Origin of the sequence: Deinococcus multiflagellatus (assembly GCF_020166415.1) — a bacterium.
GTDB classification, from domain to species: Bacteria; Deinococcota; Deinococci; order Deinococcales; family Deinococcaceae; genus Deinococcus; species Deinococcus multiflagellatus.
Map to the genome: position 1 here is coordinate 1 of NZ_JAIQXV010000023.1, position 55712 is coordinate 55712.

A 55712-nucleotide genomic window follows, 5' to 3' on the forward strand; every position below is an offset into this window, starting at 1 on the left:
GGCCCTGCCCAGTGAAGCCCAGGTGACGGCCCTTGAAGCCCTGCTGGACGTCCCCCCTCGCTCATCGGTCTCCCAACTTGATCAACTTCGGAAAGCGCCATTGTCGGTCTCCGCCCCCGGACTCGTCGGTGCACTCAAGCGGGTTGAAGCGGTGCGGCGGATCGGCGTGACCACCCTGGATCTGAGCGGTTTTCCTGAACAACGGCTGAACACCCTTTTCCGCATCGGGATGGGCGTCAAAGCCCAGGCGATGCGCCGCATGACCCGCTCCCGGCGCATCGCCACCCTGCTGGTGACGGTCCGTCGCCTTGAAGGTCAGGCCCTGGACGACGCGCTGACCCTTTTCGAAAGTCTGCTGACTGACCTCTTCAACCGGATCGAACGGCAAGAAGACGGTGCACGGCAAGATCAGCTGCCGTCACTGGAAGAAGCGGCCCGGCGCAGCAATCAGCTCACTTTGGCTTTCCTGGAGAGTTTGGGGCAGCCGCCCCAGGACTTCCCCGCGTTCGCCGCACGGGTGCTGGCCCTGGTGTCTCAGGAACAGCTCCAGGCCGCGGCGGAAACGGTTCAGGCACTCACTCGGCCGCGAAGCGAGACCCGGCTGGAGGGGCTGCTGAGTCGCTATAGCTATGTGCAGCAGTTTCTGCCGGCCCTGCTGAGGACAGTGAACTTTGAGGGCAGCGCCGCTGGAGGGCCGTCCCTGGCCGCGCTTCAGGCGCTGCGGCGTCTGGGGCGCCGATCACAGATCATGGCCACCGAGGTGCCACTCACGCTCGTCAAGGGTGACTGGAGCAAGCTCATTCCCAGAAAAGGGCCATTGAACCGGCCTGCTTACACCCTTTGTGTCCTCGACCATCTGCATCTGGCCCTGAAGCGCCGCGACGTCTTTGTGTCGGCCAGTCCCAAATTTAGCGACCCTCGCCTGCGCCTGCTGTCGGATCAGGCCTGGACGGCTCTGAAGGCTGAGGTCTGCCGGAGTCTTGACCTTGACCCTGATCCGCAAGTGATGCTGGCGCAGCTCAGTGCCCAGTTGGACGAGCGGTACCGGCTGGTGGAAGCCCGCCTCCAGCAGAACGCCGCAGTCTCTCTGGCTGAAGAAGAGGGCCGCACCGTGCTGGTGCTTCAGGAGGAAGAGGCGCTGCCCGAGCCGCCCAGGCTGCGGCACTTGCGGGAACTGGTGGCGAGGCGGATGCCCCGCCTGGATCTGCCGGATCTGCTCCTGGAAGTGCACCGCTGGACGGGGTGTGCCAACGCCTTCACCCAGTTGAGTGAAGCACGAACAAGAGTGGGACACCTCGACGTCAGCGTGTGCGCGGTCCTGCTGGCTGAAGCGTGCAATGTCGGACTGGACGCGGTGGTTCAACCGGAGACCGAGGCCCTTGGGCGCGGCCGCCTGTCCTGGGTGGATCAGCACTACCTGCGCGCCGAAACCATTGCCAGTGCCAATGCCCGCTTGGTCGAGTTTCAGGCCACCATTCCGACGGTGACGGCGTGGGGGGACGGTCAGGTGGCCTCTGTGGATGGGCTGCGCTTCCGGGTGCCGGTGAAAACCATTTACGCTGGTCAGAACCCCAAGTACTTTGGGGTGCGCAGTGGCGTGACCTATGTCAACTTCATCTCCGATCAGTACAGCGGCTTTCACAGCATCGTGGTGCCGGGGACCCTGCGCGATTCCCTGTTCGCCCTGGACGGCATGATTGAGCAGAACACGGTGCTGCGCCCTCAGCAACTCGTGTCAGATACAGCGGCCTCGTCGTACATGGTCTTCGGGTTGTTCCGTCTGTTGGGCTATCAGTTCAGCCCGGAGCTGGCTGATCTGCGCGAGCGGACGTACGCGCGCGTGACCCGAGAAGCAAACTATGGGAAGTTGAATGCGCTGGCGACGTCGCAGGTGAGCACCGCGCTGATTGCCAATCACTGGGACGATTTGTTGCGCCTCGCGGGGTCACTGATGACCCGGACGGTGCGGGCCTCGGATCTGCTCAAAGTGATCGGCGTCAGACCCAAAAGCGCCCTCACTCGGGCGTTGGAGCAGGTGGGGCGGATCGCCAGCACGCTCCACCTGCTCAGTTACCACGATGATCCGCTTTACCGCCGCACCATCGGCACCCAGCGCAACCGCCAGGAGGCCCGGCACCGGCTGGCACGGGCAGTGTTCCAGGGCCGACATGGGGAACTGCGGCAACATGACGTCGCTGGGATGGAAGATCAGTTGGGGGCCCTGGGCCTGGTGGTGAACGCGATCATTCTCTGGAACACCCGCTCTCTCGACCTCATCCTAAATCAACTGCGTGTGGACGGCGTGGAGGTGCGGGACGAAGATGTGCAGCGGCTGTCGCCTCTGAAGTTTGGGCACATTCACCTGGGCGGACGGTACCACTTCTCGCTGACCTCACAGATGCCGGCCGATCAATTCAGGCGGTTGCGCGACCCAGACGAGGTGGAAAGCTGAGGCACAGGCATAACCCGACTCTTCGCGCCACTGCTACCGCGATGCCGAGCCCTCCCGCTGCAGAGATTGATCTATCCCGCCGCCAGCTGGTGTTTGTCCACCATTTTCTTGAGGGACAGTTCGATGCGGCCCGGTTTATGCCGACGGTCGCCACGTTGACGAAGCCGTTTCAGTGGTGGTTAGAGCAGGTTGAAACTGAGGTGCGGCCCTTCAATGAGCAGTTGCAGGCTCATCTCCTGCGCACCCTTGAAGCCCGGCGGCATGTGCTGGTCGAGACGTACCGGCAGGCAGAAGCCTATGGCATCGCCGTCGAATTCAACCCGGAGCAGGCCGCCAGATCTCTCTTAAAAGGCCAACCGGCCCAAACCCTGGCGCTTTCCCTGTCCTCACCACTGCCACAACGGCGCTGTTCCGCGCTCCTGCCGGAGAAGGACTACCGCCTTGTGCTCGACGCCATTGATGACTTTGCACGGCAACTCGAGCGTGGCAACAGAATGGCAGGACAATTGGGCGAAGAAGCCCTGCGAGACGTCCTGCTTGCTGCGCTCAACATGCTGTTTCGAGGGCAGGTCAGCGGCGAGACGTTCAACCGACGCGGGAAAACAGACATCCTGCTGCGCCAGGGGAATGACACCGCCTTTCTCGGAGAATGCAAATTCTGGGGGGGCGAGAAGCTGTTTCTTGAGACCGTCGACCAACTGCTCAAGTATCTGACCTCACGTGACCTGCTGACTGCCGTCCTCATTTTTAATCGCAACAAAGACGCAACATCAGTGGTAAAAAAAGTGATCGAAAGCATGCGGAGTCACCAGCAGTACGCCAAAGATATTGCGATCGACGAGCAACGACGAATACTGCAGTTCCAATTCCGACACTGTCAGGATGAGGAAGTCCATGTGGATATTGCCGTACTTGTCTATGATCTCTAGATTATGACTATCTACGAAAAACACAAGCGCCGTGCCGATCTGCTCTCCTGATCAAGAACCAATCCCAAGACCGCAGCGTCGACGTCAAAGTCATCCAAATCAAAATCATCAACAGCGTGTGTTGAATTCAGCTGATATCAGCTGCGTGATCTTGCGCAAATTTGGCGTTCTTAAAATAAGATATTCGTTTTTCCGGATCAGGCAGGAGAGTCCGGTTCTGCTTGTGCCGATCTTGAAACTCAAGGAGGTAGCTGAATTCCTCTGGGAAGAGTCGTCCCTCTGCCGTGACCTGAATATAGAGAATTGGACAGTCGTGGGCGAGATCGCCCTTCTCCACGAGGCCCACAATGCTTTCGAGGGGGAGGCGCGCCATCGTGACGTATTCGGCCCTTGCCGCTCGCGGCACTGCCTCTTCCCAGACCCGGTACCAGCGGCTCGTCTCAGGGGTGCGGACGCTCGGTGGACCACCATACAGTTGCTCACGAATGACAGGAACCTCACCCTCTTCCAACACGTCCCACTCGCCCGTTTGATCATCCGCATACGCCAGGTGCCGCGCCACTTCAAGCACCAGGAAGTGCTGTGGATGCATGAGCTTGACTCTAAAGATGCCCCACGGCTGAGCGGTCTCGAAATCTGGCACCTCGTCCATGAGAGGGTAGTCCTGGCAGTCCGCATCCAGCAGCAGGACGTCTTGCCCAATGACGCCGCGCTCACTGTCGAGAGCGCGCAGAATTCGTTTGCGCCAGGTCAGGAGGGATCTCAATTCATTCTGCTTGGAGCGCTTTCGCGTCTGCAGGCTGATGCCAAAGTAGGCGAACAGCAGATGATCATTCTTCGGCTGAAACAGCATGTCCTCCAGCTCGGCTTTCCCCCAGAGATGGAATTCCTGCACGCCAGTCCCAATCAGGGCGGCGCGGAACGCGTCATAGGCTTTCTTGCTGAAGTCACAGGCCGCTGCGAGGATGAACCCATATGGCACTTCTGGCCCCGGCACACTCTCCTCGACATACCGCCGGACCTGCGCGGGGCCAATACGTTTTTCCCGCTTGCACTGAAGAATCCACAGCCGCCGTGAAGCCACGAGAGGGGGAAGGTCCTCTTCGTCGGCCTCTTCAAATGAGGGAACGATGCCTTGCTCAAATGCCCGGATATCGATGCCGTCATCTGCGCCGCCCCGGCCAGTGGCCTCAATGCTGGCCCAGGGCCGGTAATCGTAGGCCAGCTGCCGCACCAGATCTTCAAAACGGTGCGGCTCCAGATCTTCAAAGTGCAGGGGATTCAGGGTGCGAGTGGCGCGCGCCATGCCGTATTGGAGCATGAGGTGGGGGCGCCCGCCCACGCCGGCAAGGCCCAGGTGAACAGGCCACCACGTGACATGCCAACAGTGAATGTTGTGCCTGTTGACGATCCGCCTTGTGCGGCCTTCAGTGCCCTGTGCGCTGGCAGATCGCGTCTCGTGACAGCGCCCGACACGCAGGCCGATGCCATGGCCTGGACTGAGACCGCGGCAGAGCACGCGCTGAAGGGCCATTCCACCCTGTTGATGGGCGCCGGGCTCCCCACCCGCCGTCCAGTCGACCAGCCGTGCTCGCTGCAACGCAGAGGTCTCCACCGGTGAGCCGCCTGACTGGTGATCGAGCCGCGGGCACCAGACCCAGGGGCAAGCGTTTGAAACGCTGCGCGCCCCACACACCTTTTTCCGCAGGGGCGTACACTGCAGGGACACCGCAAGGGGGGTGAGCGCGCATGACCATCAAGATTCGGCTTCGGGGCAAACACAAAGCGGCCAGTGGCACCCTGCTCCGCCTGACCACACGTGAGGCCCGGCAGCTGCAGCGGCGCGCCCTTCTGGCCCCTGTGATCCGTTTGCCGTTCGCCCAGGGCTTTTCGCTGGGAGGCGGCACCCTCCACCGACACCCAGGCAACACCCAGATGTTCACGAGCCCAGACCTACTGCTGAGCGAACCTTACGACTGGGGGCCGCAGGGGCGGCCGGCGGTCAAGCCGTTCCGGTACGTGCCTGGGCAGGGCTGGGACATGGGTGAGGATTGACGTACCCCGCCCCCCTGGGTGTGGTGCTGGAAGTGAACTTCGCGGCGCACCAGCCGAGCGGCACGGAACAGTCCGGCTTTCGGCCCGCCTTGATCGTGGCGGTGCCGGATTTTGTTGCCGCGCCCCGCTTTCCCGGCCTGCTCGTCGTGCCCTTCACGTCCCGCATCCAGCACTTCACCGGGCGCCGCGCTGTACCCCCTGTACCAACGCGGATGTGGTGGCCTCACGCGCGACAGCGTCGCCCTGACCGATCAGCTGCGGTACGTGGATCAGGCGCGCATCACCGGCCGACTCGGCCGACTGACCGAAGCGGAGTTCGAGCCAGTCCGGCAGGCCCTCAGGGGCATGTTCGTCCTATAACGCAGAAGGCGACTGGCATGGACGATCTGCCAGTCGCCTTGTGGCCCTGCCTTAATGCGCTCTGAGCCACCCCTGGAAGTCGTGCATTTCGCCTGCCTGGGCGGTGATGATCTTCTCCGCGAGCTCTAACACGAAGGGGTCCTGCGTCCGCTGCAGGGCCAGGTTCGATTTCTCGTTGGCGGCCGCGTGGTGCGGAAGCATGCCTTCCAGGAACGTACGTTCCGGCATGCTTGACGCGCGGATCATGGCGGGCATGTCCATCATGCGGTTCATCTGCACCATGCGCGCCATTACCGCCTGATTCGGCCCGCCGTACGCGCGCAGCTGGGCCTGCATCTCAGCAATCTCGCGCGTCTGGTCCGCGATGATCTGGGTCGCCCACGCGCGCACCTGTTCATCCTTGGCGCGCTCCAGCACGGCGCGGCTGCTGTCGATGGCGCTCTGGTGGTGCGGAATCATCATGGACATGAACGCCCGCTCGAAGGACCGCCCACTCAACCGGGCGAGGTCACTGATCATCGGCATCATCATCATGCGCATGTCCAGTTGCATCTGCAGCCCCATCTGGGACAGCCCCGGCACAGACGCTGAAGGCGTCATCGGCATCGTCATGTGGGTCATGCCGGGCATGGCCATGTCCATTCCACCGGCCTGGGCGGAGCTCAAGGTCAGCAGGGCAGCGGTCAACAGCATGCGCTTCATGCGTTCACGCTCCCCAGTAGCGCCTGACAGGCCTGCTCACAACGTCGGCAGCTCTCGGCGCACACGGCGCAGTGCGCCATGTTCATCTCCTGCGCGTGCCGCTCGCATTCCTCGGCGCACGCCTGACACGCGCGCCGGCAGGCCTCCAGCTGCGCCTGCAGGACCTGCGCGTTCCCTTGCCCAGATGACGCGAGCACCTTGGCGGTGGCCTGACAGACAGCGGCGCACTGCGTATTCAGACTGACGCAGTGCGTGAGATGGTGCAGGTGTTCGTGTTCACTCAGGCACGCGTCGGCGCACAGCGAGCACACCGCCTCGCACTCCAGGCATGCTTGCAGGCAGGTGGCCAGCAGGGCAGCGTCCATGGAACTGGCCTTGGGGTGGGTGTTGAGCATGCGGGTGAGGGTGTCCATCGGGGGCCTCCAGGGCGTGAAATGACGCGGGACCACGGTGGTCACGCGGCCCTCCCGGGGGAGAGGGCGCTTTCACCCTGGGCCGCGCGTGTTCAGCTTCTGTAAAGTTGGCGGCGCGCCTCAAGAAACCCTGAAGGGGGAAGGCGCATGCCCTTCTCCCCTGGCGCCGCTCAGTACAGACCCATGGGGTTGATGACGTTGCCGTTCACCATCACGCGGAAGTCCAGGTGTGGCCCCGTGCTGTTGCCGGTGCTGCCCACCCGGCCGATCACCTGCCCGGTCTCCACGGTCTGACCCACCTGCACGAGGTTGGCGCTGTTGTGGCTGTAGCGCGTTGTCATGCCGTCCCCGTGGTCCAGCACGATCGTCCAGCCCCAGCCGGTCCGCGCGTCAAACCGGGACTCGGTCACGCGTCCCGCGCGGGCCGCCACAAACGGGGTGCCTGTCGGGGCGGCCAGATCCAGGCCCAGGTGCGCGGGCGAATACGGGCTGGTCAACCGGCCCTGCACGGGCAGCACCGCGGTCACGCGGATGCCCGCAGGCCGCACGGTGGCCCCACCTGTGGCGGTCACGGTCGCCGCGCGGGTGGTGGCAGACCGATCTGGCAGCTGCAGCACCTGCCCCACCTTCAGGGCCAGTTGCGGATTCAGGCCCTTATTCTTCGCCAGCAGCGCCTCCAGACTCACGCCCTGGCGCCGGGCAATGCCGTACAGCGTGTCGCCGGGCTTGACCGTCACGGTCGCAGCGGTGGAGAAACTCAGGGCGGCGAGGCCCAGGGTGAGGAGCAAAGAACGCCACATCCGGGCCACCGTACCGGCGGTTTATAAAGTTTCTGTAAAGATTTGATGACTGCGCGGACCATTAAGGCCCGGGCGGACACAGGCGACCAAGCCCCACTGCTTCGGTCCTCAGCCGCCCGATTGTCCCACCGCTCTGCCAGCCAGGGTGCGGAAATACTGCAGTTCCTTGCTGCGCGGAAACGCCTGCAGGGCCCGCTGCGTGACGCTCAGGGTCCGGCTGTGCCGTCCCGCCTGCGTCCAGGCCTCGAACGCTTCCTGGCGGTACAGGTAGTACATGGTGGGCACCCCCAGATTCACGGCCCGCTCGAAGTAGTCCGACGCCAGCGCGGCATTGCCCAGGCGCAGGGTGGCCTTGGCCAGCCCCCACCAGGCGTACGGGTCACGCGGGCGCGCTTTGACATCCTGCTCCCCATGTGCCCGGAGGTGCTGCCAGTTCGCGGCCGCGCTGTAATCGCTGCCCAGAAGGCGCTGCACCTCCCCAGCCCTTGCGGGGGGAAACGCCACCAGGTACTCCCCGTTGTAGTACGCCCAGAGCTCGGCGAGCCGCTGGGCACTGAGCCGCAGGGACGGCCCGAGCAGCGGATCACTGATCAGAAACTGGCCCGCGCTGTACCCGTACACCGTGCGGAAATGCGCCACGTTGCTGCCCCGCTGGAGCCGCTGCTGGAGCACCACCGGAAACCCCGCCGCCACCAGTGACCGCAGCAGTTCGGCGTCCCCGGCGTAGCGGATGACGCTCTGCAGCCCCGCGCGGCCCAGGTAGCTGGCCAGTTCAAGACTCGTGACCTGCGGATCACCCGGGTAATCCTTCATCACGGCGGCCGCCTGCGCCTGGGTCACCGAGGCGCCGTAATACCCCAGCAGGGTCATGGCGGTGACCGGCGCGCAGTTGTTCAGCGCCTGAAAGTCATGCCGGATGTTCGTCAAGGTCACGCTTGCGGGCTGGGCGCTGGCCACACCCCAGCTCCACCCCGCCCCCAGGATCAGCCACCAGCGACGCGTCATGCCCCAGTGTGGCCTGGGCGCCTGAAGGATGCATTCGACTCATGGCTTGACGTGTTGGGTGAGCATTCATGCTCGAAGGGATGACCTGGGCGCAGGCGCTCCCACCAAGCGTTCATCCGTTCATGACGGATGGCAGGGTCTTTCACCAGGCGATGACGTTTCCGACACCCCAAAGCCACAGGAAGCGGTCATCCGGTTCCGGAAGGCGCGCCCCACCATCTCGAATCAGAGCTCCACCCGGCACCCCTTCAGGGCCCAGGATTTCAACGTTTTCCACCACGACCAGGTCAAACTGAGCTGTACAGTGCGCTTCGGCCGACACACAAATTTTCCGCGAGATTGACCAAGAGGGCGTCACCCGCTACATGGCTGGGCAAGGTGTCCAGCTCGACACCATCCTTTGAATCTCTAGGGGAACCCAGACTGCCACATGATCCGGAAACCCGACGAAGATGGCGGTGGTGCACCGGTCACCTGTGCTGATCAAGCATTCCTCAGGCGGTGGCCACAGGATGAAAGCGCACTTTGAAGACGTCCTGGACGCGCCGCTTCCGCCGCCGGCTGCTGATCATGGACAACCCGGTTCATCGGCCATACAGCGGACCCGTGGACTGACAACGCTCCCCGTGGTCAGCTCTCGTATCGAGGGCTTGACTGGAGATCGGGCGGAGCGAAATCCCCGGATTGCGGATCAGCCTGGCACCGGCCATCAGCAGTGCCAGTGCGCTTGCCCATACGACCCAGTTGCCGTACAGCACGAAGGGCGTGCGAATTGTCGAGAGATCAAAGGTGACCCGGTAGGCGCCCCGCGCGCCCCGGGGCGCGCGAAACCGGACCTGGCCCCAGGGGTCAATGACTGCGCTGACCCCGTCGTTCCCGGCGCGCAGCAGAAACCGCCGGGTTTCGATGGCGCGCAGGCGGCCCATCTGAAAATGCTGTTCGGCCCCTGCCCCCTGCCCAAACCACGCGTCGTTGGAGAGCACAACGAGCAGGTTGGCTCCGGCCCGCACGGCCTGCCGACTGAGCTGCCCAAACACGGACTCGTAGCAAATGCTCACCCCCGCGCGCAGGTCCCGCACGGGCAGCACGTTCAGCAGCCTTCCAGGGGTCAGGCTGGTGTACCCGGCCATCCCCAGGCTCCTCAAGACAGGGGTATAGAGCCCCCCCAGCACACCTGAGAAAGGCAAACGCTCCCCGAATGGCACCAGGACGCGTTTGTCCTGCCGCCCCGTGACCTCGCCGTCCACACCGTAGGCGCTGTTGCGCGCCTGGCCGGGCACATCGCCCGGGGCACCGAGCAGCAGGGGAACGCCCAGGCCCCGGAGGGCGGGCAGCACCCCCGGATCGGAGGCGGGCAGCGGACTCGCCGTCTCCGGCCACACGGCCAGGTCCGCTTCCCCTGAACGCAGAGCGCGCCGCGTCAGATCAAGGTAAATCTGGAACTCATTGAGGGTGCGCCCCTGGGCCTTGAGGCGCGGATCGATCGCCCCCTGCACGAGCACAGCGGTCCGGGGAGCGGGCGTGATGGGGGGCGTGACTTCCCGGCCCCACACGAGGCCAGCGCCCCAGACCGCCAGCCCCATCAGGAGAACAGGAGGACGGCTGCCCCCCAGACCGGCCAGGACGCTGGCGGTTCCGGTCACCAGCAGCGTGAGAAGCGCGGCCCCACCGATGCTGGCGAGCTGGGCCAGTGGGGTCTGGATCAGGGCGTACCCGGGCGCGCCCCACGGGAAGGCCAGGGGACCTTGGGTGCGCAGCGCCTCGAGCAGGACCCAGGCAAGGGGCAGAGCGAGCAGGGTGCGGGGGCCGAAGGCCACCCGGGTAAGGGTCAGGGGCACTGCCCAAGTCAGCGCCGCAGCGGGCAGGACGAGCACGGTGAGGAGCCCACCCAGGGGCCCCAGCACGGCCGCCATGCTGATGGGCAGCCAGGCGAGGTGCACACCGAAAAAGGCCAGGGCGAACGCGAACGCATGCCGGAAAGCGCCCCACCCGGCCGTGCTGTGGGCCAGACGGTGGTGCAGCATCGCCAGCGGGAGTGGAGCGAGCACGGCCAACGGTGACGGCAGGAACATCAGGCCCAGCATCACGCCGCCCAAGGCGTCCCCCAGCCAAGGGGGAGGGTTGAGTCGGGAACTCCACAAGGCAACACGGTCGTTCACGCGCCGCACCCTACGGGAGTCGTGTTCAGATGCGGTAAAGCTTTACACGACGCCAACACGTCCCACCTAAGCTCGCGGTGGAGGAACCTGACATGTCCACCCGCCCTTGCCCGCCCGCTTCCCTGCCGTCCACCCAGCTGGGGTCCACGTGACCTCGCCACGTCCCCGCCGCAGACGGGCGGGTCCTTGGCTGGGGACAGTCCTGCTGATTCTGACGGTGCTGGGCTCGGCCTAGCTCGCCCGCTCATTGTCAGCGTCGGACATTTTCTCGTGTGGGTGCAGCAATTTCGCTGGGATGTGCGGAGCGATCCATTGGGTGAGGCGCGTTACTGCGGCTGAAAGCGGGAGGAAAGTGAGATCGAGAGGGCTCATGAGCCCTCTCCCTAGCGCCTTTCTAGCCGCCCTTGTCAACCCCTATTCGCGGTAATTTATTGCTCCCGCTGGACATTGGCATCCGTCAGGTGACGAGGGCGTTGAATGTACCGGATCCGCTGCCAGGCTGTCACGAGCTTCGCCTTCAGGAAGGAGACCGAGCGGGCACAGCAGTTGCCCAGCACATTCCGCTTCACATACGCCCACACCAGCTCGATTGGGTTCAACTCCGGGGCGTACGGTGGCAAAAACACCAAAGACAGGCGTTTTACTGTTCCAGAGATGGTTTATGGCGAATCAGCCTCGGCGGGACGTGTCGTCCCACAACGCGGCGCGGAATTTCTGGCCCTCCCGGGGTGCGGTCCCATAAACAGACGCCGACAGCACACCGTGTGCTGTCGGCGTCCGGCCCCTCGCTTACGCGGGGCTCAGGGCGCGCACAAGATCCGTCAGCAGTTCCTCGGCCTTCTCGTACCCCGGGCGCAGGTACACCATGCCAAACGTAGTCCAGTCCTGCACGGCCGCCACCTCCTGATCATTCTCGCGCAGCTTCAGGTGCGGGTACAGGCCGTACTCGACGTAGCAGCCGTACCCGTCCGCCACGGTTTCCAGGGCGTGGGTGTTCTCGTCCGTCCAGGTCAACACGAATGGCAGGGCGAAGCAGGGCTTGCCGCACGAGCCGCCCATGCCAACCAGCGGCAGGCCAGCCACGGTGGGGGTCTCGTCCCGCAGGCGGGTGCGGTCCAGGAAGGCGAAGCGGTCACGGGCCACGTCCCGGCTGGGGAGTTTCTGAGCAGCAATCCAGGGGCCAACCGTCAATTTGGGCATACGAATCTCCAGGGAAGAAGGGGGAGGGCAAGGGTCGGGCGGTGTGGCGTCACGGCGCGGTGCTCTCCGGAGTGTCCTCCGGCTGAAGGGTAACGGTCAGGTCGCGCAGCAACGTGTCCGCGAGGGGGTACTCCGCCCGCACGTACACCACCCCGAACGGCGTCCAGTCCTGCACGGCGAGCAGTTCGCGGTCGTCCACCCGCCGTTTGAGGTGCGCGAGCTGGCCATACTCGACGTAACAGAAGTGCTGCTCGGCCAGGTGCTCGAGTCGGTCCAGCGCCGCTTCGGTCCAGGTCAGCGGGTACGGCAGGGCGAACGCGGGTTTCCCGCAGGAACTGCCGACCCCCAGAAACGTCAGGCCCTGCTCGGGGTCCACCGCGGCACGCATCTGGGCCCGCTCCAGGAAGCTGCGCCGGCACTGGGCGTGCTTGACATGCCGCCGCAAATGCTGCATCAGGGCCGCGACCTTCAGTTTCGCCATGGCACGTCACCTCCGTTCAGGTGGACGCGGCCCTCACCGTCCCGGCACGAACCGGGGCGGGGTCGGGGTTCACGGGTGGGCGGAAGCCGCGCAGGCGCAGGGCGTTGGTCAGCACGAACACGCTGGAAAAGCCCATCGCGGCAGCCGCCAGGACCGGACTGAGGAGAAGGCCAAAGGCGGGGTACAGCACGCCAGCCGCGACCGGAATCAGGATGATGTTGTACGCGAACGCCCAGAAGAGGTTGAGCTTGATGTTGCGCAGGGTGGCGCGGCTCAGGGCGAAGGCGTTCGGCACGCCGCGCAGGTCGCCGCTCATCAGGATCACGTCGGCGGTTTCCACCGCCACGTCCGTGCCCGTGCCGATGGCCAGGCCCACGTCCGCCTGGGCGAGTGCCGGCGCGTCATTGATGCCGTCTCCGACGAAGGCGACCTTCTGGCCCCCAGCCTGCAGGGCCTTCACCGCGTCACTCTTCCCGCTGGGCAGCACTTCGGCCAGGACTTCGTCAATACCAAGTTGCTGAGCGATGGCGTTCGCCGTGCGGGAATTATCCCCAGTGATCATGGCGACCTTCAGGCCCTGGGCGTGCAGGGCCCGCACCGCCTCCAGACTCCCGTCCTTGATGGGGTCGGCCACCGCGATCACGGCCGCGAGCTGGCCATCAATCGCCGCGAACAGCGGGCTCTTGCCTTCATCGCCCAGCCGTTCAGCCTGCGCCGTGAAGGCGGCCGTGTCCAGGCCCAGGCGGGTCATGTACCGGTCGGCGCCCACTTGCACCAGGTGGCCATCCACCCGCGCGTCCAGGCCGAATCCAGGCACCGCTTCAAAGTGCTCAGGCTGCACCAGAGCAATACCTTCTGTTTTCGCGGCGTCCACGATGGCGCGGGCAATGGGGTGCTCACTCTGCGCTTCCGCTGCGGCGACGAGGCGCAGGACGTCGTTGCGGGTAAAGGTGTCTGTTGTCACCAGGTCGGTCAGTTCGGGTTTGCCCTTCGTCAGCGTGCCGGTCTTGTCCACCGCGACGACCTGCACGTCCTGTAGCCCTTCCAGGGCGCCGCCCCCTTTAAAGAGGACCCCCAGTTCAGCGGCTTTGCCGGTGCCGACCATGATGCTGGTCGGCGTGGCCAGGCCCATGGCGCAGGGGCAGGCGATAATCAGGACCGCGACCGTGGTCACCAGCGCGAAGGAGAGGGCGGTCTGCCCACCGAAGATCAGCCAGAGCAGGAAGGTCAGGGCCGCGATGCCCAGCACGACGGGCACGAAGACGGCCACGACCCTGTCCGCGAGGCCCTGGATGGGGGGTTTGCTGCCCTGCGCGGTTTCCACCAACTTGATGATCTGGGCCAGGGCGGTGTCGGCGCCAATTTTCGTGGCGCGGAAGCTCAGGGCGCCGTTCTGGTTGATGGTGCCGCCCACGACGGGGGCGCCGGTCTGCTTGCTGACCGGAATGGGTTCACCCGTGATCATGCTCTCGTCCACGAAGGAGTTGCCGCTGACGACTTCCCCATCGACCGGGATCTTCTCGCCCGGGCGAACCGAGATCAGGTCACCGACCAGCACCTCGTCCGTGGACACCTCAAGTTCCTGACCGCCCCGCACGACGCGGGCAGTTTTGGCCTGCAGGCTCAGCAGTTTCTTCATGGCTTCGCTGGAGCGGCCCTTGGCGACGGCTTCGAAGAACTTGCCGAGCAGGATCAGGGTGATCACGACCCCCGAGGCTTCGTAGTACACGTGCGCGGTGCCGTCCGGGAAGATGCCGGGGGCCACCGTGGCCACCAGCGAGTACACGAACGCGGCGGTGGTGCCGATCATCACCAGGGCGTTCATGTCAGGGGATTTGTTCTTCAGGCTCTTCCAGCCCAGCCGGTAGAAGCGCCGTCCGGGACCGAACTGGATGGGCAGGGCGAGGGCGAGCATGATCCAGTTCAGGGTGCCCATGACGCCGTGCCCGAAGGTGGCCATCAGCCAGTCGTTCACGGCCGGGATGACCATGGGGACCATGGCAATCAGCAGGAGGGGGAGGGCGAAGACCGTGCTGAACAGCACCTGGCGGCGCAGGTGGTCGACTTCCTGGGCGCGCGCTTCGCGTTCCTGATCTTCACGGCTCAGACCAGCTTGCTCGTCAAGGACCTCATAGCCCGCTTCGCGGATGGCGGCCTTGAGCTGTCCGGGGCTGACGCTGGAGGGTAGGTAGGTCACGCTGGCGCGTTCGGTGGCGAGGTTCACGCTGGCGCTCAGAACACCGTCCACCTTCTTCAGGGCGCGCTCGACCCGGCCGACGCAGCTCGCGCAGGTCATGCCCTGAATCCCGAGTTCAGCGGTGCTGACGAGGGGCTCGTAGCCAACGTCCTTGATCTTGGCCAGCAGGACGTCCGGGCCGGTCAGGGCGGGGTCGTAGGTCACGGTGGCGCGCTCAGTGGCGAGGTTCACGGTGGCGTCTTGGACGCCGTCCACCTTCTTCAGGCCGCGTTCGACGCGGCCCACGCAACTGGCGCAGGTCATGCCTTGAATGCCGAGCTCGATGGTGTGTGTCATGGATTCCTCCAATCCCCCCCAGGGGGGTTCCTTCTGAGGGCAGCATAGACCCTGGGGGAGGGGGAATGCAAGATGCCGCCAGGAAAAGCCTGTGTTTTCGGCTCTCCCTTCTTCAGTCCTCTTGACACCCCAGGGGGGAGGGTATAGCTTGGTGCCAGGAGGAAGACCATGAACCAGATTGAATTGACCATCACCGGCATGACCTGCGGCCACTGCCAGAGCGGCGTCGCCAGCGCCCTGAAAAGCGTGCCCGGCGTCACGGACGCCCAGGTGGACCTCAAGACCGGCAAGGCCGTTGTGCAGGGCAGCGCCGACGCGCAGCACCTGATCACCGCCGTGCAGGACGAAGGGTACGGCGCGGCCGTTTCCCCCCAGTAATGCCCAGGGCGACGACCGCCAGGCCGCCTGCCCCCCATCCCCCTGAGGGGGAAGCCTGTCACACGAGCCAGCACCTCTGCATGCCCGAAGACAGTCGCCAGCGCGCCGCGCGTCGTCTCGCCATCGCCCGCGGTCACCTGGAAAGCATCCGCCGCTCCCTGGAGGATCCCGATGTCTACTGCGTGGACGTGTTGCGGCAGATCAAGGCCGTGCAGGGCGCGCTCGACGGCGCGGCCAGCGTGGTCCTGCGCGGGCACCTCGAAGCGCACGTGGCGACCGCCGCCACCCGGGGCGACGGGCCAGAGATGGTGGACGAGCTCATGGACGTGCTCAAGTACATCTGAGTGACGGCAAACCCCCTGTCAGGTTGCCAGGGTGAATAACGCGCCGTTGGCCAGCCGCCGCTGACGGACCCAGATCACATCCGGAACGCGGCGGTCCGCTTGCCCTTTTCCCGTCGTTGCCTGTTCACGGCCGCTGACCACCTCCGCCCTCCCGCTCCGGGACGAGCCCACGGGTTCGTCCCGGTGTTCCTGCGAGGCTGCCCATGCCGCACGTCATCCTGTATGCCACGCCCACCTGCCCCGACTGCCACGCGCTGCGGCGCTGGTTTGCCCGCCACGGCGTCGCGTTTGAAGAACGCGACCTGACAAACCCGGCCGTCGCTGAAGAAGCAAAAGCGCGCTACGGCGTCCGGGTCGCGCCCATCACGGTCATCGGTGAACAGTTCTTCTACGGCACCTTCGACCAGCAGCGGCCCAAATTGGAAGCGCTGCTGAGTTGATGCCTGTGCGAGGGGAACAGCCGGATGCACGGTGGATTCCTGCGCTGGTGACCCTGTCATGGGGGCGATCAGCGGTGCACCGCTCCACCGGTTCGGGCATGCACCCGGAACACGGCGCCGGCTGCTGGGCCGCACAACTGGCACCGGGACGAGTCCAGCCCAGAACGTCTGGTGCCACCGGACTGCCGTGAACCAGTGAAATCAAGGGCGACAGTCAACCCGCCCATCGGTTGAAGTGAAGACTCGATTTGGAGCCTGCTAGATGGGTTGAACGTGCTTTTTATTGATACGTTGGAGAAAAGAATTGAAATGTGGAAGAGAGCATCATATTCATTAAAAAGAGAAAGACGGATACCATGAGAATGAGCAGGCCCAACACAATCAACTGTCTTTGCCAGCGAGACATTTGCTTGATTCGGGCCTCATAGATGTTAAAGAGGCTGAAAATACCGCCCATGACGATGGCAAACACGATGAGCCAACGCGACGCCCACTCGGACTTCATCTTCCCCGCGTCCCTCATGCTGACCTGGGTGATGCCGGCAATGGACGCTGAAGGCACCAGCTGAGGGCGGCAATTTGACGTGAGAACCTGAATGAGCACTGTGTCATCGGGATTCAGCAGTAAGGGCGCGAGAGCCACGCCCCCTGGAATCACGGTCACCCGCGCCCGCTCCCGCACATCCTGGGGCACCGCCCCAACGACGCGCTGCTCCACCACTTCACACCGGTCGCCCAGGCGTAAGCGGAGAACCGTGCCCGGCGCAAAGAGGTCAGGTGTGATGGGCCGCGCGCCCGAGTTGGCCACCTTGATGACTGTCGCGTACACGTTTCTCGCTTCCTTGCCACCGACGGTCACGCGGACCTGTGAAGGCAGGGTGGAGCCCACGATCTGCGCCGCAGATTGAATGGTGGCGTCCAGCCGCAACCGTTGCTGGGCCGACGAGCTGAAGAGTTGGATGATGCCAAAGGCAATGGTGGCCAGCAGGGCCAGCAGCCCGAGAATATTGCTGAGATTCCAGGGCGAGGTCTTGGGCGCCGGCGCGTCCTCAGCCGCCGCGCGCTCCGCGCTTCGGTTCCGACTCATGGTTGACGCCCATCACTGGACACGGTCCTGGCCCTTCTCATGCCGTCAGAGTACCGACTTTACCTCGTCCCTGGCAGACGCGCCGTGGACGTTGACCGCCGGGCATGGCGGTGACAGGCGACGGCACCGTGCAGCGGCGCAGAAGGCCTCCCTCTTGCCGGGCGACCTTCGGGCCCCCACTTATTTCGGCCAGACGCGGTTCATCCACCCGGCCGGGTCGGTGCCTTCACCGCGCACCCGAAGTTCCAGGTGCAGGTGGGGGCCGGTGCTCAGCCCAGTGCTGCCCACTTCCCCGATCTTGTCGCCGCGCTTCACCCGCTGCCCCACCTTCACCGTCACCCGGCGCTGGTGAAAGTACAGGCTGGTCACGCCGGCGCCGTGGTCCAGGATGACCAGGCCGCCGCGCACGGGGTACATCCCGGCCATGACGACCGTGCCGTCATTGACGGCGCGGACCGCCGTGCCCGCCGGGGCGCGGTAATCCGTGCCGTAGTGGTACTGCACGGGACCGCCCGCCACGTAGGTGCGCGGCTGCCCGAACGCGCTGCTCTGCGCGCGGACCTGCACGGCGTCCTGGAAGGGCTTCGTCCAGACGGGCGGGGTTCGCAGGGCGTACGCGCGCTCCACCGCGGCGTCCTCCGCAGCGCGCGCCGGGTCCTGCAGTTTGCCGCTGATACTGGGCGGGAGGTTCAGGCGCTGGACCGGCTGGGGCAGACCCGCCACGGGGAGGCTGCGGCGCAGCACCTGCCCATCCAGCTCGATCTCGTAGATCAGCGGCGTGGCTTTGCCCAGCAGCACCCGGCCCAGCACGAGGAACGTGCCGTTGCCTGCAGGGACCGGCGTGAGGCGCTCGGCGGGCAGGCGCACATCCTCGCCCACTTCACTGGGGAAGTGGACGCGGGCCTCTGCCGCGCGCGGACCGGTGAGGCGCAGCGCAAAGGCGTCCCCCATGCGCAGGGTGGTCGGCGCGGTGACGTTCACGCCCGGCAGGGCCGGTGCAGGGGGCAGAGGCAAGGGCGAGGCAGGCGCCGGCGACGCGGACGTCGCGGCTTCACCGGGAAGGCGCAGGGTTTGCCCGACCTCCAGCGTGGTGCTGCTCAGGCCGTTGAGGCGCATGAGGTCCGCGACCGTGGTGCCGGAGGCGCGCGCGAGGCTGAAGAGGGTGTCGCCGGGTTTCACGGTGTACGCGCCCGCCATGCTGGTGAGCAGGGCGGCGCTCAGCAGGAGGGCGCGGTGCAGGGGCGTCAGGGTCATGGTTGCCTCACAGGGGATCACAGGTGCGTCTTGAAAAAGGCGATGGATCGATCCAGCGCCGCTTTCAGGTTGCGGCTGAGGTCGTGGTTGTCGCCTGCGTACGTGTAGAAGGTCACGGGTTGCCCGGCGGCTTTCAGGCCACTGGCGAGCGACTGCGACAGACTGTAGGGCACGTGCGTGTCTCCGGTCGCGTGGTGCAGCTGCAGGGGCCGGCCCCGGAGGTCGGCCAGGTAGGCGTTCGGGGAGATGGCCCGGTAGGCGGCCGGGTTGCGCTCAGGACGGCCGAGGGTGGCGAGCAACCGGGCACGTGGATCGTTCGGGTCGCCGCGGCCCCATTGGGGCAGCGCTTTGAACAGCAGGTCGTACGGGCCGACCACGCCCGCCCAGATGACGCCGGCCTTGATGTCGGGGCTCACGACCATGGCCCGCAGGGTGATGTGGCCGCCCATGGAGTGGCCCCACATGCCCAGGCGGGCCTTGTTCACGCCCTTGAGGGTCTTGAGGGAGGACGCGGCGTTCAGGACGTCAGTGGTGTACTCGGGGGACCAGTACGAGGTGCCGGCCGGCTGGCCCTGGGAACTCCCATGGCCCCGGTAGTCGGGCTTGAGCACCACGAAACCGGCGCGCGCGAAAGCGTCCACGTACGCGACGTACCGCTCGGTCGTGCGGTACTCGTTGGGGGGGATGTAGCCGTGGTTGAACACGATGGCCGGCCAGCCGCCTTTGGGGGGTGTGCCGGTGGGCACGGTGAGCAGGGCGTTGATGCGCAGGCCGTCGGACTGGTAGGACACGACGCGCCGGGTGTAGTTCGCGCCGGGGGTCAGGGTCTGCTGGGTGGTCAGGGCACTGCCGGGGTAGGTGCGGGCGCGCATGCGCTCGATGGACAAGGGGTGATCGGTGGTCTGGGCGGCGGTCAGCGGGCTGAGCAGGGCCAGCAGCAGGGCAGATCGGACGTGAAGCATGGGAACCTCCAGAGAAGGGCGTGGGGAAGCGTCCGCCCACCCTACGGGCCGGCTGTAAAGCTCGTGTAAAGGGGGCCACTGGACGCCCGGGCTTTACAGAAGCTGAACAGGTCCGGCGTACGGTCGTGGGGATCACCGTGACGAACGACAAGAAAAAGCCAGACCACACCGCTGCGGACGCGGGCCACGCTTCACCCCCCCTGGTGGGCATGCCCCGCTGGGTGAAGGGGTTTCTCTGGGTGGGCGTGGCGTTGCTGCTCGTGGTGCTGGCCCTGAAGGTCTTTGGGGGTGGGCAGCACGGGCCGGGTCGGCACCTGCCGGGGGCCGCGGTGCCCGTGTCCGGGCCGCTGCACGGATGACGTGGGGGCCAGGCTGGAGGAAGCTGGGGCTGACCGTGCATGTGGCGGCCTCGGTGGGGTGGATTGGGGCGGTGGTCGCGTACCTGGGTCTGGTGCTGGCGGGGTTGGGCAGCAGTGACCCGCAGGCGGTGCGCTCGGCGTGGTGGGGGCTGGACCAGCTGACCGGGGTGCTGGCGCCGCTGAGCGTGGCGGCGCTGGTGAGTGGGGTGGTGCAGGCGCTCTGTACGCCGTGGGGGTTGTTGCGGCACTACTGGGTGGTGATGAAGCTCGTGCTGACCGCCATGGCGACCACGGTGCTGCTGTTGACCCTGCCGGAGGTGCGGGCGTGGGCGCAGTGGGCGGCCGCTGGCCAGAATCCGGATCTGCACGGGCAACTGCTGCACCCGGGCGTGGGCCTGTTGGTGCTGCTGGTGATTCTGGTCCTGTCGGTGTACAAACCGCGGGGGTTGACGCCGTACGGGGAGCGGCGCCTGTGGGCGCGCTTGGCGCGGGTTGACGAGGGAGAATAACCTCGGGATTGGTACGTCAGCGCAGCGCGTGCCGTGGGACGCTTAAGCCTGGTCAAGTAGTACATATAAGCCGTTCGTGCCATTTCGCCAGTCGGTGGGAGTTATTGCGTCTGGCGCGACGGGAACCGACAGCCTTTCAGGCATGGGCGGCGGCTGAGCACCGCAAACTGACGCACCCCAAATGGGCCCATACCCGCAACCATGGGGTCTTCGCCAATGACCTGACCCTGGTGCAGAACCTTGAGCTGGCCGAGAAGGCTTTCGGTCACATCAGCACTGAGGAACTGGATCACTGGCGCATGAGCCGCGGTCACGCCAACACGTCCCGCCTGTAGGTGTCCCCAAGACTCATGCGCCGGTACCGTCTGGACGCATCAGCACAGGAGGCCACATGAAAGCAGAGCGCAGCTTGAGGCAAAACGAAGTGATCTTCACGATACGGGGACGCTGCACGGCGGAACAGTTGAAGGCGCTGGTCCGCACCCACGCCCCGCACGCTCTGGATGTCCAGCGGGCCTGGCTGCCTTCTGATGGCGCGGCAACCCTCAGACAACTGCGGCGCCTGGGCGTCGATGTACGGGGTGCCCGGCGTAATCCCACCTATTGGTCGAGTGAGCTGGCCGGGTGGGTTCGCGCTGGAGCCCATCGCCTGCGCAACGCCGCAAAAGTCTCGCGCAACCGAACTTGAAGGGGGCAGCGGGCCTCACACCGCGACCACTTGGAGGCTCCTATGAAGAAGATTTCGCAATTCTCGTGGACAGCGGCGCTGCTCACCGTGCCCCTGCTGCTGGCGTCCTGTGGCGGCACGCATGCACCAGCCACGACTGCAGGCGTCATGGTCCAGACAGACGGCAGCGTGACCTATCAGGGTCAGACCATGACGGAAGCCCAGATTAGGGCGAGAGCAGCTGATCTGGACGCCCAGTTCCGCGCAGAGACCCAGAACCGGCTGACAGCCCTGCAGGCGGAGCGTCAGTCGACTGGGTTCGAGGCGCAGGCGCTGGGCAGTGGGTATGCCGTGACCAGCAAGGCCGTGGCACTGAATCTCATCACTGGGCACAGTGACGACTGCTTCTACATGAATCTGGCGGTCATGCGCACGTCGGCCGACAGCAGCCGCGCCTGGGCGGAATACAGCAGTGCCAACAGCACCAAGGTGGCCTGGTGGCGGGTGAAGGGCTACGCCACACTCAACACCACGGTGTACAGCGATGTCTTCACCGATTTGCGGGCCACATGCACCAGCGCCTCGACCTTCTTTGGCGGCCGCGTGGAGTTGGGCCGCAGCGAATTCCGCCTGTGGGCCCCAGGGGTGACGTCTTCGGATGTCAGTGTCTTTCAGGCGTCGGTTCAGCCGAATTACGGCGTCATCCGAAGTGGGGAGACGGATTACCTCGCCCAGGGCTATACGCGGGCGGTGAGCTACCAGCGCAACGAAACGGCAGTGGGGGTTGCGCCGAGCTACTGGTCCAGAACGTACTGACCGCACTTCACCTGAGCACCCCCGGCCGCACGCCGGGGGTGCTGTACATCTGTCACCCCGAGCGTGGCCTGGGGTGCTTGGAGCCTCTATGCAGAAACCTGTGATTCACCTGGTCCAGGCTGGTGAGCGGCACTTTGTGAAGGGCATTCACTCCGGCGGCGAACGGACATGCTGGCGCTGACCGCCGCTGGACTGGCGCATGTCGCGCACGCCGCAGGTCCGTGGCACGATCCGCTGCTCAAGGACGAATGGACTGTTCAGCCCGTGGCCGCCGCCGCTGCCCGGGCGTTCATCACAACCCACCACTACGCGCTGGGGGCAGGGCGCATGACCTCGGCTTTTGGGGCATTCCACCGCGACTGCGGCTCCTTGCTGGCGGTGGTGGCCTTTAACCCTCCTGCACTGGGCTGGGCAAAACATGCGGCCACTGGCACCGCCTGTCCGCATCAATCGGTGTTGGCGCTGACCCGGCTGACCATCCGTCCGGACGCTCCGGCCAACATCTCGTCGTTTCTGATCAGCCGGGCGGTGCGGCAGCTGCCGGAGCGCTGGCAGATCATCAGCACCTACGCCGATGAAGCCAGGCAGGTGGTTGGGGTGGCCTATCAGGCGGCCAACTTCGAATATCAGGGCCGGTCAAAGCCCCGTGAACTCTGGACCCGGGAGGGACAGGCGGTCAGTCGCAAGCGCGGGGCACGGACGCTGAACCATGCCCAGATGATTGACGACGGCTGCATCTATCAGGGCAAGGCAGCGATGCACCGGTACCGGCAGCTTCGCCGCACAGCTGAGCGGGAAACCCGGCGCAATCCGGCCACCTACCCAAAGCCCAGTCTGTTCCTGGTGGTTCCAGACCACAGCTGAGCCCGGAGAGCAGGGAGGTCCGCTACACCCCAGGTGCTTCGGCACCTGGGGTGCGGAGCACTGAATGTCTGTTCTTCCTATTCAGACCCCTGAAAATGTTTCGCGGGTCAAGACCCGGGGCGTCTTCCGGTATCCCGGGGGCAAAACCTGGTTTACCCCGTCCCTTCTCCAGTTCCTGAACCGCCATCCGCCGTCCCTGTTTGTGGAGCCCTTCGCCGGCGGCGGGGCCCTGTCTGCCGCAGTACTGGACAAGACCTCAGCGAAGATCTGGCTCAACGAACTGGACAGCGCGGTCGTTGCCGTCCACCGCATGGTGTTCAGCGCCCGCGCCCCACGGCTCGCGCAGCGCATTCTTGACTTTGAACTGACCCTGGACCGCGTGCAGCGCGAGCTTGCCCTGACGCCGAAGACAGAACTGGATCTGGCGTTTCAGACCATTCTGCGCAATCGCGTCAACCGAGGCGGGATCCTGGCTCCAGGCGCAGGTTTGGTGCGGCGCGGTGAGAAGGGGAAAGGGCTGGCGCAGCGGTGGTATCCCCAGACGCTGGCCAACCGCATCGCCGAACTGGCTGCTCACCGGCACCGGGTCACCGTGACCCAGGGCGACGCTCTGGCCATTCTGGCCCGGACACCCTTCCGGGCCGGAACCGCTATTTTCGTGGATCCGCCCTGTGCGGCAGGCATTAAATCTGCTGGTCGGCGCCTGTACACCCACCATGACCTGGATCATGCGCGGCTCTTCGACGTGTGCGCTGAGCTGACGGTGCCCTGGGTGATGACGCATGAGCATGATCCAGAAGTCATGGGTCTGGCCTGGGCCAAAGGCCTGCGGTGGCGAACCGTCAAAATGACCAGTGGGCATAACGTTACCGCCAGAGAGCTGGTCATTGGCCGTACGCTGGAGTGGGCGGACGACTGCAGTGGAATTGACGTGTGTGAACCGCCAGTGCAGCCCACGCTCTTTGGCCCCGCTGTGCCCTTGCCTTCCCGACCCGTCCGCAGGGCACCATGATGCAAAGGAGTTCGACGATGAGCCTCGCGCATTCTCTGGACCGGCCAATGCCACTACAGTTCACCGCGCAGCAGCGCCGGGTGGTTCAAATGGTGCGGGATACGGCGGAGCACCTGTTGATTCGGGCCACGGCCGGCAGCGGCAAGACAACCACCTTAACAGAGGCGGCCTGGCACCTCCCGACGCCGTCAAGCGCGCTGTACTTCGTTTACAACAAGCATGCGGCGCAGGGGGTCGAGCAGCGCCTGCCTCCTGGGATGCAGGCCAGGACCCTGCACGCCTACGGCCTGGGTTTGCTGGCCCGCACTGGCCGGTCCTCTGAACTCAAAGATGACAAGACCGCAGACCTGCTTGATGGGCTGGGTTGCTTTGAGGGCATCCTGGCGCGCCCAATTGACCGGGCACTCCGGCTGATGTTGGCCCGCGCCTGGGATCTGTACCGGGAGATGCAACTGTGCGCTTCCAATTCCGATGACCTGGCGCTGCTGCTCACGTTGGCGGGCTGGCCCCCCGCCGCTGCCACTGGCCCCTTTGTCACCGAGGCCGCCAGATTGGCGCTTCTGCGTAGGGCCATGACCGAACTGCGCCAGCTGAGCCTGGACGCGTATCACGCGCGGGGCATTATCGACCATACGGACATGCTCTGGTTGCCGGTGCAACTGGGCCTGGGCCAGGGGCGTGTGCTCAACGCGCTGGTCGACGAAGCTCAGGACCTGACCCCTCTGCGGCAGGCGTTTGTCGTTCATGTGACCGGGCTGCGCACCCAGACGCCAGGCCGCCTCATTCTGTGTGGTGACACCGAGCAGTCCATCTATCTGTACGCGCAGGCCTCGCCTGAGGGGCTGCTCCAGCTGGCCCGCGAGATCGGCGCCCGTGAACTGCCACTGAGCGTGTCTTTTCGCTGTTCCCGCCGCGTGGTGGCGGTGGCCCAGACCGTGAGTGATTTTATTGAGGCTGCTCCGGGCGCCTGCGAAGGCGCGGTCGAGCATGTCCCCGCGCAGGCGCTGGACGTGCAGCCGGGTGAGGCGGTGCTCTGCCGCCTTAATGCCCCCCTGATTCGTCTGGCCCTTGACCTCCTCGTGCAGGGCCGCAGTGTCCATGTCACCGGGCGCGACCTGGAAACTCGTCTGCTCACAGCCGCGCGCGAAGCGTTTCACCTTCCCTTTGACGCAGCAAGTATTACCCCGCAGATCACGGCCCTGTACGAGCGGCGCGCCGCACCACTGAAACGGGCGCAGGCGCGGGGGGAACGCCAAGCCAAGCGGCAACTCCAGGAACTGAGTGATCTGTGCCGGTGTCTTGCGGTACTGGCTGAACAGGTGAGTTCAGAAGGCCGCGGTTCAGTGGAAGCCATTGCCGCGCTGCTCAAACGGCTCTACAGCCAGGGCGGTGACATTACTCTGAGCACGGTCCACAAGGCCAAAGGGTTGGAGTGGTCACGGGTCACAGTGTTGTTTCCAGAACTGATGCCACTGGCCACCGGCGACGCGGTCGAGGAGCGGTGTATCCAGTTTGTGGCGTATACACGGGCCCAGCACACCCTGCGGTTCGCTTACGGCCGGCAGGCATGGAATGAGGGCCTGCGGATTGTCGGCCAAACGCTGCTTGCAGGAGCGCCTGAGCCGGAAATGCCAGCGGCACCCGCGCTGCGCCTGGCGACCCGCCCGTCAGCGGCAAGACCACTGACGATTGACGATGAGCGCGCCATGCCTCTGTTCGCCGGTTCGGCAGCGATGGATACCCCGCCCCTGATTGACCGCCTGATGCTGCTCGCTGAGGATCCCCGTCCCGCGCTGCGGGCCTGGGCATCGGTCAGCCTGACCCTGCTGCGCCGCACGCCGTCCCGGCAGGTGTATGCCGATGCACCCCTGCTGCAGCGGCTGGAAAAAGCAGCGAGCACCGCGCGGCTGGCCATTCCTGCATTCGGCGCTGCCAAGCCGGACAGCCTCCGGATGCTGGTGTTTGAAGGCGGCTTGGCCCGGTGGAAATACGTCCAGTTGAAACGTCGGGGACCGCGCGTGATCAGTGTGGTTTTTGGAGGTGTCGTTCACCGCTTCGATGCGAAAACTGGTGAGGCGCTGGGGCTGCCTTTCGACCCGTCCAACCCTTATCTGGATCCGAAGGCACTCGAACCTCAAACTTGAAGACTTGCTGCTGGGACCCTCAAGCCGCCAGGCTGGAGGCATGTTTCGCCGAAAAGTGACGCCAGACCACGCTCCACCGCCTGTGCCCGACGAGCTGTTGGAGCGGGAAGCACGCCTGATTGCTCTCGCCTGGAGCGGTTTTCAAAGTGCTGCCCGAATGGATGAGGCGATTGCTGGGGCGGTCGCTCGTGCCAGGCCAGAACGACGGGTGGTGTTAACTGCTCTGCTCGATCTCCACCTGAGCCTGCTGAGCCGTTTGCCGCTTGGCCTCGTGCAGAACGATGAGGTCGAAGCGGAGTTCCTGGCCGTCTTTGGCTACGCCCCCCAACTTTTTCGTGATCCGGCACAAGCAGCGGCCCAGCTTCTCGAACTCCGTCTTCATACAGCGGCGACCTTTTTGCTCCGCCTCACCAGTGGCGATACCATTACGGCGGCAGAGGTCGCAGGCCAGGGACAGGCCGACCTGGCGGCCATCATCGAGCAGGAGCGGCAGGCCCGGCGCGCGCAGCTGGCTTGACACTGCTGGTCTCGCGCCATCACCGTGCGCCTCATGACGGCACGTTTGGCTCCACCTGTTCTCCATTACCCTGTGCGTATGGATTTGCTTGACACTGCTCTTCGCGCTGTGGCCACCCTGCGCGGTGAGGGGACAACCGGATCGGCGCAGGATCTGACCCGGCTGGCCCGTCTTGAAGCAGAAATTCGCCGACAGTACGGCGGCGTGAAACCCGATGACCTCCTGCGAACCGCTCTGGCGATTCGCGGCGCCCACGCCACTGGGGCTGCGCCCGAATGGCGCGTCATTGTGTGCGCTCTGTCGGGTCACGCGCTCCAACAAGGCGTGCCAGCGTCCACCGTGATTCAGGCCCTCCGGGCTGACCAGCTGGCCACGGATCTGAAAGGCGAGCCGCGGCTGCACGGCGACCCCCTGGTTCGCTCGGAGGGACAGGCGCTGAGTCTTCATCCGGACATCGCGCAGGCTCGCCCTGATACGCGTCAGGTCAACTGAGCCTACACCGGGGGAATGACGTGAATCAGACCGCCTCAGGCCCAAGGACTCATGCTGTCGCCCAAGCCGAGGCCCTGCTGGCCACCGGCGACTGGGAGGGAGCCGCGAAGCTCGCTCTGAGCACTGGCACCGCAGACGGCTTTAACACAGCGGCCAAAGCGTTGGTGCTGGGCAGCACCACGGCGGAAGCCAAGGCCGATACGCTCGACCGCGCTGAGCGTGCGGCTCAGGCCGCGCTTCGCGCTGCACCCACTGATCCGATGAGTCATTTTGAGATGGCGCAGGTGATGGGGCGCAAGGTGCAGCGGGCGAAGCTGTTTGACCGTCTGGCCCTCGTACAGAAGATCAAGTCGCATCTGCAGACGGGGCTCCAGCTCAATCCGCGTCACGCCCAGTGTCACGCCGCCCTGGCGGTCATGCACGCTGAGATCGCGAGCAAGGGAGCGGTGATTGCCCTGGTGCTGGGCGCCCGCACGGACAGCGCGATCAAGCATTTTGAGGAAGTGGTGCGGCTTGATCCCCTGACTGTGATGTACCGCGAGGAGTACGGCAAGGCTCTTCTGGAATTGGGCCGCCGTGATCAAGCGCTCCGGGCAAGGGGCCTGCAGCAACTGCAGATGGCGCTGACCCTCACGCCCAGAAGCGTCTGGGAAGTCCAAAGCCAGGCCCGGGTGCGGCGCCTGCTGGAGCAGCCCACGGCCGCGTAACTTTGCGCTTCGCACCCACGCGTCTTCACAGTGCAGCCATGCGCCGCACGTTTGCACTGATGGCCCTTATCTTAGGTGCCGCTCACGCCGCCACCCTTCCGGACGCAGAGCGTGATCTCGCGCAAGGCGACTGGCAAAGTGCTGCCCGCATTGCAACGGCTGTGGGCGGCGCCGACGGCTTTAACCTGGCAGCCAAAGCGTACGTGTTGGGTGCCAGCATCACCGACACCCCGCACGAACTGCTTGGCAAGGCTCTGGTTGCCGCGCGCACAGCCCTCAAGCTGGCGCCAGACAATGCCATGGCTCATTTTCAGTTGGCTCAGGCGCTTGGCCGTCAAGCGCAGGGAGCCAACCTGCTGAGCGGTGCCAAACTGGCCAGCCAAGTCAAAGCAGCGCTGCTGGCGGCCATCCAGCTCGACCCCCGTCTGCCTCAGCCGTACGCCGCGCTGGCAGTCTGGCATGCTGAAATCAGCGCCAGAGGACGGCTTCCAGCCTTGCTGCTCGGGGCCAGCCAGAACGAGGCCCTCAAATACTTTGAGCAGGCCATCCGGCTTGATCCTCTGACCATGAGCTACCACGTGGAATATGGCCGGGCCCTGCTGAACATGCCGGAGCCCGGGCTACGCGCCCGCGGCATCCAGCACCTTCAACAGGCCTTGACATTGGCGCCTCGCACCTTCTGGGAGCGCGAAGAGCAGCGCAAGGCCAGGCAACTGCTGGCCTCACACCAGTGAATTACGCAAGAAGCCGCTGAAAATCACTCACTTCAGTCAGATGCGTTATGGGTCCCCCTGCCACAGCACTGGTGACCGTTCCCTCGCGCAGGTACCAGGTTGACCGGAAGGGCCCCTGATCAAACGTGATGGACAGTTGAGGAAGTCCCGCTTCCGAACGGCCACTTTCGATGGCCACCTTCCATTCGGTGAGCGTCAGGACGTCCTGGCGAGGTTGCAGCGCGGCGGCAACGACGTCCTTCAGGCGGGAGAGCCGCGAGGGAGCAACGTCAAACGCGAACAGCGTCCGGACCGCGCCTTCTTCTGTGGTGTAGCCGCGAATTCGGTAGGTTCCCCCATACCGAATGGCTTCCAACCACGCTGGATCCGGCTCTGCCAGCTTGTGCGTAAGGCTGAGGGTGTACTCCGGACGCTCGCTGGTCATGCCTTCTATTCTGGCAGGCCCGCCTCCCAGGCCAGAAACTGAATGAGCTCGTCGGGAAACATGAGGCGACTGGCCTCCTTCTCAGTGGCATACTTTTTCATTCTCCGGCGGATGAATTTCAGGCAGTCCTCCAGGCCAATGACATGTGTGTAGTCTGCCAGGAGGGCCTGGTTGATCCGCTTCTGCGGACAGACCAGGACCGTACCGACAACGGCTTGAGGCGTGGCAAACACGGGGTGCAGGCCGTCACCTTGGGACGCATGCAAAAAGTCGGCAGCCTCATGGGCTGTGGCCTGGTCCACCAGGCCAATGCGTTGAATGCTGCGGCGGAGTCGCTGGCGCCGCAACGTTGGTCTGGCCGTGACGGAAGTCTTGACCTCGACGATCACGCCCACTGGGCGCGTGGAGTCAAGAAGCGCGCCCAGTGACCGGTCCCAGTCCTTCGGCTGACCACCAACCTCCTCAAAGACATGAGGAAACCGCACCGCCAGGAGATCAACATCGGCGTGGCGCTGATCGTGATTCCCCCTTTCGTTTTCCATTACTCGGTGGCTCTTCAGATGATGGAGCACGAAGTCCGGCATAGGTATGAAGCCGTTCAGCCGGAAATACCAACTTGCCAGTCGCTCCCCGTAGTTCATAGGCGTCATCGTTTCACACCGGCAGATCAGGTGAGAATGCGTCACCGGCCCCGCTCCGCGGCGGCCGGGTGCAGGGGCAGTATGAAAGTCTCTTTGCCTCAGCGCGACTGGCTTACGGCCCTGTGCCCCATGTTCATCACCAATGTTGGGCAGCCGGCCTGGGCGGCGCCCGTCTCCAAAGGGCAGCCGGACAAGCGTGCCGACGTTATTCTCAATGGTCAGCTACTTCCGGTGGGGCACATCTATGGTTTTACGACAGGCGCCGTTGCCAGCCCCGCGCCGCTAACCACGGCCCTTGGCGTCGAGGCCCTGCCCAGTCCGACGGAGGCTGCCCGGCATGCGGCCAACGCGGCCGCGCGCGAGATGCTGCACTCCTCCGAGCCTGACCTCTCAGTCCTGGCAAGGTACAGCGGCGGTGGCGGCATCGGCGAGAGCGCCGACGAGTTCTATACACCTGCCCTCGTGGCTGACGCCATGTGGACCCTCGCCGGGCCTCTGCCCACAGGGGCCACGGTCTTCGACCCTGCCTGCGGCACAGGCCAGCTGCTGGCGCGCGCGCCGGCCGGTCTTCATCTGGTGGGCTGTGACCTCAGCACAGAAGGCACCGCGATTGCCCGGCATCTGCTGCCACACGCCGACCTGCGCACCATGCCGTTTGAGCTGTACCACCGCACGTGCGCCGACCCCCTGTATGACGCGGTGGTCGTGAATCCGCCGTATGGTCCGCGCACCATGCGGCACCTGGACGCCCGCAGCATCCAGCTGAACGAAACTTATTTCCTGCTCAAGGCGCTGGAGCGGGTCCACCATCACACCGGTGTGGTGGTGGCCCTGGTCAATGCAAATCTGCTCTACGGCGAAAGCCACCGGGCATGGCGCGAGGAACTTGAACAGGCCGCTCTCGTCACCCACACGGCCCTCGTGCCTACTGGCGCTTTCAAAGCCAGTGGCGCCGGCGTCACCACTGCCATCGTGGCGCTGCGCCGTCACGACCTGGGTGTCAAAGAAGCGCTGGCCATGCTGAACCCCTCCGAGCGCCGGCAGATCCTGAAGGAATTTGGTCAGTCTTGTGATTGGGTCAAAGGGAAGCACCTGGTGGTCCGCCAAGTTCAGAGCGATACGGTCACGTACTGCTTGGCCAGTCAGCACAGCGAAACCCGGCGCTTAGGCCGGAGCCGCGACTTGACCACCGGCCGGTATGGACAGGCCACCTACAACGGTCCTGTAGACCTCAGCACCGACCGACTGAAGGGTCTGCGCGACATCGCGGCCGCTGACCGGAAAGCAGCTGGCGTGCCGCTGGGACAGGTCTTGGAGAGCATTCGGGTGCATCTGGGTGACGACGCCGCGCACCTGGCCAGTCAGGCGAGCCGTCAAGCATCAGCCACCCCGATTCCGCTGGGCACCCGCAACCCCGAGGGCACCTGGGTGTACACCGTCGGCGGCTGGGCGCCCACTGATGACTTTTCCGCTCCGAGCGTAGCAGACGCTCTGTTCCTGGCCACGGCTATTGGACGCGCCCTGGAATTGGCCGGCGACCCTGACGTCGACCCCACTGCCCTAACGCACGCCCGGCTGCTGGTTCAGCGTCTGGACGCCCAGTACCGCGCCCGACATACCTCGTACGACGCGCCCCGTCTGGGCCGTCTTGCCGGCCGCTTCAGCCGCCTGTCGCTGCTGCTGGCCAATCTGCACGCTGGTGAAGTGGTGCTGCCGGGCGGCGACGTCAGGGCGCCCCTGACCATTCCCGGTGACCTGAGCCAGGTGGCGCGGTCCCTGTCGGATCAGCTGCTGCTGACGGCCGACTCACTGGCCGAACACGCTGCCGTGTCCCGCGCTGAAGCACTGGCCCACCTGAGCGCCCAGTACACCTTCAACGGCGAGGTGTGGCTTGACCCCGGTGTCTATTACGTTGGCAACGCGGTTACCATGAGTGAGCACGCCCGTCAGCTGGCCACGCAGTTCAGCGGCCCGGAGCGCACAGCTCTTCTGAAGCAGGCTGAAGAATTTCTGCGCCGTATGAGCCCTGCAGCCCTGAGCGATGTGCAGCTCAGCCCACGCGACCGCGTGATTCCTGCGGCCGTGCTCGAACACTGGGTCAACGCGTTCCTGAATTCGTACCACACGCCGCCGAGGGGGGAGCGTCAGCATGCCCTGACCGTGGTCCGTGAAAGCGGCGCCGTGAAGTTCCGCCTGCGCTCGACCCAGGACACCCAGCTCAATCTGCAGGCGCGCAAAGCGTTTGATGAGCGGGCAGCCAAAGACTTGCAGCTATACCTGAACTACAACACGCGCCTGCCGTCCATTGCCGGGGCCGCCGGCATGAGTCCTGAGGAATACCGCGCTGAGCGCGCCGCCGCTATGGACGAGGCCCGGGAATACGAGGAGCGCGTGGCCACCCACTTTCAACTGTGGCTGCCGGCCAGCGGTTTTGCCGAGGTGACGCTGCAGGCGTACAACCAGGCCCGCCGCGCCCATCTGACGCCCGACGGCGTGACCGACCCCCTTGATCTGCCGGACTGGCAGGGCCCTGCCCCTCATCCTTATCAGGCGATGGATGTGCGCACGATGGCCGCGGCCACAGGTATGCTCAACGGTTACGACGTCGGTCTCGGAAAAACCTTCACGGCGCTTATGCTGATCGCCTACCTGCGCCGCTTGGGCCGCACGGTTCGCCCGGTGGTGGTGGTGCCGGCAGGCCTGATCGGCAACTGGGCCACGAACGCCGCCCAGGCCCTGCCGGGCTGGCGCGTGGTGACGGTGGGCATGAGTCAGGTCTTCAATGAAGACGGCACCCCACAGACCAAACTCCGGCGTGACGGCACACTCATGGTCGACAGCCGAGGCCAGCCTATCCCGGTCTGGAAAGAAGACAGCACCTCCACGCGCCGCCTGAAGTTAGGTCAGATGACGGCGGGCGACGTGGACCTGACCATCATGAGCCGCGAAGCATTCACCGCCATTCCCCTGACGACCGCCAACCGTGACCGCTTCGTTCAAACCGACGAACAGTATTTGGCGCGGCTTGAAGCAAAAGACACGTTCGATCCGAAAGGCAAGCGCAGTCGCCAGGATGTCCTGAAACGCATTCAGGCATTCCAAGCCAAGTGCACATTGAGATTGAAGACAGCCGGCGAACATGATCTCTTATTCGAGCACCTTTCTATTGATCTCATTGCTTACGATGAAGCACACGCCTACAAAAACGCGTATAGCGCACCTTCCTGCTATGGTGAAACGCCCAAATTCCTCGGCGCAGGTGGAGAGGCTGACCGGGCTCTGGACGCAATCTACAAGGGTCGATACGTCCGTGAGAAGGGAGGACGGACTTACGCCTTTACAGCCAGTTGGGTCAAAAACAGCGCCCTAGAAATTCACTCTATGGTGTCGCTGATTTCAGATGACCTGCCTGAATTCGGTTTGACGACCAATGAAGCCCTGATGGAGCAGTATTTAAGGATTGAGCCGCGAATCATTACCAATATGGATTCAAGCGTTGATGTTCGTCCAGCTGTGGTGGGCTTCCGGCGTCTGCGCGAGCTCAAAGGCATCATTGCGAGCAAGGTCATCGTGCGTAAGGCTGGGCAGCCGGAGGTGGTGACCCGCAGCGGTGAGCCCCTGCACGTTCCCCGGGTCCGGCCAGTCGAAGTGGCGTTCGATATGAGCCCGGAGCAGGCGGCCGTGTATGCAGACCTCCGCGTTCAGGCGCGCGCAGCCAGTGGCGCCAAGACGAAAGAGGATCATGCTTTTTCGGTGATGTGGCGCATGCGCAAGCTGACGGCAGACCCCGCCCTGCTCAACGTGCCCGGTCCGAATCCGCGCTTCGAGGCCATCGCACGTGAAGCGTTGAAGATCCGGGCACAGGGGGGCAAAACCCTGGTGTTTTTAAGCATCGGCGAGGGAGAAGGCAGTTACGAGCGGCTGCGCGCTGCCCTGATAGCGGCGGGCTACCCAGCGCACGAGATCGCCATTGTGACGGGCAGCAGTCACCGGGGCGCTGTCGCCAAGATTGATCTGGAGGACGATTACAACTACGGCGACCTCACCCTGATCATCTGCTCGGAAGTGGTGGCCGAGGGCTTCAACCTGCAAATCGGAACGGCCGCCATTATCCACGCGGACGTCCCGTGGAATTGGGAGGCCGTCAAGCAGCGCAACGGACGCGGGGGCCGGCAGGGCAACGTCTTCGACGAAGTGCTGTGCCTGTACATGCTGATGCGCGGGTCCTTTGACGGCATCACCTACACCAGCATGAGGGGAAAAAAGGCCTGGCAGGACCAGCTCGATGGCGTCACCGACGAGGCGGAAAATGCGGCGGCTGAACTGGGCACCGAAGATTTGGCCCTGCTGCTGAGCGAGAACCCGGACGCCACCCGGGCGGCCATTCAGGCCAAGAAGGAAGAACTGGCAGAGCGCACGGGTCAGGCGGCCTTCCGCCGCAAGTGTCAGGTGCTGGCTCAGGTGACGTCAGCCCGGAGAGCCCTTAAGGCGCAGATTCAGCAGGCCAACCGGCGAAAGAATGGCTGGACGGCGTTTGATCACCTGCGGATTGCCAGCGCTCGCCGCAACTTTCAGCGGCTGGAAACTTCCTTGGCCACCTACAGCGCCGAGGAGTTTCCCCTGGGCCGTCTGGCAACCTACCTGGGTGATCTGGACTGGATGTATGGCCTGCCGTTTCACCAGGGCCTGCATTTCACGCTCGGCGAGCAGAGCTACACAGTGACGGGCTTCACCCCGAATGCCGTCCAGTGCAAGAACGCTGCTGGCATGCAGACGACCTTCACGCCCCGCGAGGTGTTGCGTGGGGGGCGTGATTTCACGACTCAGGCCGAGGAGGGCTGGTTTGAAGCGGCCGGGGCGGTCACAGCCGGTTTGGTGCAGGTTGCTGTGCATTTTGCGGAGGGTGTGCCGGTCAAGGTTCTCAATGGCCGGGCAACGAATCCAGTGCCCCTGTCCAGCAACGTCATCACGGCGTGCATTCACAGCGGACTGGTGGAAAGTGTAACTGGACTGAACGAGGCGTCACTGCGTGCCCGGCTGTCACACGGCGCAACCCTGATTCATTACCTGACGCGGCATGACGCCCACGGGGTGTATGTGGAGCAGGCCGCAGTGCTGGCCCCAGACGAAGCCACACGCGAGAAGACTTTGTCTCAGGTCGACAGCCCGAAGTTCCGGGCCCGCCTCACGGAGATTGCACGTCTGGCGCTGGCGGCCTAGGGGAGGGGCCTTCCAGGTCGTTTTGAGCGTCGGGCAGGATACTGAACTGCGGGACCGCCTGGAAGGCCTCCACAGCGAACTCAAGGCCACTCGGGGTGAGCTGCACCAGCCGGCGCTTACGCCGGCCCATGGCCACTTCGTCAATATCCTCCAGTTCGGAGGTCAGGTGGCCAGCCTTTTCCAGACGGTCCAGGAGGCCGTAAGTCGTGGCGCTCGTCAGCCCGAGTTCTCGCTGAATCATCAGACCGTAAGGTCTAGGGTCACGGTGCTTGAACAGGTAAGCGAGCAACTTCAGAAGTGTCAGGGTAACCCGGAATTTCATCTGGGTTGCAGTGTGCTGGCGTGAGGCTTGAAGTGGTTCTGGGAAAGCAAGTCTGTCAGCTGCTGGTGCGGTCCATGGCCGGTGGCACTCATTTAGAGCTGAAAGAAGATACCCGCTTGCTATGTTGAGTTGATGACCACGCCGTCTCCAACGATCCCCAGTCTCATCGCCCAAGGCAGCCAAGCTCTGGGGACGGAAATCGCAGAAGGTGCGGGTGGATACCGGAAAGGTTGGGAGCTCGAAGCCCTTTTCAATACTGTTGGAGGATCAAGTTCCCTTGCAGGGCGCAGTCGTGCCACCTACGCTGCCGATGAGGTCGATGCGCTCAATCAAGCGGGCCAGCTTGATCGGCTCCTCACCCGTCTCTGCGACCCACGCCTGTATCCGACATCGCCGGACCAGCACGAGCGGGTGCGGGAGGCGCTGAACGCTATTTTGCGGCCCTACGGGCATGAGTTGACGATGGATGCCACTGGCCTGAACGCCACGTTTGGCACCGTGACGCCCGCATTGCCGGCGGCGTCTCCAGCCAAACCGACAGCTGCGACGCTGGCGAGGCCAGACTTTTCCAAGCTGGTGGGTCCACCGACCTTGATTCAGTTACTGGAAGAGCGGTGGGATGAGGCGGTGCGGCTGTACAACCTGCCGTCACCCCGGTTCACGATCATTGCCCTGGGCGCCCTCCTCGAAGGCGCGTTGCTGGCCAAGGCGGAAAGCAATCCTCCAGTGGCCTTTCAGGCTAAAAAGGCGCCTAAAAACAAAGCGGGGAGCAATCTTCCTCTTGGAGAATGGAGTTTCAACGACCTGATTGAAGTGGCCGCTGAGTTGGGATGGATTCACCCGACTCGGGCCGCCTTCAGCCATGTGGCACGGCACTACCGCAATTACGTACATCCAAATCTGGAGCACAAGGAGGTCCAGGGCGTTGATCAAGCGGCCTGCGACATCACCTGGATTGCCGTGAAATCTGCTTTCGACGATTTGACGTAAGCGCAGCAGCGTCACCTGCGCGTGCTGGCGCAGGATGAGGGGAAAGCATGCCTTCTGCTGCTTCCCCCTCGCGCCGAGCGTGGCTCGCTGAACCCGATGCGCATCCTGATGCTGGCCTCGCCCTGCGTGCCATTGAGACGGCGGGCTGGCGCCGCATTTCGGCGTGCATGTGCGAACCGTACGCGGATGGCGACCGGTATGCGGTGTTGACTTATGAGCAGCAAGGCCGGGTAATCACTCTTAGCTTGACGGGGGAGACCTCGGCCGCGGTGCATCCTCACTGGTTCCGTCCCGGCGTGACGGTTGGATTCGTGCGCTGGGGGCGCCTGGCCAGCGTCATGCAAGGTTTGCTGGATGACCTCACCCGCCTGGAGACCCCATGATCCCTGCTGAGCACCCCCTCCATCCCGCACCGAGCGCAGAGACGCAGGCCCGGCAGCAGGTTGAGGCGCTGACCCTGTGTTCCAGCGCTGGGCGGCCGATTCCCTGAGTCTGATCGTCGACACCGAAACCACTGATTTGACGGGCGAGGCCTGGGAAGTGGAGGCTGATTGGCTGCACGACACGGCGCTGCTGCTGCATCTGCGTGGAGAACCGGACACCGAGTGGCACACGCAGGCCCTGGCCATGCATCTCCCAGTCATCCAGGACCAGTTGCGCGGTTTGCCCCACCTGCGCACGCACACCAGCGCTGTTGGCGGGGTGTTGACCCGGCATCATGTCCTGGCGTACAACGAGGCCTTTGACCGATCGGTGCTGGAGTGCACCTGCGGTCTGTCCCTCAACTCGTTTGGCTGTGTAATGCTGGCGTACGCACCCCTGGCGGCGCGCTGGAGCGGAACATACGGCCGTTGGAAAGCCGTGAAGCTGGCCGAGGCCCGCGCCCTGGAAGGCGTTCCCGTGGAGCGCCGCACGGTGCACAGCGCCTTGGGCGATGTTCAGCCCACGCGTGACTTGATTCTGGCGGTGGCACGGTGAGCGGTTCGCGAGACCCAGGGCTGAGTCTCAGGGGATCAGCTTCAATCCTCCAAACAAAACGCAACCGTATTTGGATCAGTGGGTCGCTTTGGTTCCCAGGCTTGAGCATCCAGGAGCTTCAGATGTTTATAGATCTGCAGCCGAACGGCCAGCGGCCAAGGCGCAGTCCGTTGATTGAGACCCGGTTGAGTGGCGACGAACCGGTCATGAAAGTCCTGGGCCAGCGCCAGGTAAGCCGCTTCCCCAAACCGGGCGATGAACAGTAATTCGGCGAAACCCGCGTAAAAAAACGTTAGGGTCATTAGATCAAGGTCCATGTACGCTTTAAAGCCGCCGCCTTTGAGATCGACTAAGTTGTCAATATTGACGTAGTTGGCCCAGGTGCGAAAGTGATAGAGGTAGTCAGGGAGCATGAAGCGCTCGTTGCGCCGCCGAGCCGCAGGCCAGTTTGCCGCACTCTTGCCCAACCGAATCCAGACGCGGCGGGTCAGAAGCGGAGTGGAGCCCTGGCGGTCTCTTGGGTACCGCGCGTACTGGAAGTGCTCGTGGCCCACTGGCTTGGGGAGTGTGGGCTCCTGGTCAGGACGGCCAGGCGTGTAGAACAGGTTGAAGGGAAAGAACAGAAGGACCTGAAGAGCGGGCGATAATTTATTGCCTTTAAACGCCCGCATAGGCGCGTGGTGCTCTTTTGGATCAAATGGCACGCTGAGCGCGTCACAGTATGCCCTGAATGCATGGTAGACGACATAGTAGGCCTGGGTGCTCAGTACCCGACACTTTCCGGGGAGTTCGTGTGGTACGGCATCAAGAGGGCAATCAAGTCACCCAGATGGGCTGAGTCCCGGCCGAGCGACCGTACCAGTTCCCGCAAGCCCATCTTCACCACGCTCCACGCCCGGCGACCATGGGCCTTCTTCGGACAATCCAGCGTGACCCCAACCAGCACACACCATGTGTAGGTCAGCGTCAACAGGCACAGCAGGCGCTCCACGTGATCGTGGAGCGTCATGTGTGTTGCCTCCAATTGGAAGCCCTTGCTTTTCAGCGCCCTGAAGAGACACTCGATCAGAAATCTACGCTGATAGCGCGTCTGGATCGTCGTCACCGCCCCGACATTACTGGCGATGATCAGCGCCTCGCCATCTCGCGTGTACGTGAGCACCACGTGCATCGGTTGCCCGTAGACCACCGTGTCCTCGACCAGCAGACCGGCACAGCCGGTCTGCAAGCGACTCAGCCAGTCCTTCGCGGTCCAGTCGTCCATGAGCGTGTCGCGCCGCAACCGCACACAGATGGGAATCCCACGGTGGGCGAGTCCCTGAATCCAGTCGTAGCCGACGAATTCGCGGTCGGCATACAGGACCCGGATGTCCGCTGCAGACAGCAGGCACAGGGCATCGTCCATGAGGGTGTGCCGGATCTCCGTATGGCTGCCGCCCCCATGGGGCAGCAGTTCGTAGAGCAGAGGGATGGCGACACCACGCCAGATGACGGCCAGGAGCAGGACATTCACATCCGTCTGTCCGTACTTCCAGTTCGTCCGGTCGAGGATGAACTCGCGTGATTGCGCGGAGGGAAGGAGCGTCAGGACAACTCGGGCGACATAGGCTGGTTGGATGGGATGACGGTCAAAGAAGCGTTCCACACGCCGGATGACGGAGGCGGTGTGCGCGCTTCCGGGGAAGCGCACCGCGAGTTCAGCATGCCGAACGTCTTTGCCCGCAAGAAGCGCGAGGACCATCAGGGAGAGCAACTCGACTTGGTTCTTGCGGAACTCTGGAAAGTGTGCGGTGAAGCAGCGCGTCAGCTTGGCGAGGACATCGGGTGACGCGTCCTGTTCTCGCGTGTCAGCCGAAATTTTTCAAGCCCTGCCGGAAAGTGTCGGGTACTGAGGCCTGGGTGACACGCCACGAGAGAAACAGCAAGCGGTCCTGACTCCGCTCAAGATTGTGACTGACGCCAAGCATGTCAATATGCATCACATCTGGTGGACTGGGCTGCAAATATGCTAACTCGTTGTACCAAACTTTTCGTAGGCTTTCTGAGGCTCGCTGCTGCCGCATTGAATCAGGTGCCTCTGAGGGCATAAGCCGCTGGAGCCGCGAGAGCTGAACTTTGTTTTTACGCAAGTAGTTGGCAAAGATGCTGTCAAGACGCATGGCCCTTTTGCGCAGTTCGCGTTTTGGACTGTAGCGAACCTTCAGTAACCATGTAAATTGATTGATCGTCTCGTGAAATTCCAGATATTCTTGAATCTCTTTGGGCTGCCATCCGGATATGAAATTATAAGCCGATGGGCCTTCAAAAAGTTCGAGTTGATGTTTGATTTCGTCTTCGGGGAAATTCTCTGCCTCCAGCTCTTCCCGAAGTGCCTGAGCAATTCTTTTGCTTCTCGACCAGTGTTCAAAATGAAGAAGACTGTTTATTTCAACAAAATAGCGTCCATCAACAACGAGGTGACGAAATCCTCCTTCGCGCACACCCCAGGCCAGGTCTGACCAGCTGATTTCTAGAATGCGTTTGACCTCAAAGAGTGAGTATGGACCGCCACGTTGAATGAGGGCGGCACTGTCAAGGGTCATGCCCTGGGTGTAGCACGACGCGGCCCCTCTGGGGGTTGTCCATCCATCACAGGCCTGAACAACGGAGGCAGCCTCACCCCACTTCTGTGGGGTGCAGGGACGGGCAGGAGGTGTCTGCCCATGCCCAACCGCACCGTTGCCCTCAAGCCCACACCGGAACAACAGGCCGAAATCCGGGGCCTGCTGCGCGCCCTGCCCGCGTCCGTCACCTGTCAGGTGTACGGCCCGCCGGGCTATCGGGTGCGCGGTTGGGCCGGCACCCCCCTGCACCTGGTCGACGTCCTGATCCGCACTCGCGAAGACGCTGCCCGCCTGGCCCGGGAACTGCCTGCCCATCTGGCCTTGCCTCCGGTCTGGTCTGCCCCACGGCCACCAGACGCCAGCATCGCCTGGGCCGCCGGGTACATGGCGGTGAAACGTCACTGCCTGCCGGTCGCCGGACTCTTCCTTCCAGCCAAGCAAGTCGACCTGAACGCCCTGAGCCAGGTGTATCCAGACGGCAGCGCCGATCAGGCCGCCTTCTTCCTGGGCGCCCGCGCCTACCTTGGGTCCTTCTGGACTGCGTTGTCCACTTCAGCACCCGCCACGCTCAGAGCGTCGTAATTCCGGAGGTTCCCCACATGGACGTCATTCAACCCAGCCTGTTCGCCCAGCCCCTCGACACCACACCCCAGACCGTTGCCCTGGCCGAGATCAAACCGGGCGAGGCCAAGCAGGTCATCAAGTCGGTCGGCACGGTCGGCGTGCTGCAGAGCGTACTGCTGCGGGCCAGCACTGATCCGGCCTTCCGGTACGAAATTGTGGAAGGCAACCGGCGCGATTACAGCGCGCGGCATTTCGGTCTAACCCACGTGCCCGCGCTGATCACCGATGGCAGTGGCGCGCAACTGGCTGCTGCCCGCGCAATCGCCAACACGGCCCGGTCCAGCAACCCTGTGCAGGAGGCCCGCGCCTGGCACGCGGTGATGCAGGCCGGTGTTTATGCCGACGTGAATGCCCTGGCCAAGGACTTCGGGGTGCCGGTCGCCACCGTCAAGCAGCGCCTGCGGCTGATGAACTTGCCGGATGAATTGCTGGACGGCATCCAGGACCGCAAGATCGCCGAAGGCACCGCCGAGAAGATTGCCAACCTGGACGAGGTGTACCGCTCCCGCGCCCTGGTGGCCTACAGCGAGGTGACGGCCGCAGGTGAGCGTTTCACCGACGCTCACCTGAAGGGGGTGCGCACCCAACGGTCAGGCGACCTCACCCGAACGGTGCTGGGCAGCTTGACGGCTCTGCCCGGCACCCAGACCCTATTAAGCCTGCCGCCTCTGGACATCCTGGCAGAGGAAGTCCGTCGCCTGGCCCGGGAACGCGGCGTGCCGCTGAGCGATCTGGTGCAGGCGCTAGGTGGAGAAGTGGCGGACCGCCCGTCACTCGACGGCACTCCAGCGTCACCGGCACTCAGCAGTCCAGTGCCTGTTGCGGTCACGCCGGCGCCCCGCCTCCCTGCACCACCCCCCACAGGCCGGGTCCGGCTGGGCGCCCGGTAAGGGAGCCAGCAGGAGCGTCACCGGCTGGGGCCAGCGCCCCCAGCCGGTTTCAGATCAGGGCCATGACACACACTCCACTTCATCCCAGCCAAAATCCCCTCGCCCACGTGGGCCTCCGCGCCCACGGCGGCGCCCGTGAATGTGGGCCGGGCCGCACGGCCGGCAGCATCTACGCCGAGTGCGGCCTGAGCCTCACCGGCATGCCGCTGGAACAGTTCCTGCACGACCCGCCTGTGCCTGTCGATCCAGCGCAACTGGGCCTCAGTGCTCAGGGGGTCAGCACCATCGTGGACGAACGTGGGATCAAGCATCTGATTGACCTGGTGGGCGCCGCCCATTATCCGTACCCGGCCGATTTTATTGAAGAGGCCCGCGTGATGGGCGTCTCGAGGAAGGTGCCCAGGACGGTGGATCTGACCGGCCTGACCGGGGCCAGTCTGCTGATCCTCGTGCATGCCAAAGGCAGTGTGGTCAACGCCCAGGCCGTCAGTGCAGACAGCGGCCTGCTCTGCCCGAATGCCCGGCATCGACCCGGTGACGACTGCGCCGGCCTGCACTGGGTCGTTCCCGAGCCCAGTGGCGGCCTGACGCACCGCAGCCTGAAGAGCGGGCCCTACGAACTGACGCCCAGGCGCACAGGCCTCCCGACCCCTATGTTTCAGCACGCCCTGTTCATGGCGGTTCCCATCACGGCCATGACCGTCATCGCCAACCACGACGGCAGTGTCGATGAGGCGGCGCATAAGGCAGTAAGCCGGGCTGGCGTGCCGGTGAGCGTGGCCCAGAACTGAGGAAAAGGAGGGTGCCGACTTCGCATCTTGCACCCTTGCGCCACTACGTTGAGGTGAGCGGCGGCCACGTGATGCGGCTGCCATTGGAGGCATAAACTTGGACAGCACCAGCGCGTCCCTTTCCATGGACATTTCGTTCAGGACACCGTGTGAACTCGTACCTGCTCAGCAGACCGGCCATGACTGAAGTGCACGGGGCAACGCCGCAGGTGAGCCTGTGAGTGGCCTGCGCCAGGCACGGTTCCGCCTGACCCGGCACTGCGTGGCAGGAACGCGGCAGATCGGCCGGCCTGTTTCCGTCGACGTGACCATTCTCGATTACGGCAACGGCACCCTGGAACTGGACTGTGGCGCGGCGTTCCGAACAGTCAACGGCCAATTCTTTGCCGACGGCGACGTGCTGCAGCCCGGTGCCAGCTTTGTGTATGGGCGCGACGATGAGTTCAGAGCCACCGTAGAGACGCAGTTGACCCCGTGGTGTGGTGGAGCGCCCGCCAAACCGGTGAACCAAGGTCAGCGCTAGGTCTCACGCGCGCGGAGGCGCGCTCGCCAGGGCGAGCGCGCCGCTTGACCAAAGACCCCATTCCATCAAGCCCGAGGTCCTCATGCTGAGTTCTGCCCTCTACCAATATCCGTTTCCCTGGGCGGGGTACGACACACTGGCCGAAGCGCTGAGTGTGGCCGCACTGCTGGATTTTGTGTGCCGGAATCTGCCGGAAGGCGTCACCATCACCCTGGCCTTTGACCGGGCCGACCGGCCGCGTGACCCGCTGCGCCCTGGGCTCTTCACGACACCCAGTCAGTACAAGGAGATCGTGGCCAGGCATCACGAGGCGTACCGGGTTGAGTGCCGTCTGGCCGCTCCGCACCTCCAACTCTTTCGCCACGAGGAGCGGAACCAGAGGCAGTACACCCTGCATCTGTGCGGCACGGATGCCGACACTGGCCTGCGAGTGCACTGGCCCCTGCAGGCATTACCGCCGGCCGTCATCATGCAACTGCTGGACCTGCGCGCGCTCCCCGATCCCACTAGATAGGTCAACATCAAGGAGTTTGAAATGTCTGAGCGCCCTGCAGCCTCCATTGCCATTCACCTGACTCTCAGTGCCGAGCTTCACCTGCCACCTGGAATCTGCTTAGACGCGGACGCGCAGGGCGTGTTCTATCGCCTGCCTGACGGTGGCGTGGTGCGTCCCCAGATCACCATGATCCGGGAACAGCCAAACAGGCAGGATCTGACGCACGCCGACCGGTGCACTGGCCAGATTCAGCTGACCCCTGGACCGAGTCAGGTGTTTGAGACTGTCGTGGCCACCGAGGTCAGCGCGGCGGTAGACGCCCAACGACAGGGCCGCCGCGCGGCCCGCCTGGCCGCCCTGCTGCGAGAGATGCATCCCGCGGCCGCCGCGCTGACCTTCGACCTGACACCAGATGAGGGTTCGTTTTGGCATCACCGCCTGTTGGATGAGGCCGGTGCCGTGCTGCTGGCGCTGAATTCAGACGAGCCGCAGTGCGCTGCCATGCAGACCTTCTTCACCGACTGGCCTCTGGAACAGCTGGAGCAGCTGACCCCCATGTCGTCGTATTTCCTTCTGCCTCTGCGGCATCTGGACATGCTGTCCGGGCAGCCGGAGCCACTGTTTTACAAACGGGTGGGGGTGTAAGCCTTCAAAACTGCTGCTCAGGGCGCCAGGAAAGGGAGAGGGCAGCGGTCCTCTAAGGCCGTCGCTGGCTGAGAACGGGGGCAATGATGCGGTGCTAGGGCCTCGCTGAAGAGGGAGACTCTCACCCCTGAACGTACCGTTCAGAGGTGCGCCATCTGAGGACGCCCGACTCACGGGACGCGCCTACGATAGGAGAGCCTCATGACCCAGACCCTTGCCGATCGTCACCAGCAGCTCAGCGCCCAGGTGGCCGAGCACAACCGCCGCTACTACGAAGAGGACGCCCCCACCATTTCTGATGCCGAGTACGACAGGCTGGTCCGCGAACTGCGCGAACTTGAAGCGCAGCATCCGGAGTTGAGCGCCGCTGACAGCCCAGCCCAGACCGTGGGCGGCCGACCCAGCACCTTGTTCGAGAAGGTGCGGCACCCCACCGCCATGACCAGCCTGGACAATGCGTTCAGTGATGAGGAACTCATCGGCTTCGACGAGCGCGTGGCGCGGGCGCTGAACATCCCCGTCGGCAGTCAGCCGTTTACCTACACCTGCGAGCTGAAGATCGACGGTCTGAGTGTGAACCTGTACTACGTTGATGGCGAGCTGCAATGGGCCGCCACACGGGGCGACGGCGAAATCGGCGAGAAGGTCACGGCGAACGTCTTGCAGATTCCGGGCATTCCCACCCAGGTGCCGAACCTGAAAGGTGAACTGGAGGTGCGCGGCGAGGTCTATATGAGCAAGGCCGCCTTCCTGGCGTACAACCAGGCCGCGGAGGAAGAAGGCCGCCCCCTGCTGAAGAATCCCCGCAACGGGGCCGCCGGGGCCCTCCGCCAGAAGGACCCGGAGGAAACCAGGCGCAGGAGCCTCAGTGTCATCCTCTATGCCTTTGGCAAGCATGATGGGGTCCAGGTCAAGACTCAATTTGAGGTGCTCCAATGGCTGGCAGCTCAAGGTTTTCCGACCAGCATCTACACCCAGCGCGTGGTGGGCAGTGCGGCGGCCGCCGCCTACCACCAGGCGATGACAGCGGACCGGGCGAAGCTGCCTTTTGACGCCGACGGCACCGTGGTCAAGCTGGATGACCTGCGCCTGCAAGGCGAAGCGGGCTTCACCAGCCGGGCACCAAAATGGGCGATTGCCTACAAGTTCCCTGCCGACATCGAACAAACCGTGGTCGAAGCCATCACCATCCAGACGGGCCGCACAGGCAAGCTGACGCCGGTCGCCGAACTCCGTCCGGTGCAGCTGGAAGGCAGCACGGTGAGCCGCGCGACGCTGCACAACGAGGATTTCATTCGTGGACTGGACCTGCGGGTAGGCGACACCGTGCGGGTGCACAAGTCTGGCGGCATCATTCCGGAAGTGCTGAACGTGGTGCTGGAACAGCGCCCAGAGGGCAGCGAGCCGTATACCTTTCCGACCCACTGCCCCGTGTGCAGTCATGAGGCGGTGCGGCATGAAGGCGCGGCTGGGACGTTCTGCACGAATCCGGTCTGCCCAGCGAAAGCCACTCTCCGCGTCCGGTATTTCGCCTCGCGTGACGTGCTGGATATCAAAGGCCTGGGTGAGCGTCTGGTCGAGCAACTGGTGGCCAGTGGCCTGGTGAAGGACCCTGCCGACCTGTATGCCCTCACTGCAGAACAGGTCGAGCATCTTGAAATGGGGGAGACCACCACCGGCGCCGTCCGCCGGGTGGGCCGCAAGAACGCCGACAAGCTGGTCGCTGAGATTCAGGCCAGCAAGACCCAGGAGCTCTGGCGCTTCATCCGTGCCCTGGGCCTGCCCTTTGTGGGGGAAGGCACGAGTACCCGGGTCGCGCGGGTCTACGGCTCACTCGCAGAACTGCAGCAGGCGACAGCCGCCGACCTGGCCAAAATCCCGGATGTCGGGCTTCAAACGGCCGAGAGCATCGTCTCCGGCTTGGCCGACCCCGCCATGCAGGCCTTCATCACTCGCTTGACAGAAGCCGGGGTCACGCCGCGTCCCAGTGAAAACGTCCAGGCTGGGGCGCAACTCGAAGGCCTCACCTTCGTCATTACTGGGAGCCTGTCGCAGTCGCGCGATGTGTTCAAGGCCCACCTCCAACGGTACGGGGGTCGGGTCTCCGGCAGCGTGACCAAGAAGACCAGCTACCTGGTCGCTGGAGAAGATGGGGGCGGCAAGCTGGAGAAAGCTCAGGAACTCAAAGTGCCGGTCCTGGACGAGGCGGGCCTGCGAGCGCTGCTGGAAGAAAAGGGCGCGCCGCCCGTCGCCTGACCTTAGGGATACGCTGAGGGCGTGCCCGACGACACCATCCCTACCAATGGGCCACCGCTGACGTCAACCGTGGCCCTTGAACTGGTTCGGCTCCAGCTGGCCGCCGAAGGTGTCCCCGGCTGGCTGAGTGCCGAGGAGAACGCGGAGCACCTGCACGTCGTGTCCCTGGCCCCCGACCTGTGGCGAGGCGTGAGTCCGGCCGTGCAGTTCACCGTGGTGCCCGCAGAGCAGGTCACTGCCCCTGACCCGCTGCGCCATTTTCTGGTGGCGACTGGACAGCCGGTCCGCCTCGCCTTGGACTGGCCAGACGAGGTGACTCCAGAAGCTGGCTATGTGATCAAGGGCCACTGGCTCAACCCGGACCGGCCTATCGGGCTCTCGCCGACCTACCGCTCAGCCATCCAGCAGATTCACGCGTGCAGGGCGCCTCTGTAACCCATCAGGACAGCCGCCTGGTCGCCCGGCCCCGCTCGAAGTCGCGCTGGAGTTTCTGACGGGTGGCCGCCACCAGCGCCTGGAAATCCACCACCCCCGCCGCCACATTCTCCACCGTCACCGGGCTTGTGTTCCTGGCTTCAACAGGGGCCAGCGGCGCTGTAGCCAGGCGGTACAAGGTCGTCGTCTGGCACAGCGCCTCGTACCGGGCGTCCAGCTGAAGATTCCGTTCTGTCGGATGCAGCTGCCGGACCATCAGGTACTCCAGAAACGTCGGCTCCCGGCGGTCCAGAACCGGGAGCAAGGCAGCCCCGTACAGTTGACTGTACGCGCGCCAGGCGGCGGCCAGCGGGGCGGATGGCCAGTGCCCCACCTCCGGATGGTGCGCACGGAGCGTCTGTGTGCTGACCTTAGGCAGCACCCCCCGGCCATAAAGGGCTGGGTCAAGGATCAACTCCGGCCGCACCAGGTCGTAGAGGCCCTTGGCAAAGCAGATGACTCGGCCCTGCTTCTCCCAACTGCGCAGGAGGCGCACGGTGCGCTGCACGGTCTCTGCGCGCCGATTGCCGTAGACCGCATCGGCCAGCCGTTCCACCGTCATCGGCCAGGTCGCCTGCCGGGCCAGCTGCCAATCCACTTCGGTGCCCTGAATCGCCGCAGGCCTGTTCAGCCGTGGAGCCGGCCAGCGCGGCAGGAAGGCCCAGGCGGGGTGGGGCCACGCCCAGGGCCGCCCTTGAAGAAAGTAGGCAGCGTCCGCGAGATGAAGCAGCGCCGCCGCCGGGCGTGGCGGTGCGCCGCTGGTCAAGGTGGGGAGGTGGTGCGCCCGGATCCAGCGGAGCACCTCGCTCGTCTTCACCCCGGCGAGTGCCGCCAGATCGCCCACGCGGACCCAGCAGTGCTGGGGCGCCGCTGAGCCGTAGAGAGCCTGGACGGCCTGGTCCAGGGGGCAGGCCAGTTCGTCGGCGACGAAGGCAGGACTGAGGGGGCCATAGACTTTTCGGAGTTGGCGCAGGTGCTCTGCTTTGGATAGGGCAGGCGCGGGGCGGCTGGACATCAAGCGTTCATCATAGAGGTCAAAGCTGGGCTGAAGGTGGTGCAGGGCTTCTCTAGCATGGACTGGCACGCCAGCCTGTTGTCCTGTGCCTCTGGGTTGGGCTAAGGCGCCAAACCCTCCCGCTGAGCAGGCTGAAGCCATGCGACCTTCAGCCCTGGCCACCCTCCATCACCTCCGTGCCGCCCCTGGACCTCAGCCGTGCGCCCCACCCCCTGAGGTGCCCGAGCACCGCCCCATCCAGGCGTCCCTCCCTGTTCCGGCGGCCTGGGGTCACTTCTGGACCGGACCAGTCGAGGTTCAAGCTGACCTCCCGCGCGCCCCGCACGCTCGGCCCACCGCCGCGCACCTGGGGTACGCCTGGATGCCCGGGCTCGGGTGGGTGCCGCATACCTGGTTGGTTCGCGCCGATGGCACCCTGATCGAGCCGACCACCCGCCGGGCCGCGTATTTCTGTTTGTTGCCCCAGGCCTGGGTCGGCCCTTGGCTTGCGCCTGCGGTGTCAACTCTGAGTCTGGCCTGACCACCCAAGCAGCGGCCGCCGGCTGATTACACTGAGCCGTGACCTCGCTGCACGACCTGGACGAACTCACCTTGCAGGTTCGCACCCCGGACACCCGGAAATACGTGGATGAAAGCGTCCGCGCCCTGCGCGCGGGTGCCCTCCGGGCCGCCGTGCTGAGTCTGTGGGTGGCCGTCAACTTCGACATCATCAGGAAGATTCGGGAGTTGGCGGCCAGTGGCGATGGTCAGGCGCGCAGCGAAATCGATCAGCTGGACGGCTGGATTCAGGCCGGGGATGTCTCCAGGCTCCAGGCCTTTGAAGCGGGCATTCTCCAGCGGGCGCAGGACGCTTATGAGTTTCTCAGCCCCACCGAAGCTGAACACTTGAAACGCCTTCGAGAAGACCGGCACCGGTGTGCGCACCCGGCGCTGACCCTGGACGGCGCCCTATATGAGCCCTCGCCAGAACAGATCCGGGCCTACCTGGTGGCCGCCACCCGGGCGCTGTTCACCCATCCGCCTGTGCAGGGCCGGAGTGCCTTGGCGCAACTTAAAGCGGAGGTGGCCGGGCCAGCCTTCCCGCTGGACGCCGATCAGGTCGCGGTCTATCTCGGTGCCAAATACCTGGACCGTGGGAAAGACGTATTGGTCAGTCAGATTGTGAAGCTGTATCTGCAACAGGCGTTGGCGACCACACCGGACGTCCCCCGATTGCGGTCGCGTCAGGTCCTGATGGCCGCGAAAGCCCGGCGCTTTGACCTCTATCAGGCGGCCATGGCGGAGGCCTGGCCGACCCGCGTGGCGGCGGCCGACGCTGCGGCGCTCCCGCACGTCATTGAACTGCTCGGCCTGGATCCGGAGTTGTGGCCGCGGGTGTCGGACGCAGACCGCATCCGGCTGGGCGCGTTCATCCAGCAGGTGCCGGCCAGCCCGGCGGCTGCCCTGCTGGACGCGTTGCGGGTGCCCGCGCTCCATACCCTGGCCCGTGCGCGTCTGGCAGCCCTTCCAGCCGACGAACTGTCCCAGCTGCTGCTGGTCCACCCCAGGCAGGACCTGGTGTCGCTGACATTGGAACGGCTGGAGCAGGTGAATGCGCTCAGAGACGTTGGACCACTACTGGACGGCATTCGGGCGTTGGTGCCTCACTTGTCTGAGGGCGATCTACGCCGCGCTCTGAGGGCCGCTGAGACCAATGACCAGATCTATTCGTCCTACAGCGCCCCGCCTCGTCTCCGTCAGTTGTTCCTGGCGACCGCTGCCCCATGGCCCCATCTGGCATCTGAATGGGGTCGCCTTGTGCAAGACCGCCCCGAGTTTGGTGTTGTGAAAGCCGAGTTACAGGCGCTGAATTGGCTGCCGGCCGCTGCGCCTGAAGAGCCAAATGAGGCCACCGCGTAAGTGGTGCAGCGGGCGGACATGCTCGCTCGTTTTGATCTCGTGACCGCGACGCCGACCGACGCCAACGCCCTGGTCTGCGCCGTCTACGCTCACTCCACCCGCCAGGCCTTCGAAACCGCCCGCGCTGCAGGCTCTGACGGCCAGGCAGTCTGGCGCCTGGGCCAGTTTAAGGTGGGGCTGAAGACATTCCCTTCACAGTGCCGCCAGAGCAGGCCTGGGACATCCGCGGCCACCAGACCGCCGTCTTTCAGCGGGGTCAGCAACTATGTGATCTCCTGCATGCCGCTCAGGTGGTGGTGCCGGCCGGCGTGACCACCAGCGCTGCCCTGCTGGCGCGCCTGCCAGAGGACGCCGCCCTGGCCGAGCTGCGCGCGCTTCTGACGAAAGACACACAGAGCGCTTTTCCCTTGCAGGTTCTGCAGGGGCAGGGTGACCTGTGGACCGTGCCGCAGGCGCAACCGGTCCGTGTACGTCCGAGCCCGGATTAACGGCTTGCTAACGCCCTTCGGTGCAAGCTGAGCATCGCCCAGGAGGAGCGATGGCACAGCAGACCTACACAGTGGACCAACGCAGCGGATGGCATTGGAAGGAACAGCCGGACAGCTACGGCCGGCGGGCCACCTTGATCGGCGAGTGCAGGCGTTGCGGCCATCCCGTTCAGGCCGTGGCCACGCGAGCGGTCATCTCCCCCAGCATGAGCGCCACGGCCGTGAGGAGCAAATCAGTGACGGCGCGCCTCCGCCTCAGGCCACAGACCCTCCGGCACAGTCCCTGGACGGTCGCTGACCTCCCCTTCACAGCGGCGTGCAGCTGCGGGCACCACGACGGTGCTGGCTGCGGCGCCGTTTATTCCGGTGTGGACCACCTCCCGGTGCGCTGATGCTGGCCTGGCTCTGGAAGCTCCTCTGGCGCCCGGCCGCGCCTCTCCCGGCCGCGCCCGCCACCCTGCCCCCAGACGAACCGCCCTGGGTGGCCCTTTCCCGCACGGCCGTTCACGACGAACTGCCCACCGTCCAAAAGGCAGCGGCGGCCTGGCTGGCGGGCCTGAGCACACTCAGCGGGCTCCTCGCGGTGGCAGGGGTCACAGCCGGCACGGCGGCGCTGGACGGGCGCCTCCTGCTTGGCCGGTTTGACACCTACTGGCTCGGGGTGACGCTGCTGGTCAGCATCCTGCTGACCTCTGCGGCGGCCACCCTCTCTGCTGTTCAGGCCACCTCAACCCCATGGGCCACGGGCAGCACGGATCCCGCCAAACTCGAGCAGCGGTGGTACACCACCATCGACGCCATTCGTGGGCACCTGACCTGGTCGCGGCGGTGGATTTCGGTCACGGTCGGGGCCCTGCTGCTCTACGCGCTGCTGGTGCTGCTCTCGGTGAAGCCTGATCCCCCGCCCGCCGCCTACGTCCGGGTCATCACTGGCGCCGGCGTGTACTGCGGCCTGCTCGTCACCAGTGGGTCCCGGCAACTGGTGCTTCACCCCCGGACCGGCAAGCCAGGCAAAGGGCAAGAGCAGACCACGGACGCCCAGGGCATTGTGCTCCCGGGCAGCGTGACCGATATCACGCCAGTCACGGGTTGCCCGGCCAACGCGTTGCCCACAAAGTAGACAGACGTGATCGGCCCGGCGCGGGGCTCAAGTGCACACTGACCTGAGCCCCGCGCCACTACCCTGAAGGCATGGCCACCCTCGTGATTGTCGAGAGCCCCGCGAAAGCCCGGAAGATCGCCGGGTATCTCGGGGGCGGCTACGTCGTGCGCGCCTCACTCGGCCACGTCCGGGACCTGCCCAGCACCAAGGCGGACATTCCTGAGCGCTACCGCGCCGAACCCTGGGCCACCCTCGGGGTGAACCCAGAGACCTTCTCGCCCATTTATGTGGTGCCGGCCAGCAAGCGCGCCACCGTCAAAGAGCTTCAGGGGCTGGCGGCGAAAGCGGACCGGATTCTCTTCGCCTCCGACATGGACCGCGAAGGGGAGGCGATTTCTTATCACCTCAGTCGCCTGCTAAAGGTCGACGATCCGGTGCGCATGGTGTTCACCGAAATCACCAAAGACGCCCTGCAAAAGGCGCTCCAATCCACCCGGCCGCTGGACCTGCGCCTGGTGGCCGCTCAGGAGGCGCGGCGCGTCATTGACCGGCTGGTGGGCTACCGGGTCAGCCCGCTCCTCTGGACCAGCGTGGGCGGGAAACTCAGTGCGGGCCGGGTGCAGAGTGCCGCCCTAATGCTGCTGGCGCAGCGTGAGATGGCCCGGATGCGCTTCCGCCCGGCCACCTTCTGGGTCATCCGCGCCGACGGCCTGACCCGGCCCAAGTTCACGGCCATCGTCACGCACGTGCGCAGCCAGGACCATCCAGCGGGCCTGCCCATCGCCAAGGCCAGCGATTACACCCAGGACGGCGAGCTGAAAGAGGGCGCGCAGGTGCTGGAGATGACCGACGAGCAGGCGCAGGCCCTGAGCACCTATCTGGACGGCAAGGACGCGGCGGTGACCCGGGTGGAGGTCAGCGAGACCCGCTCGCGGCCCGCGCCACCCTTCATCACCAGCACGCTCCAGCAGGCGGGGGGGCGGCTGAAGCTCAGCGCCAAACAGGTCATGGATCTGGCCCAGAAGCTTTACGAAGGCGGCTATGTCACCTACATGCGGACCGATTCCCCGGCGCTGTCAGACGAAGCGCTCACCGAGGCGAGGCGGGAGGCAACGCGCCTCTTTGGACCGGCCGCTGTGTCCGCCCAGCCCCGGCAGTACGCCACCCGGAACAAGAACGCACAGGAAGCGCACGAGGCGATCCGGCCCGCTGGCACCACCTGGCGGGCCCCAGACACCGTGGGCCTCAGCGGGAATGAGCTGGCGGTCTACACCCTGATCTACCAGCGAACGGTAGCCTCCCAGATGCACGACGCGGTGTTCGACAAGACGGTCGTGACCCTGACCTGCGGCGCGGCGACCCTGACGGCCCAAGGGCGAGTCTTGAAAGAACCTGGGTACCTGCAACTGCTTCAGGACGATGACGAGGATCAGGAGAATCAGACGTTGCCGAAGCTCCAGGAAGGGCAGCGGGTGCCCCTGAAGGCCCGCCCCCCGGAAGGGAAGAAGACGTCCGCACCGACGCGGTACTCCGAAGCGACGCTGGTGCAGGCGATGGAGAAAGCAGGCATCGGGCGGCCCAGCACGTACGCGCAGACCCTGAGTACCTTGCAGACGCGTGAGTACGTCCGCCCGGTGGGGCGGCACCTGGGGGTGAGCGCGGTGGGGTTGCTCGTGACAACGTACCTGGCCCGCCAGGTGCCCGAGGTGCTGGAAAGGGACTTCACGGCCACCATGGAAGCGGGCCTGGATGATGTGGCCGCTGGAGAGACGACGCGGGTGGCCTACCTGACGCGCTTCTGGACCGAGGGCCTGGCCCCGACCATCAGGAAGGCGTCCCGGGACGCGCCGAGCCTGCCTTTGCCGCACCTGGCGGGGACGCGCCTGCGGGCCACAGCGAGTGGGCCCCACCTGGTGCGCTGTGGCCAAAGTGTGCCGTTGCCGCCGGAGGTTCTGCCCGCCGACCTGACGGAGGCCGACGCCGATGCCATCGTGCAAGGGGTCTGGACCCCCACAAAGCCCAGGGCGAGGAAAGGCAGCAGCGCCGCCGGGGACAAGGACGGGCCAAAGCCTTCTCGGAAGCGCAAGGCCACAACTGCACCACGAAAACGCAGCGCCAAGTCAGGCAAAGGGGCCGAATAACCCGCTGGGGGCGGTCCAGACGTCACCGCCACCAGGCGCGGCGGTGGCGGCCCAGCCATGCCGCATCTGTTGGTTCATCCCGCCGATCATTCGCTGCAGGACACCCTGAAAGCCCATCTCAGGCGGCACCTGAAAGCGGGGTTCATCCTGGTTCATCTAGAGCTGGCCGAACGGGAAGCCTATGTGGTCTGTGGGCATCCTGGGGGCCGGGTCAGCGCCTCTGTGGTGCCGTATGCGCTGCTTTCCGAGCCGCTGCCAGGGGGTGAGCACCTGGTGGTGTACGACCCCCTCTCTGAGCGGCACAATCCAGACGCTGCACGGCCCAGTGCTCACCTGCTCAAGCTGTTGACGCCAGACGACCAGACCGGGCGCTTTGCGGGGCTCGCAAACCAGACCCAGTGGCGCCGCCGGGCCCAGACCTGGCAGGCCCGTGTGCAGCGGAGCCAGTCCGGTGAGGTCCTGCTCGGGTATTACACCGACGCGGACCGGGGCTTCCACTTCAATGAAGCGGCCAAGGCGGCCCTGCGGCAGGACGCCACGCGGTACCTGAAGCGGGTCTTGAAGCATCTGGGATGGGCCGGCACGGTCACATTCAATCCAGCTGGGCCTGGGGTGAGCGGGGACGCATACCTCCACACCAGGCCCGCTGGCAGCGCGGTGGGCGCCGCAGTGGCCGTGGGCACCGGGGCCTCTCCCACTGCGGTCAGCGAGAACGGGGTGGGCATCCGCTGGTATCTGGAACCAGACCGGGCGGCGGCAGGGTCCCGCCATCAGCGTTGCTTCCGCAACCATTGGGCGGCATTCGACGTGCCTGCAGATGCGCTGGCCGAGACCATCCGGGCGGAACAGGCGCGGCAAGAGGCAGAGTCTCCCGCCAGCCCGTCAGTGTCTGGTCTCGCCGGGCATCACGCCCCTGGTGGATGAGTAGCGCCGCTCCAGCCGGTCGCGCTCAGATGCACTCCGGACCAACTGTTTCTGGAGAGACGTGCGGTGTGGTGGCCTCATCCCGCCAGCCCTTCAGGGTGATCTCTTGAAAGCGGCCCCGCTCGACCATCTGCACTTCGGTGACCTTGAGCTCACCCCGTTCCAGGCGCTCCAGCAGGGCCTGCACCTGCGAGATGGCGGCCTGGTGGACCTCGCTGGGCGATTGCTCCACCACGGTGTGGGCCCGGCGCACCAGGGTCACGCTGCGCATCGCCATGATGCCCCGCACCTCTTCCAAGTACGCCTGCATCAGGCGCGCGGTCTCCGTGTAGACCGTTTCGGCTTCCTCGGCCCACCGGGCCACGACCGCCGCCGCGTCCGCCGCGCTGTACAGCCCGGCCCCGGTGGGCAGGCTAAGGGTGCGCAGTCGCGCCACCAGCAAGGCCTGGATCTCCTCCAGCAGCGTGGCCACCTCGCTGCCCGCTGGCCGAACTTGCCGCTCCTCTTCAAGATCCTTGAGGACGGCGACGGCCAGGACCGCTTCATCCGACAGGCGACCGGTCTGCTCTGTCAGCAGGCCCAGGACGTGATACCCGAGCCGAATCAGCCGTCCCAGGTGTTCTTCTGGATACGGCGGCTCGGTGGTCAACGGCGCGGAGGTGTAGACGTGCAGGTACGCGCCATACGTCAACCGCACGTAAGGGGGCCAGTCGCGCTCGCCGGGCGGTTCTGGCGGCTCGAAGTGCAGCGACACAGGGGAGATCACCCGCCCAGCGTAGAGCATGCCGCCTCAGGAGGAGGCTTCACCCCGCGCGGGCGCGGGGTTCTGGCACAGCATGACCATCAACTTGAGCGCCGCTTTCAACAAGAACGAGGATTTTTTCCTGGGCCTGATTCGCCGCCAGCAGGTGCCCACGCACCTGGTCAGCCCCCGTGGCCCTTCGGGGAGCCAGCGGTACTACGGGCCCGGCATTGGGTATGCCGCCGCCATGCTCCTGACCGGTCAGGTGCAGGTGGAGCAGAGCGGCCGCACCCTGCGGATCCGCTTTCCCTCCAGTGGGAAGGCGGGTGGCCTGAAAACCGTGGCCAGCACGGATATGGGCGCGGGCCGCCTGTGGAGCGGCGACAGCCTCGACAGCGCCTCGGCCCCCTGGGTCCTGGCCCTGACCGAGGCCGTGGTGCTGGGGCAGCACCCGGAGACCCTGGCGGCCCTGCGCACCCTGGCGGGCCTGACGGGCGCCCCTGTGGCCATTGCCGCCCTCAAGCCCCTCCCGTCCGCGGACGTCAGCGTGCGCGAAGCCCTGCTGCGACTGTCGGATCATGCGTACTACGAACTCAAAGCGAAGCTGGACGCCAGTGAGATCACGAAAGGTGCCGTCAACCTCTCTGGGTTGCAGCCCGTACCGCCCTCAGCCTTGATGAAGCAGCTGCTCGGCACGCGGGAGACACCCACGGCCGCTGCGAGCAGCCCCCTGGCCCGGCTGCGCCGCCTGACCCGCCGGGGCGGCGCGGCGCTGCTGGTGGGCCCGCCCGGCACCTTCAAGACCGAGACCGTGAAGCGTCTGGTCCTGGAAACCGGCGCGGCCGTCGTGAAGATGCGCGGCGCCCCCGGTATCGAGGACCGCGACTTTATCGGCGCCATCACCCCCGGGGTGAATGGCCCCGAGTGGGTGGACGGACCCCTGGCCCGCGCCTTCGTGCTGGCCAAGTCGCGCCCCACTGTGCTGCAGATCGACGAGATCCTGCGCTATCACGCCGAGCACCTGCAGGTATTGGTGGGGGCGATGGACGAGCTGAGTTACGAGGACGCCCGCGCGGTCCTGGCGCCCGCGCTCGACCAGCTCGCCGACGCAGAGCGCCCGGCCTTCCTGCAGGCCACCCTGCCGGACCC

Annotated in this window: 58 protein-coding genes and 2 pseudogenes (1 of these 60 running past the window's edge); 38 read left to right on the top strand and 22 right to left on the bottom strand. The window is 65.0% G+C overall.

Annotated elements, in window-relative coordinates; translation table 11 throughout:
* Window positions 1-2452, top strand: a 2452-nt coding sequence (locus K7W41_RS20045; protein ID WP_224612043.1) for a Tn3 family transposase, incomplete at its 5' end; no start/stop codon positions are given.
* 41 nt (window positions 2453-2493) lie between these two features.
* Window positions 2494-3381: a hypothetical protein gene (locus K7W41_RS20050; RefSeq protein ID WP_224612044.1), complete on the top strand. Its 888-nt coding sequence runs from the start codon at window positions 2494-2496 to the stop codon at window positions 3379-3381.
* 127 nt (window positions 3382-3508) lie between these two features.
* Here the strand turns inward: K7W41_RS20050 and K7W41_RS20055 are convergent, their stop codons facing one another.
* Window positions 3509-4687 (bottom strand): PDDEXK family nuclease, encoded by a 1179-nt coding sequence (locus tag K7W41_RS20055; protein ID WP_224612046.1) that lies wholly within the window; start codon window positions 4685-4687, stop codon window positions 3509-3511.
* 443 nt (window positions 4688-5130) lie between these two features.
* Here K7W41_RS20055 and K7W41_RS20060 point away from each other — a divergent pair, with 443 nt between their 5' ends.
* Both K7W41_RS20060 and K7W41_RS23825 read left to right on the top strand, forming a co-directional pair.
* Entirely contained in the window at window positions 5131-5436 is a 306-nt protein-coding gene (locus K7W41_RS20060) for a hypothetical protein (RefSeq protein WP_224612048.1), read from the top strand.
* A 114-nt stretch (window positions 5437-5550) separates the two neighbouring features.
* The gene (locus K7W41_RS23825; RefSeq protein ID WP_380058383.1) at window positions 5551-5796 is read left to right on the top strand and encodes a type II toxin-antitoxin system PemK/MazF family toxin; all 246 of its coding nucleotides are present in this window, start codon (window positions 5551-5553) and stop codon (window positions 5794-5796) included.
* A gap of 51 nt (window positions 5797-5847) precedes the next feature.
* Here K7W41_RS23825 and K7W41_RS20070 read toward each other — a convergent pair whose 3' ends face one another.
* The 10 genes and pseudogenes from K7W41_RS20070 to K7W41_RS20110 form a co-directional block, all read right to left on the bottom strand.
* Complete coding sequence (locus tag K7W41_RS20070; RefSeq protein WP_107139477.1) at window positions 5848-6498, bottom strand: DUF305 domain-containing protein; 651 nt, start codon at window positions 6496-6498, stop codon at window positions 5848-5850.
* Complete coding sequence (locus K7W41_RS20075; protein ID WP_224612050.1) at window positions 6495-6911, bottom strand: four-helix bundle copper-binding protein; 417 nt, start codon at window positions 6909-6911, stop codon at window positions 6495-6497. The genes K7W41_RS20070 and K7W41_RS20075 overlap by 4 nt, the downstream gene beginning before the upstream one ends.
* A gap of 170 nt (window positions 6912-7081) precedes the next feature.
* Window positions 7082-7711: a M23 family metallopeptidase gene (locus K7W41_RS20080; RefSeq protein ID WP_224612052.1), complete on the bottom strand. Its 630-nt coding sequence runs from the start codon at window positions 7709-7711 to the stop codon at window positions 7082-7084.
* A 108-nt stretch (window positions 7712-7819) separates the two neighbouring features.
* On the bottom strand, window positions 7820-8716 hold the full coding sequence (locus tag K7W41_RS20085) for a C39 family peptidase (protein ID WP_224612054.1): 897 nt from the start codon (window positions 8714-8716) through the stop codon (window positions 7820-7822).
* A gap of 584 nt (window positions 8717-9300) precedes the next feature.
* Window positions 9301-10875 carry an apolipoprotein N-acyltransferase gene (lnt, locus tag K7W41_RS20090; protein ID WP_055364363.1) on the bottom strand — a complete coding sequence of 525 codons (1575 nt, stop codon included), beginning with the start codon at window positions 10873-10875 and terminating at the stop codon, window positions 9301-9303.
* A gap of 249 nt (window positions 10876-11124) precedes the next feature.
* A pseudogene (locus tag K7W41_RS23860) lies at window positions 11125-11247 on the bottom strand (IS982 family transposase); the annotation flags it as partial.
* A gap of 56 nt (window positions 11248-11303) precedes the next feature.
* Window positions 11304-11513: pseudogene (locus K7W41_RS20095) on the bottom strand (transposase); the annotation flags it as partial.
* A gap of 151 nt (window positions 11514-11664) precedes the next feature.
* On the bottom strand, window positions 11665-12075 hold the full coding sequence (locus K7W41_RS20100; protein ID WP_224612056.1) for a hypothetical protein: 411 nt from the start codon (window positions 12073-12075) through the stop codon (window positions 11665-11667).
* A 49-nt stretch (window positions 12076-12124) separates the two neighbouring features.
* On the bottom strand, window positions 12125-12556 hold the full coding sequence (locus K7W41_RS20105) for a hypothetical protein (protein WP_224612058.1): 432 nt from the start codon (window positions 12554-12556) through the stop codon (window positions 12125-12127).
* A gap of 16 nt (window positions 12557-12572) precedes the next feature.
* A complete protein-coding gene (locus K7W41_RS20110) occupies window positions 12573-15089 on the bottom strand; it encodes a heavy metal translocating P-type ATPase (RefSeq protein WP_224612060.1) in 2517 nt (838 codons plus the stop codon).
* Between the two features lie 168 nt (window positions 15090-15257).
* Here K7W41_RS20110 and K7W41_RS20115 point away from each other — a divergent pair, with 168 nt between their 5' ends.
* The 3 genes from K7W41_RS20115 to K7W41_RS20125 all read left to right on the top strand — a co-directional run bounded on the left by K7W41_RS20115 (window position 15258) and on the right by K7W41_RS20125 (window position 16251).
* Window positions 15258-15467: a CopZ family metallochaperone gene (locus tag K7W41_RS20115; RefSeq protein ID WP_107139484.1), complete on the top strand. Its 210-nt coding sequence runs from the start codon at window positions 15258-15260 to the stop codon at window positions 15465-15467.
* Entirely contained in the window at window positions 15467-15811 is a 345-nt protein-coding gene (locus K7W41_RS20120; protein ID WP_380058397.1) for a metal-sensitive transcriptional regulator, read from the top strand. Before K7W41_RS20115 ends, K7W41_RS20120 begins: the two co-directional genes overlap by 1 nt.
* A gap of 203 nt (window positions 15812-16014) precedes the next feature.
* Window positions 16015-16251 (top strand): glutaredoxin family protein, encoded by a 237-nt coding sequence (locus tag K7W41_RS20125; protein ID WP_224612063.1) that lies wholly within the window; start codon window positions 16015-16017, stop codon window positions 16249-16251.
* A gap of 280 nt (window positions 16252-16531) precedes the next feature.
* Here the strand turns inward: K7W41_RS20125 and K7W41_RS20130 are convergent, their stop codons facing one another.
* The 3 genes from K7W41_RS20130 to K7W41_RS20140 form a co-directional block, all read right to left on the bottom strand.
* A complete protein-coding gene (locus K7W41_RS20130; RefSeq protein ID WP_224612064.1) occupies window positions 16532-17338 on the bottom strand; it encodes a hypothetical protein in 807 nt (268 codons plus the stop codon).
* Window positions 17339-17518: 180 nt separating this feature from the next.
* A complete protein-coding gene (locus K7W41_RS20135) occupies window positions 17519-18592 on the bottom strand; it encodes a LysM peptidoglycan-binding domain-containing M23 family metallopeptidase (RefSeq protein WP_224612065.1) in 1074 nt (357 codons plus the stop codon).
* Window positions 18593-18609: 17 nt separating this feature from the next.
* Window positions 18610-19554 (bottom strand): alpha/beta hydrolase family protein, encoded by a 945-nt coding sequence (locus K7W41_RS20140; RefSeq protein ID WP_224612066.1) that lies wholly within the window; start codon window positions 19552-19554, stop codon window positions 18610-18612.
* Window positions 19555-19691: 137 nt separating this feature from the next.
* On the opposite strand from K7W41_RS20140, the gene K7W41_RS20145 reads away from it, so the two are divergent.
* The 12 genes from K7W41_RS20145 (at window position 19692) to K7W41_RS20200 (ending at window position 28375) form a co-directional block, all read left to right on the top strand.
* The gene (locus K7W41_RS20145) at window positions 19692-19913 is read left to right on the top strand and encodes a hypothetical protein (protein ID WP_224612067.1); all 222 of its coding nucleotides are present in this window, start codon (window positions 19692-19694) and stop codon (window positions 19911-19913) included.
* Window positions 19910-20422, top strand: a complete 513-nt coding sequence (locus tag K7W41_RS20150) for a hypothetical protein (protein ID WP_224612068.1) — start codon at window positions 19910-19912, stop codon at window positions 20420-20422. Before K7W41_RS20145 ends, K7W41_RS20150 begins: the two co-directional genes overlap by 4 nt.
* A gap of 104 nt (window positions 20423-20526) precedes the next feature.
* On the top strand, window positions 20527-20757 hold the full coding sequence (locus tag K7W41_RS20155; RefSeq protein WP_224612069.1) for a hypothetical protein: 231 nt from the start codon (window positions 20527-20529) through the stop codon (window positions 20755-20757).
* 56 nt (window positions 20758-20813) lie between these two features.
* Complete coding sequence (locus K7W41_RS20160) at window positions 20814-21110, top strand: hypothetical protein (protein ID WP_224612070.1); 297 nt, start codon at window positions 20814-20816, stop codon at window positions 21108-21110.
* A 42-nt stretch (window positions 21111-21152) separates the two neighbouring features.
* Window positions 21153-21905, top strand: coding sequence for a hypothetical protein (locus tag K7W41_RS20165; protein WP_224612072.1), 753 nt, complete (start codon window positions 21153-21155; stop codon window positions 21903-21905).
* A gap of 168 nt (window positions 21906-22073) precedes the next feature.
* Complete coding sequence (locus K7W41_RS20170; protein WP_224612074.1) at window positions 22074-22769, top strand: Mom family adenine methylcarbamoylation protein; 696 nt, start codon at window positions 22074-22076, stop codon at window positions 22767-22769.
* A gap of 64 nt (window positions 22770-22833) precedes the next feature.
* Complete coding sequence (locus tag K7W41_RS20175) at window positions 22834-23781, top strand: hypothetical protein (protein ID WP_224612076.1); 948 nt, start codon at window positions 22834-22836, stop codon at window positions 23779-23781.
* A 17-nt stretch (window positions 23782-23798) separates the two neighbouring features.
* Window positions 23799-25925, top strand: a complete 2127-nt coding sequence (locus K7W41_RS20180) for a UvrD-helicase domain-containing protein (RefSeq protein ID WP_224612078.1) — start codon at window positions 23799-23801, stop codon at window positions 25923-25925.
* A gap of 82 nt (window positions 25926-26007) precedes the next feature.
* Window positions 26008-26442 (top strand): hypothetical protein, encoded by a 435-nt coding sequence (locus K7W41_RS20185; protein ID WP_224612080.1) that lies wholly within the window; start codon window positions 26008-26010, stop codon window positions 26440-26442.
* 78 nt (window positions 26443-26520) lie between these two features.
* Window positions 26521-26934 carry a hypothetical protein gene (locus K7W41_RS20190; protein ID WP_224612082.1) on the top strand — a complete coding sequence of 138 codons (414 nt, stop codon included), beginning with the start codon at window positions 26521-26523 and terminating at the stop codon, window positions 26932-26934.
* A 20-nt stretch (window positions 26935-26954) separates the two neighbouring features.
* Window positions 26955-27641: a tetratricopeptide repeat protein gene (locus K7W41_RS23750; protein WP_224612083.1), complete on the top strand. Its 687-nt coding sequence runs from the start codon at window positions 26955-26957 to the stop codon at window positions 27639-27641.
* A gap of 38 nt (window positions 27642-27679) precedes the next feature.
* Window positions 27680-28375, top strand: coding sequence for a tetratricopeptide repeat protein (locus tag K7W41_RS20200; RefSeq protein ID WP_224612086.1), 696 nt, complete (start codon window positions 27680-27682; stop codon window positions 28373-28375).
* 1 nt (window position 28376) lies between these two features.
* Here the strand turns inward: K7W41_RS20200 and K7W41_RS20205 are convergent, their stop codons facing one another.
* Together K7W41_RS20205 and K7W41_RS20210 are read right to left on the bottom strand one after the other, a co-directional pair.
* Entirely contained in the window at window positions 28377-28799 is a 423-nt protein-coding gene (locus tag K7W41_RS20205; protein ID WP_224612088.1) for a hypothetical protein, read from the bottom strand.
* A 5-nt stretch (window positions 28800-28804) separates the two neighbouring features.
* On the bottom strand, window positions 28805-29188 hold the full coding sequence (locus K7W41_RS20210; RefSeq protein WP_224612090.1) for a hypothetical protein: 384 nt from the start codon (window positions 29186-29188) through the stop codon (window positions 28805-28807).
* An 81-nt stretch (window positions 29189-29269) separates the two neighbouring features.
* On the opposite strand from K7W41_RS20210, the gene K7W41_RS20215 reads away from it, so the two are divergent.
* Entirely contained in the window at window positions 29270-34660 is a 5391-nt protein-coding gene (locus K7W41_RS20215; protein WP_224612091.1) for a helicase-related protein, read from the top strand.
* On the opposite strand, the gene K7W41_RS20220 is transcribed toward K7W41_RS20215, so the two are convergent.
* Window positions 34626-34982, bottom strand: a complete 357-nt coding sequence (locus K7W41_RS20220) for a PadR family transcriptional regulator (protein WP_224612092.1) — start codon at window positions 34980-34982, stop codon at window positions 34626-34628. The genes K7W41_RS20215 and K7W41_RS20220 overlap by 35 nt on opposite strands.
* 132 nt (window positions 34983-35114) lie before the next feature.
* Between K7W41_RS20220 and K7W41_RS20225 the strand changes: the two genes are divergently transcribed.
* The 3 genes from K7W41_RS20225 to K7W41_RS20235 all read left to right on the top strand — a co-directional run bounded on the left by K7W41_RS20225 (window position 35115) and on the right by K7W41_RS20235 (window position 36950).
* Window positions 35115-35972, top strand: coding sequence for a hypothetical protein (locus K7W41_RS20225; protein ID WP_224612093.1), 858 nt, complete (start codon window positions 35115-35117; stop codon window positions 35970-35972).
* Between the two features lie 47 nt (window positions 35973-36019).
* A complete protein-coding gene (locus tag K7W41_RS20230; protein ID WP_224612094.1) occupies window positions 36020-36355 on the top strand; it encodes a hypothetical protein in 336 nt (111 codons plus the stop codon).
* A gap of 76 nt (window positions 36356-36431) precedes the next feature.
* Window positions 36432-36950 (top strand): hypothetical protein, encoded by a 519-nt coding sequence (locus K7W41_RS20235; RefSeq protein ID WP_224612095.1) that lies wholly within the window; start codon window positions 36432-36434, stop codon window positions 36948-36950.
* Window positions 36951-36991: 41 nt separating this feature from the next.
* Here the strand turns inward: K7W41_RS20235 and K7W41_RS20240 are convergent, their stop codons facing one another.
* Window positions 36992-37654, bottom strand: coding sequence for a hypothetical protein (locus K7W41_RS20240; RefSeq protein WP_224612096.1), 663 nt, complete (start codon window positions 37652-37654; stop codon window positions 36992-36994).
* 59 nt (window positions 37655-37713) lie between these two features.
* Window positions 37714-38595, bottom strand: a complete 882-nt coding sequence (locus tag K7W41_RS20245; RefSeq protein ID WP_318010931.1) for a transposase — start codon at window positions 38593-38595, stop codon at window positions 37714-37716.
* Between K7W41_RS20245 and K7W41_RS23755 the strand changes: the two genes are divergently transcribed.
* The gene (locus K7W41_RS23755) at window positions 38572-38778 is read left to right on the top strand and encodes a hypothetical protein (protein WP_224612169.1); all 207 of its coding nucleotides are present in this window, start codon (window positions 38572-38574) and stop codon (window positions 38776-38778) included. The two genes, K7W41_RS20245 and K7W41_RS23755, sit on opposite strands and share 24 nt — an antisense overlap.
* Window positions 38779-38797: 19 nt before the next feature.
* Here the strand turns inward: K7W41_RS23755 and K7W41_RS20255 are convergent, their stop codons facing one another.
* Window positions 38798-39532: a hypothetical protein gene (locus K7W41_RS20255; protein ID WP_224612097.1), complete on the bottom strand. Its 735-nt coding sequence runs from the start codon at window positions 39530-39532 to the stop codon at window positions 38798-38800.
* Window positions 39533-39652: 120 nt separating this feature from the next.
* Between K7W41_RS20255 and K7W41_RS20260 the strand changes: the two genes are divergently transcribed.
* From K7W41_RS20260 to K7W41_RS20295, 8 genes are all read left to right on the top strand, one after another.
* The gene (locus tag K7W41_RS20260; RefSeq protein WP_224612098.1) at window positions 39653-40135 is read left to right on the top strand and encodes a hypothetical protein; all 483 of its coding nucleotides are present in this window, start codon (window positions 39653-39655) and stop codon (window positions 40133-40135) included.
* Between the two features lie 17 nt (window positions 40136-40152).
* Window positions 40153-41067 (top strand): ParB/RepB/Spo0J family partition protein, encoded by a 915-nt coding sequence (locus tag K7W41_RS20265; protein WP_224612099.1) that lies wholly within the window; start codon window positions 40153-40155, stop codon window positions 41065-41067.
* Between the two features lie 107 nt (window positions 41068-41174).
* A complete protein-coding gene (locus K7W41_RS20270) occupies window positions 41175-41858 on the top strand; it encodes a hypothetical protein (protein ID WP_224612101.1) in 684 nt (227 codons plus the stop codon).
* Between the two features lie 217 nt (window positions 41859-42075).
* Window positions 42076-42381, top strand: a complete 306-nt coding sequence (locus K7W41_RS20275; protein WP_224612103.1) for a hypothetical protein — start codon at window positions 42076-42078, stop codon at window positions 42379-42381.
* An 82-nt stretch (window positions 42382-42463) separates the two neighbouring features.
* Window positions 42464-42895 carry a hypothetical protein gene (locus K7W41_RS20280; protein WP_224612107.1) on the top strand — a complete coding sequence of 144 codons (432 nt, stop codon included), beginning with the start codon at window positions 42464-42466 and terminating at the stop codon, window positions 42893-42895.
* A gap of 21 nt (window positions 42896-42916) precedes the next feature.
* On the top strand, window positions 42917-43522 hold the full coding sequence (locus tag K7W41_RS20285; protein WP_224612108.1) for a hypothetical protein: 606 nt from the start codon (window positions 42917-42919) through the stop codon (window positions 43520-43522).
* A 201-nt stretch (window positions 43523-43723) separates the two neighbouring features.
* Window positions 43724-45778 carry an NAD-dependent DNA ligase LigA gene (gene ligA / locus K7W41_RS20290; RefSeq protein ID WP_224612109.1) on the top strand — a complete coding sequence of 685 codons (2055 nt, stop codon included), beginning with the start codon at window positions 43724-43726 and terminating at the stop codon, window positions 45776-45778.
* A 21-nt stretch (window positions 45779-45799) separates the two neighbouring features.
* Window positions 45800-46213 (top strand): hypothetical protein, encoded by a 414-nt coding sequence (locus K7W41_RS20295; RefSeq protein WP_224612114.1) that lies wholly within the window; start codon window positions 45800-45802, stop codon window positions 46211-46213.
* Window positions 46214-46217: 4 nt separating this feature from the next.
* Here the strand turns inward: K7W41_RS20295 and K7W41_RS20300 are convergent, their stop codons facing one another.
* On the bottom strand, window positions 46218-47267 hold the full coding sequence (locus K7W41_RS20300; RefSeq protein WP_224612115.1) for a hypothetical protein: 1050 nt from the start codon (window positions 47265-47267) through the stop codon (window positions 46218-46220).
* Between the two features lie 558 nt (window positions 47268-47825).
* On the opposite strand from K7W41_RS20300, the gene K7W41_RS20305 reads away from it, so the two are divergent.
* From K7W41_RS20305 to K7W41_RS20325, 5 genes are all read left to right on the top strand, one after another.
* A complete protein-coding gene (locus tag K7W41_RS20305; protein ID WP_224612116.1) occupies window positions 47826-49166 on the top strand; it encodes a hypothetical protein in 1341 nt (446 codons plus the stop codon).
* A 197-nt stretch (window positions 49167-49363) separates the two neighbouring features.
* A complete protein-coding gene (locus K7W41_RS20310; protein WP_224612117.1) occupies window positions 49364-49654 on the top strand; it encodes a hypothetical protein in 291 nt (96 codons plus the stop codon).
* Window positions 49655-50045: 391 nt separating this feature from the next.
* On the top strand, window positions 50046-50774 hold the full coding sequence (locus tag K7W41_RS20315; RefSeq protein ID WP_224612118.1) for a hypothetical protein: 729 nt from the start codon (window positions 50046-50048) through the stop codon (window positions 50772-50774).
* A 71-nt stretch (window positions 50775-50845) separates the two neighbouring features.
* Complete coding sequence (gene topA / locus K7W41_RS20320) at window positions 50846-52897, top strand: type I DNA topoisomerase (protein WP_224612119.1); 2052 nt, start codon at window positions 50846-50848, stop codon at window positions 52895-52897.
* Window positions 52898-52954: 57 nt separating this feature from the next.
* Window positions 52955-53821 carry a hypothetical protein gene (locus tag K7W41_RS20325; RefSeq protein ID WP_224612121.1) on the top strand — a complete coding sequence of 289 codons (867 nt, stop codon included), beginning with the start codon at window positions 52955-52957 and terminating at the stop codon, window positions 53819-53821.
* Between the two features lie 25 nt (window positions 53822-53846).
* Here the strand turns inward: K7W41_RS20325 and K7W41_RS20330 are convergent, their stop codons facing one another.
* A complete protein-coding gene (locus K7W41_RS20330; protein WP_224612122.1) occupies window positions 53847-54587 on the bottom strand; it encodes a hypothetical protein in 741 nt (246 codons plus the stop codon).
* Window positions 54588-54657: 70 nt separating this feature from the next.
* Between K7W41_RS20330 and K7W41_RS20335 the strand changes: the two genes are divergently transcribed.
* Window positions 54658-55712: the 5' portion of an AAA family ATPase gene (locus tag K7W41_RS20335; RefSeq protein WP_224612123.1), read on the top strand. The gene runs 511 nt beyond the window's last position; the window shows 1055 of its 1566 coding nt (coding positions 1-1055); the start codon lies at window positions 54658-54660; the stop codon falls past the right edge of the window.

Coding starts and splice junctions, on each gene's coding strand:
- K7W41_RS20215 (WP_224612091.1), top strand. CDS start 29,270: ATGAGGAAACCGCACCGCCAGGAGATCAACATCGGCGTGGCGCTGATC.
- K7W41_RS20230 (WP_224612094.1), top strand. CDS start 36,020: ATGCCTTCTGCTGCTTCCCCCTCGCGCCGAGCGTGGCTCGCTGAACCC.
- topA (WP_224612119.1), top strand. CDS start 50,846: ATGGCCACCCTCGTGATTGTCGAGAGCCCCGCGAAAGCCCGGAAGATC.
- K7W41_RS20315 (WP_224612118.1), top strand. CDS start 50,046: ATGCTGGCCTGGCTCTGGAAGCTCCTCTGGCGCCCGGCCGCGCCTCTC.
- K7W41_RS20205 (WP_224612088.1), bottom strand. CDS start 28,799: ATGACCAGCGAGCGTCCGGAGTACACCCTCAGCCTTACGCACAAGCTG.
- K7W41_RS20085 (WP_224612054.1), bottom strand. CDS start 8,716: ATGACGCGTCGCTGGTGGCTGATCCTGGGGGCGGGGTGGAGCTGGGGT.
- ligA (WP_224612109.1), top strand. CDS start 43,724: ATGACCCAGACCCTTGCCGATCGTCACCAGCAGCTCAGCGCCCAGGTG.
- K7W41_RS20135 (WP_224612065.1), bottom strand. CDS start 18,592: ATGACCCTGACGCCCCTGCACCGCGCCCTCCTGCTGAGCGCCGCCCTG.
- K7W41_RS20200 (WP_224612086.1), top strand. CDS start 27,680: ATGCGCCGCACGTTTGCACTGATGGCCCTTATCTTAGGTGCCGCTCAC.
- K7W41_RS20285 (WP_224612108.1), top strand. CDS start 42,917: ATGTCTGAGCGCCCTGCAGCCTCCATTGCCATTCACCTGACTCTCAGT.
- K7W41_RS20225 (WP_224612093.1), top strand. CDS start 35,115: ATGACCACGCCGTCTCCAACGATCCCCAGTCTCATCGCCCAAGGCAGC.
- K7W41_RS20125 (WP_224612063.1), top strand. CDS start 16,015: ATGCCGCACGTCATCCTGTATGCCACGCCCACCTGCCCCGACTGCCAC.
- K7W41_RS20140 (WP_224612066.1), bottom strand. CDS start 19,554: ATGCTTCACGTCCGATCTGCCCTGCTGCTGGCCCTGCTCAGCCCGCTG.
- K7W41_RS20100 (WP_224612056.1), bottom strand. CDS start 12,075: ATGCCCAAATTGACGGTTGGCCCCTGGATTGCTGCTCAGAAACTCCCC.
- K7W41_RS20050 (WP_224612044.1), top strand. CDS start 2,494: ATGCCGAGCCCTCCCGCTGCAGAGATTGATCTATCCCGCCGCCAGCTG.
- K7W41_RS20075 (WP_224612050.1), bottom strand. CDS start 6,911: ATGGACACCCTCACCCGCATGCTCAACACCCACCCCAAGGCCAGTTCC.
- K7W41_RS20060 (WP_224612048.1), top strand. CDS start 5,131: ATGACCATCAAGATTCGGCTTCGGGGCAAACACAAAGCGGCCAGTGGC.
- K7W41_RS20175 (WP_224612076.1), top strand. CDS start 22,834: ATGTCTGTTCTTCCTATTCAGACCCCTGAAAATGTTTCGCGGGTCAAG.
- K7W41_RS20325 (WP_224612121.1), top strand. CDS start 52,955: ATGCCGCATCTGTTGGTTCATCCCGCCGATCATTCGCTGCAGGACACC.
- K7W41_RS20265 (WP_224612099.1), top strand. CDS start 40,153: ATGGACGTCATTCAACCCAGCCTGTTCGCCCAGCCCCTCGACACCACA.
- K7W41_RS20120 (WP_380058397.1), top strand. CDS start 15,467: ATGCCCAGGGCGACGACCGCCAGGCCGCCTGCCCCCCATCCCCCTGAG.
- K7W41_RS20300 (WP_224612115.1), bottom strand. CDS start 47,267: ATGTCCAGCCGCCCCGCGCCTGCCCTATCCAAAGCAGAGCACCTGCGC.
- K7W41_RS20255 (WP_224612097.1), bottom strand. CDS start 39,532: ATGACCCTTGACAGTGCCGCCCTCATTCAACGTGGCGGTCCATACTCA.
- K7W41_RS20220 (WP_224612092.1), bottom strand. CDS start 34,982: ATGAAATTCCGGGTTACCCTGACACTTCTGAAGTTGCTCGCTTACCTG.
- K7W41_RS20080 (WP_224612052.1), bottom strand. CDS start 7,711: ATGTGGCGTTCTTTGCTCCTCACCCTGGGCCTCGCCGCCCTGAGTTTC.
- K7W41_RS20260 (WP_224612098.1), top strand. CDS start 39,653: ATGCCCAACCGCACCGTTGCCCTCAAGCCCACACCGGAACAACAGGCC.
- K7W41_RS23755 (WP_224612169.1), top strand. CDS start 38,572: ATGACGGTCAAAGAAGCGTTCCACACGCCGGATGACGGAGGCGGTGTG.
- K7W41_RS20110 (WP_224612060.1), bottom strand. CDS start 15,089: ATGACACACACCATCGAGCTCGGCATTCAAGGCATGACCTGCGCCAGT.
- K7W41_RS20280 (WP_224612107.1), top strand. CDS start 42,464: ATGCTGAGTTCTGCCCTCTACCAATATCCGTTTCCCTGGGCGGGGTAC.
- K7W41_RS20070 (WP_107139477.1), bottom strand. CDS start 6,498: ATGAAGCGCATGCTGTTGACCGCTGCCCTGCTGACCTTGAGCTCCGCC.
- K7W41_RS20130 (WP_224612064.1), bottom strand. CDS start 17,338: ATGAGTCGGAACCGAAGCGCGGAGCGCGCGGCGGCTGAGGACGCGCCG.
- K7W41_RS20160 (WP_224612070.1), top strand. CDS start 20,814: ATGAAAGCAGAGCGCAGCTTGAGGCAAAACGAAGTGATCTTCACGATA.
- K7W41_RS20115 (WP_107139484.1), top strand. CDS start 15,258: ATGAACCAGATTGAATTGACCATCACCGGCATGACCTGCGGCCACTGC.
- K7W41_RS20150 (WP_224612068.1), top strand. CDS start 19,910: ATGACGTGGGGGCCAGGCTGGAGGAAGCTGGGGCTGACCGTGCATGTG.
- K7W41_RS20055 (WP_224612046.1), bottom strand. CDS start 4,687: ATGGCGCGCGCCACTCGCACCCTGAATCCCCTGCACTTTGAAGATCTG.
- K7W41_RS20165 (WP_224612072.1), top strand. CDS start 21,153: ATGAAGAAGATTTCGCAATTCTCGTGGACAGCGGCGCTGCTCACCGTG.
- K7W41_RS20105 (WP_224612058.1), bottom strand. CDS start 12,556: ATGGCGAAACTGAAGGTCGCGGCCCTGATGCAGCATTTGCGGCGGCAT.
- K7W41_RS20190 (WP_224612082.1), top strand. CDS start 26,521: ATGGATTTGCTTGACACTGCTCTTCGCGCTGTGGCCACCCTGCGCGGT.
- K7W41_RS20180 (WP_224612078.1), top strand. CDS start 23,799: ATGAGCCTCGCGCATTCTCTGGACCGGCCAATGCCACTACAGTTCACC.
- K7W41_RS20170 (WP_224612074.1), top strand. CDS start 22,074: ATGCTGGCGCTGACCGCCGCTGGACTGGCGCATGTCGCGCACGCCGCA.